General features: G+C 33.3%; 41 protein-coding genes (1 of these 41 running past the window's edge). 17 read left to right on the forward strand and 24 right to left on the reverse strand.

Annotated features, from left to right (window positions below; all coding sequences use genetic code 11):
• Positions 1-236 precede the first annotated feature (236 nt).
• The 6 genes from ACN0WI_RS02825 to ACN0WI_RS02850 form a co-directional block, all read right to left on the reverse strand.
• The gene (locus tag ACN0WI_RS02825; protein WP_417885106.1) at positions 237-2,156 is read right to left on the reverse strand and encodes a putative porin; all 1,920 of its coding nucleotides are present in this window, start codon (positions 2,154-2,156) and stop codon (positions 237-239) included.
• 106 nt (positions 2,157-2,262) lie between these two features.
• The gene (locus ACN0WI_RS02830) at positions 2,263-3,108 is read right to left on the reverse strand and encodes a hypothetical protein (protein WP_417885107.1); all 846 of its coding nucleotides are present in this window, start codon (positions 3,106-3,108) and stop codon (positions 2,263-2,265) included.
• Positions 3,109-3,124: 16 nt separating this feature from the next.
• Positions 3,125-4,567: a RagB/SusD family nutrient uptake outer membrane protein gene (locus tag ACN0WI_RS02835; protein ID WP_417885108.1), complete on the reverse strand. Its 1,443-nt coding sequence runs from the start codon at positions 4,565-4,567 to the stop codon at positions 3,125-3,127.
• A 12-nt stretch (positions 4,568-4,579) separates the two neighbouring features.
• Positions 4,580-7,615 (reverse strand): SusC/RagA family TonB-linked outer membrane protein, encoded by a 3,036-nt coding sequence (locus ACN0WI_RS02840; RefSeq protein WP_417885109.1) that lies wholly within the window; start codon positions 7,613-7,615, stop codon positions 4,580-4,582.
• A gap of 243 nt (positions 7,616-7,858) precedes the next feature.
• Positions 7,859-9,289, reverse strand: coding sequence for a RagB/SusD family nutrient uptake outer membrane protein (locus ACN0WI_RS02845; RefSeq protein WP_417885110.1), 1,431 nt, complete (start codon positions 9,287-9,289; stop codon positions 7,859-7,861).
• Positions 9,290-9,300: 11 nt separating this feature from the next.
• A complete protein-coding gene (locus ACN0WI_RS02850; RefSeq protein ID WP_417885111.1) occupies positions 9,301-12,318 on the reverse strand; it encodes a SusC/RagA family TonB-linked outer membrane protein in 3,018 nt (1,005 codons plus the stop codon).
• A gap of 133 nt (positions 12,319-12,451) precedes the next feature.
• On the opposite strand from ACN0WI_RS02850, the gene ACN0WI_RS02855 reads away from it, so the two are divergent.
• Positions 12,452-13,048 carry a ribonuclease HII gene (locus tag ACN0WI_RS02855; RefSeq protein ID WP_417885112.1) on the forward strand — a complete coding sequence of 199 codons (597 nt, stop codon included), beginning with the start codon at positions 12,452-12,454 and terminating at the stop codon, positions 13,046-13,048.
• On the opposite strand, the gene lipB is transcribed toward ACN0WI_RS02855, so the two are convergent.
• On the reverse strand, positions 13,045-13,758 hold the full coding sequence (gene lipB, locus ACN0WI_RS02860) for a lipoyl(octanoyl) transferase LipB (RefSeq protein WP_417885499.1): 714 nt from the start codon (positions 13,756-13,758) through the stop codon (positions 13,045-13,047). The genes ACN0WI_RS02855 and lipB overlap by 4 nt on opposite strands.
• The gene (locus ACN0WI_RS02865) at positions 13,758-13,916 is read right to left on the reverse strand and encodes a YqaE/Pmp3 family membrane protein (protein ID WP_417885113.1); all 159 of its coding nucleotides are present in this window, start codon (positions 13,914-13,916) and stop codon (positions 13,758-13,760) included. Before ACN0WI_RS02865 ends, lipB begins: the two co-directional genes overlap by 1 nt.
• Before the next feature lie 147 nt (positions 13,917-14,063).
• Between ACN0WI_RS02865 and lysS the strand changes: the two genes are divergently transcribed.
• Both lysS and ACN0WI_RS02875 read left to right on the forward strand, forming a co-directional pair.
• Entirely contained in the window at positions 14,064-15,755 is a 1,692-nt protein-coding gene (gene lysS / locus ACN0WI_RS02870; RefSeq protein ID WP_417885114.1) for a lysine--tRNA ligase, read from the forward strand.
• A 198-nt stretch (positions 15,756-15,953) separates the two neighbouring features.
• Positions 15,954-18,443 (forward strand): zinc-dependent metalloprotease, encoded by a 2,490-nt coding sequence (locus tag ACN0WI_RS02875; RefSeq protein WP_417885115.1) that lies wholly within the window; start codon positions 15,954-15,956, stop codon positions 18,441-18,443.
• Between the two features lie 151 nt (positions 18,444-18,594).
• On the opposite strand, the gene ACN0WI_RS02880 is transcribed toward ACN0WI_RS02875, so the two are convergent.
• From ACN0WI_RS02880 to xrtF, 9 genes are all read right to left on the reverse strand, one after another.
• Positions 18,595-21,582 (reverse strand): heavy metal translocating P-type ATPase, encoded by a 2,988-nt coding sequence (locus ACN0WI_RS02880; RefSeq protein ID WP_417885500.1) that lies wholly within the window; start codon positions 21,580-21,582, stop codon positions 18,595-18,597.
• A gap of 136 nt (positions 21,583-21,718) precedes the next feature.
• Positions 21,719-22,282: a helix-turn-helix domain-containing protein gene (locus tag ACN0WI_RS02885; RefSeq protein ID WP_417885116.1), complete on the reverse strand. Its 564-nt coding sequence runs from the start codon at positions 22,280-22,282 to the stop codon at positions 21,719-21,721.
• A 162-nt stretch (positions 22,283-22,444) separates the two neighbouring features.
• Positions 22,445-22,987 carry a DUF3347 domain-containing protein gene (locus ACN0WI_RS02890; RefSeq protein WP_417885117.1) on the reverse strand — a complete coding sequence of 181 codons (543 nt, stop codon included), beginning with the start codon at positions 22,985-22,987 and terminating at the stop codon, positions 22,445-22,447.
• Positions 22,988-23,015: 28 nt separating this feature from the next.
• Complete coding sequence (locus ACN0WI_RS02895) at positions 23,016-24,722, reverse strand: efflux RND transporter periplasmic adaptor subunit (RefSeq protein ID WP_417885118.1); 1,707 nt, start codon at positions 24,720-24,722, stop codon at positions 23,016-23,018.
• A gap of 387 nt (positions 24,723-25,109) precedes the next feature.
• Positions 25,110-26,357, reverse strand: coding sequence for a TolC family protein (locus ACN0WI_RS02900; protein ID WP_417885119.1), 1,248 nt, complete (start codon positions 26,355-26,357; stop codon positions 25,110-25,112).
• 114 nt (positions 26,358-26,471) lie between these two features.
• Positions 26,472-30,209, reverse strand: coding sequence for an efflux RND transporter permease subunit (locus tag ACN0WI_RS02905; RefSeq protein WP_417885120.1), 3,738 nt, complete (start codon positions 30,207-30,209; stop codon positions 26,472-26,474).
• Positions 30,210-30,329: 120 nt separating this feature from the next.
• The gene (locus ACN0WI_RS02910; RefSeq protein ID WP_417885121.1) at positions 30,330-30,743 is read right to left on the reverse strand and encodes an HYC_CC_PP family protein; all 414 of its coding nucleotides are present in this window, start codon (positions 30,741-30,743) and stop codon (positions 30,330-30,332) included.
• A 113-nt stretch (positions 30,744-30,856) separates the two neighbouring features.
• Entirely contained in the window at positions 30,857-31,306 is a 450-nt protein-coding gene (locus tag ACN0WI_RS02915; RefSeq protein WP_417885122.1) for an exosortase F system-associated membrane protein, read from the reverse strand.
• A complete protein-coding gene (gene xrtF, locus ACN0WI_RS02920; RefSeq protein ID WP_417885123.1) occupies positions 31,290-31,850 on the reverse strand; it encodes an exosortase family protein XrtF in 561 nt (186 codons plus the stop codon). The genes ACN0WI_RS02915 and xrtF overlap by 17 nt, the downstream gene beginning before the upstream one ends.
• 81 nt (positions 31,851-31,931) lie before the next feature.
• Here xrtF and ACN0WI_RS02925 point away from each other — a divergent pair, with 81 nt between their 5' ends.
• Complete coding sequence (locus ACN0WI_RS02925) at positions 31,932-32,390, forward strand: GAF domain-containing protein (protein WP_417885124.1); 459 nt, start codon at positions 31,932-31,934, stop codon at positions 32,388-32,390.
• Positions 32,391-32,545: 155 nt separating this feature from the next.
• Here the strand turns inward: ACN0WI_RS02925 and ACN0WI_RS02930 are convergent, their stop codons facing one another.
• The gene (locus ACN0WI_RS02930) at positions 32,546-33,799 is read right to left on the reverse strand and encodes an ABC transporter permease (RefSeq protein ID WP_417885125.1); all 1,254 of its coding nucleotides are present in this window, start codon (positions 33,797-33,799) and stop codon (positions 32,546-32,548) included.
• 146 nt (positions 33,800-33,945) lie between these two features.
• Between ACN0WI_RS02930 and purH the strand changes: the two genes are divergently transcribed.
• From purH to rodA, 6 genes are read left to right on the forward strand one after another with little or no spacing between them, the layout of a single operon-like run.
• Positions 33,946-35,478 carry a bifunctional phosphoribosylaminoimidazolecarboxamide formyltransferase/IMP cyclohydrolase gene (gene purH, locus ACN0WI_RS02935; RefSeq protein ID WP_417885126.1) on the forward strand — a complete coding sequence of 511 codons (1,533 nt, stop codon included), beginning with the start codon at positions 33,946-33,948 and terminating at the stop codon, positions 35,476-35,478.
• A gap of 30 nt (positions 35,479-35,508) precedes the next feature.
• Positions 35,509-36,537, forward strand: a complete 1,029-nt coding sequence (locus ACN0WI_RS02940) for a rod shape-determining protein (protein WP_417885127.1) — start codon at positions 35,509-35,511, stop codon at positions 36,535-36,537.
• 18 nt (positions 36,538-36,555) lie between these two features.
• The gene (gene mreC, locus ACN0WI_RS02945) at positions 36,556-37,380 is read left to right on the forward strand and encodes a rod shape-determining protein MreC (protein ID WP_417885128.1); all 825 of its coding nucleotides are present in this window, start codon (positions 36,556-36,558) and stop codon (positions 37,378-37,380) included.
• Complete coding sequence (locus tag ACN0WI_RS02950) at positions 37,373-37,879, forward strand: rod shape-determining protein MreD (protein ID WP_417885129.1); 507 nt, start codon at positions 37,373-37,375, stop codon at positions 37,877-37,879. Before mreC ends, ACN0WI_RS02950 begins: the two co-directional genes overlap by 8 nt.
• Positions 37,876-39,744 (forward strand): penicillin-binding protein 2, encoded by a 1,869-nt coding sequence (mrdA, locus tag ACN0WI_RS02955; RefSeq protein ID WP_417885130.1) that lies wholly within the window; start codon positions 37,876-37,878, stop codon positions 39,742-39,744. The genes ACN0WI_RS02950 and mrdA overlap by 4 nt, the downstream gene beginning before the upstream one ends.
• A complete protein-coding gene (rodA, locus tag ACN0WI_RS02960; RefSeq protein ID WP_417885131.1) occupies positions 39,744-40,997 on the forward strand; it encodes a rod shape-determining protein RodA in 1,254 nt (417 codons plus the stop codon). Before mrdA ends, rodA begins: the two co-directional genes overlap by 1 nt.
• A 181-nt stretch (positions 40,998-41,178) precedes the next feature.
• Here rodA and ACN0WI_RS02965 read toward each other — a convergent pair whose 3' ends face one another.
• Positions 41,179-43,308, reverse strand: coding sequence for a carboxy terminal-processing peptidase (locus ACN0WI_RS02965; RefSeq protein WP_417885132.1), 2,130 nt, complete (start codon positions 43,306-43,308; stop codon positions 41,179-41,181).
• A gap of 147 nt (positions 43,309-43,455) precedes the next feature.
• On the opposite strand from ACN0WI_RS02965, the gene surE reads away from it, so the two are divergent.
• The 5 genes from surE to ACN0WI_RS02990 are packed head-to-tail and all read left to right on the forward strand — an operon-like array spanning position 43,456 to position 48,348.
• Entirely contained in the window at positions 43,456-44,238 is a 783-nt protein-coding gene (surE, locus tag ACN0WI_RS02970; protein ID WP_417885133.1) for a 5'/3'-nucleotidase SurE, read from the forward strand.
• Entirely contained in the window at positions 44,231-44,518 is a 288-nt protein-coding gene (locus ACN0WI_RS02975) for a hypothetical protein (RefSeq protein ID WP_417885134.1), read from the forward strand. The genes surE and ACN0WI_RS02975 overlap by 8 nt, the downstream gene beginning before the upstream one ends.
• 12 nt (positions 44,519-44,530) lie before the next feature.
• A complete protein-coding gene (lpxB, locus tag ACN0WI_RS02980) occupies positions 44,531-45,652 on the forward strand; it encodes a lipid-A-disaccharide synthase (protein ID WP_417885135.1) in 1,122 nt (373 codons plus the stop codon).
• 5 nt (positions 45,653-45,657) lie between these two features.
• The gene (locus ACN0WI_RS02985; RefSeq protein WP_417885136.1) at positions 45,658-46,233 is read left to right on the forward strand and encodes a C40 family peptidase; all 576 of its coding nucleotides are present in this window, start codon (positions 45,658-45,660) and stop codon (positions 46,231-46,233) included.
• A gap of 45 nt (positions 46,234-46,278) precedes the next feature.
• Positions 46,279-48,348, forward strand: a complete 2,070-nt coding sequence (locus ACN0WI_RS02990; protein ID WP_417885137.1) for a ComEC/Rec2 family competence protein — start codon at positions 46,279-46,281, stop codon at positions 48,346-48,348.
• Here ACN0WI_RS02990 and ACN0WI_RS02995 read toward each other — a convergent pair.
• The 3 genes from ACN0WI_RS02995 to ACN0WI_RS03005 form a co-directional block, all read right to left on the reverse strand.
• Positions 48,338-48,877 (reverse strand): thioredoxin family protein, encoded by a 540-nt coding sequence (locus ACN0WI_RS02995; RefSeq protein ID WP_417885138.1) that lies wholly within the window; start codon positions 48,875-48,877, stop codon positions 48,338-48,340. The two genes, ACN0WI_RS02990 and ACN0WI_RS02995, sit on opposite strands and share 11 nt — an antisense overlap.
• Positions 48,878-48,957: 80 nt before the next feature.
• Entirely contained in the window at positions 48,958-50,508 is a 1,551-nt protein-coding gene (locus ACN0WI_RS03000; RefSeq protein WP_417885139.1) for a peptide MFS transporter, read from the reverse strand.
• A 17-nt stretch (positions 50,509-50,525) separates the two neighbouring features.
• A complete protein-coding gene (locus ACN0WI_RS03005) occupies positions 50,526-52,694 on the reverse strand; it encodes a S9 family peptidase (RefSeq protein WP_417885140.1) in 2,169 nt (722 codons plus the stop codon).
• 185 nt (positions 52,695-52,879) lie between these two features.
• Between ACN0WI_RS03005 and ACN0WI_RS03010 the strand changes: the two genes are divergently transcribed.
• Positions 52,880-54,196, forward strand: coding sequence for a hydroxymethylglutaryl-CoA reductase, degradative (locus ACN0WI_RS03010; RefSeq protein WP_417885141.1), 1,317 nt, complete (start codon positions 52,880-52,882; stop codon positions 54,194-54,196).
• Positions 54,193-55,089, forward strand: a complete 897-nt coding sequence (locus tag ACN0WI_RS03015) for a GYDIA family GHMP kinase (RefSeq protein ID WP_417885142.1) — start codon at positions 54,193-54,195, stop codon at positions 55,087-55,089. Before ACN0WI_RS03010 ends, ACN0WI_RS03015 begins: the two co-directional genes overlap by 4 nt.
• A 104-nt stretch (positions 55,090-55,193) precedes the next feature.
• Here ACN0WI_RS03015 and ACN0WI_RS03020 read toward each other — a convergent pair whose 3' ends face one another.
• Together ACN0WI_RS03020 and ACN0WI_RS03025 are read right to left on the reverse strand one after the other, a co-directional pair.
• The gene (locus ACN0WI_RS03020; RefSeq protein ID WP_417885143.1) at positions 55,194-57,302 is read right to left on the reverse strand and encodes a peptidylprolyl isomerase; all 2,109 of its coding nucleotides are present in this window, start codon (positions 57,300-57,302) and stop codon (positions 55,194-55,196) included.
• 96 nt (positions 57,303-57,398) lie between these two features.
• Positions 57,399-57,671: the final stretch of a hemolysin family protein gene (locus ACN0WI_RS03025; protein ID WP_417885144.1), read on the reverse strand. The gene runs 1,017 nt beyond the window's last position; the window shows 273 of its 1,290 coding nt (coding positions 1,018-1,290); the start codon falls outside the window, past its right edge — the gene reads right to left on this strand; it ends in the stop codon at positions 57,399-57,401.

Genomic DNA, 57,671 nt, shown 5'->3' on the forward strand with positions numbered 1-57,671 from the left:
TAACAACACTACTCTCTCAATGAACTTAAACAACCTCGCTAAAAACCTTAGCGGGTGCAAATATAAACCCTTTTTCTCCCTAAACAATACTTTTTTGTAAGTACTTGTAATTTTACTGAAAATCGATAATTCACCCCCTTTTTGTAGAGTTTTCATGAAAAAAGATCCCAAATCCAGTAAATACAGAAGCCTTAATCTTAATATTATAATAACTATTTATTAAATAAATGTAAAATTTATAGAAAAAAGTTCCATACTAACCCAAATCGTATTAAAAAATCACCATGTGGATAGCCCCGTGATACAAAATCTGTGTTCTGTGTTAAAAGATAATTGATGTTCTCTAATTTTAAAAATAATCGAGCTTGATCTACTTTACCATTAAAAAAGAAGTCTAAAGTAGGGTAACCACCATACTCATTATCATTTTGCACATAGAATTCCGCTAAAACAGGATCATATGCATTCATATTATAAGAAGAAAAATAGTTTAGTGTAAAACCAGTTTGTAAATATAGTGCTTTATCAAACCAATAATCTTTATAATAAAAACTGTTTCGAGTTATGAATTCAGGTAAATTAAGATATTGATCGCCATCGGTTACTTTTTGATATAGTAACGTATTGTCTAACGCAAACAAACCAAAATTAAATTCTCGATGTGCTTTGATTTTAAACATACGAACATCTCCGCTAGCCTGAAATGGCTTCACTGAAACACTATCTAATTTCTGAAAGTATGCATAATTCTGGACTTGCGTAAGTTCTCCTTGTATATCAGCGATTTTAGAAGCTTTTAAATTAGCATATAAAGTTTGAGAGTTTTCATTTTTGAAATCATTATTCCAATTGTAATTAATATAATCACTTTGATAAAGTAAAAGATTTAAATTTGGTTTCCTACTATTTTGTTTTATCCCGAATTGGATGCTATTATTCGGATTTAGTTTATAACCGGCTTCTGCTAAAATATGATTTCCGTGTAAACGATCTGCAAAACTAAAAGTTACATCTCCATGTATATTAAACCCACCAATAGTATTATCGTATGTTCCACCGCTCCTTATAATATCATCTGAAAGTTTTGAAGGCACCATTCCTTCTTCACCAATAAAAACAGAATTATACTCATATTGGAAATTACTATACCCTAAATGCCCACTAACTTTACCTAAAGTTTTATTATCGAAATGTACAGAAACCTTATTATCTAAATTTTTATACCTAACTATATCTTTAAGGTTATTAGTTTCGAATGAATTACCAAACAATCTATTTTCAGCATTATCTTGCTGATACTGAAATTTCTTATAACTATAATTAAAAACGTGTTTGAAATAAACCTTATTTAAAGAATCAGATGGTTTAGAAAAAAGATAGTCGTGATTTAAATAAAATCGCTTACCATATAATGTACTTTCAGCATTTTCAAAATTAATATCAAGAACAGTCCGATCATCAAATTCATCGCTTCCGCTTTTAAATTGATTGATCGCATTATCTGTTAATCCTCCATTTTCTTCATTCATTAAATCTTGACTAACAAAATGAGATTTTGCATGATACCGCTTATTTTTACTTGTATAATTAAAACCAAATCTAAAATTCCCTGAACTTGTTAATATATGCGGATATTTACCTAAAGCCCGAACTCCTTTATAAGCTATACTAATATTAAGTTGTGGTGATAAATTGGTAGTAAAAAAAGCATCTAATTGTTGACCTTGCTCTGGAACGGTTTTAAAATATAATTCAGTTGTTGGAGTAGGAACATTATAATAATAAATATCGGAAGCCTCCATGAAATTGAAATGCCTAGCTTGAGCGCCAAATTCAGGAAGTATTAATTCAAAATCTCTATCTGTAGTTAAACTATTATAGGTTTGCCCAGTATTTGAAAATGGCAACAACCCAAAAAGATCTTTTCTAAGGTAATTGAATTTGTAATCTTTTTGTATTGTTAAAGAAGTATCTATATATGTTGTATCATTTTTATAAGAAATAATCTTATATAAATCTATAGTAGGTTGCTTTGTGGTATCTTTTTCTTTTCGTAAGCTTTCACGTTGTAACGATTCAGGATTTTCTTCATTTTGTTGCGCCCAACTAGAAAAATGAGTTACTAAAATTATAAATACTACTAGGTATATTTTCATCTTCAACATTTATGTCACAAAAGTATAAAAATAACGCTATTAGTAAGCTAATGGTATAAAACAAAAAAACCACCCATTTTGGGTGGTTTTTAATTCAGAGTTAAATTTATTCATTAATCATTTTGAGCCTAACGTAAAATTCATCTCCATATTTACTACCTGTTATAGTTAGTTCAGGTTGAATTAATATTGGAGATATATCCATTATTCTTTCACAAGAATTAATTATCTCTCCAGATCCTGCTAGTTTATAATCAGGTTGAGGCTTTCCGTTATAAGTTGTAGACACATAATATTGTTCAGATATACTTACTTTAAAAGTTTCCAAATTAATGTCTAACTTAACTGGAGCTTCCGCAATAATTGGTTCTCCCCAATAATCATCTAACCATCCATACAAAATCCCTCCTTTCATCATTAAATCTCCATCTTTCATATAAGTTTCAAATTCAGTAGCATACCCCCAGGCATCTACTCCTTGCCATTTTCCAACTAGATCAGTTAATTCAATTGAACATCTTCTAAAAAGTTCAACTTTAAGTTTTCCATTCTCAATTACTTCGCTTTCTTCATTTTCTATATCTACGATCTGCAAAACTAAATTAGTACTTCCACTTTCTGGGAGGGCATCAAAATTCCCACTAATTTCTAGATTACCAGAATAAGAATTGGCTGGAATAATCAAATTACCTAAATTGAATTGTGAATTAATAGCTGTAGATACAGTATCTATAGCTACATTTACAACTCTATCAACACTAGACTTATTACTTACCGTTACTTCTACATTTACTGCACCCCCTCCTTCAGGAGTAGCCAAAGTAAGATTATTATTAGAGAATTGAACCAATGTAGGATAGTCATCACCAATAGTTGGAATATCGTTATCTTCACAAGAAGTAACTATCAAAACCCCAATTATAAAAATGTATATTCTTTTTAATTTATTCATAATTCCTTTTTAAAAATTAATAATCTGGATTTTGCTCCATATTAGGATTTGCATTTATTTCATCTTGTGGAATAGGAAATTGAAACCTAAAATTATTAGCAGGTAATGATAACTTTTCTGGAGGTGTCCCTGTTCCATCAATAATATCACCATTATTAGATCTTTCTACAGGCAGGCCTAATCTTTTTAAATCAAAAAATCTATGTCCTTCAAAAGCTAATTCTATTCTACGCTGTCTTAATATTTCTTCAAGAAGAGCACTTCCTATTTCTCCTCCTGTATAGCTAGATAATCTAGCATCTCTTAAAGCATTTAAAGTAACCAAAGCATCAGCTTCTTGACCTAAACGGTATTGTGCCTCTGCTTTATTCAGGATAACCTCTGCTACTCTAAGAACTTTAGTATCAACTCTACCATTTACCTGACCAGGCTCTCCTAAAAATTTACCAATTGCATTGTAATTATTACCAGATATAGTTCCTACATAAGTTAAAATGTTTTTACGAACATCATTCTCACTTATACTATTTACAAACTCAAAATCTCCAACATATTCCGATCTAGTGTTAGGAGGTGTTGTTTGGCTATAAATAACGCCTACATTATTAAAATTAGACTCTGAACTAGTATTAACTGACCATTCTATCAATATTCCTGCATTTGTAACATCCTGATAGACATCTGATAATTCATCTGCAGAAGCTATTGATTTGTTAACCTTATCTGCTACCTCTACCACTTTTCCATACTCTCCATTATAAAGATACACCCTAGACAAAATTCCGTTTATAGCATCTTTATCCAATCTACCTTCACCATTATCATCACCTATTAACTCAACCGCCCTTTCTAAATCTCCTATTATTTCTTGATAATTACTTTCTACAGTTTCTCTACTTGGATTAGCAAACGGATCATCAACATCTCCATCCTCAACTTTCATGTACACTATTCCTAAAGACTTTGATGCATTGGAATCTTGAGTAGGTATCTGTGCATATAACCTAACAAGATCAAAATGAGCTATTGCTCTACCAGCTAAAGCTTGTCCTAAAATATTATCTCTTTCTTCTCCTTCTGGTAAATTATCAATTTGACTTATGACTAAATTAGATGCTGAAACTGCTTCGTATGCACTACTCCAAAAAAGAGCTACTGCACCTTGAGTCGTAGGTACATATTTCCAATCATAAATGGTTTCATTGGAACGTCTACCTGTAGTAGCTAAAATAACATTATCAGATAAGATATCTGGTATACCCTGATAACCAGACTCATCAGAATAATATTCGAAAAATTGGCTGTACATTCCGTCTAATCCGTTTTGAAAAGATTGTAGACTATTAAAAAAAGTATCTGGATTTCCTTCTGTAAAAGGTTCAAGATCATTGATCTCATCATCACAACCTAATATTGAAATAGTTGCAATTAATAATATAATATATTTATATGCTTTCATAAGTTTCTTCAATTAAAATGAAATTTCTATACCGGCAGTGTAAGTTTTCAATTGGGGATAGCTATACAAAGAATAGTTACCTGAAACAAAGCCATCATCATCAGGACCTGCTGTTTCTTCGGAACCAATACCTATCTCTGGATCACCTGTATAGTTAGTAAATGTAAGTAAGTTTTGACCTGTAGCGAATATTCTTAAAGAATTTAATCCTATAGAACTTGAAATTTTACTCGGTAAAGTATAATCAATAGTCAAATTTCTTAGACGTAAATAATCTCCACTCTCCAGAAATCTAGTTGTAGTTTGATCAGCATTTGCCTGATAAATTGGATTAGGATATACGTTTCGGTCTCCAGGCTCTTTCCAATAATTAAAAGCATCTACATATTTATTAGATGTAATACCACTTATAGAAAGCCCATCTTGCTTTTGATAATTTAAAATATAATTTCCTTTCTTAAATACAAAATCACTTCTTAAGCCAAATCCATGAAATTTAAAGCTGGTATAAAAACCACCTTCAAAATCTGCTTGTGGAGACTTTCCTTTTAAAAGGACTGAATTAGAATCACTAAACTCACTAGTTATATTTCCTTCTTTATCTAAAAATAAAGGTTGCCCATTTGAAGGGTTAACTCCTGCATATCTTGGCAAATAAAAAGAATTGATTTTTTCTCCTTCCCTCAAAATTACGCTTCCATTAATAATATCATTTCCATTTGTTAGCGCTTTAACTTCATTATCTAAAAAAGCAGCATTACCTCCAATACTCCATCTAATTTTTTCATTTCTAATCAAATTTACATTTAAAGAAATTTCAAAACCACTATTTTCTATTTCACCTATATTACTCAAAATTGAATTATCCTCATCTCCTATAGTTTGAGAAATAGGCCTTTCTAACAATAAATCTTTTGAATTTTTCTTATAATAATCAAAAACTCCAGAAATCATATTATCGAATAATGAATACTCTATCCCAACATCTAATAATGCTTGAGACTCCCATTGAATATCAGGATTTCCTATACCTTGAGGTCTCGCAGCTGTATTACCATTATATGTATCAAATTCTAACAGACTTAAATAGTTAAATTCACCTATATTCTGATTTCCTGAAGTACCATAAGAAGCTCTTAATTTCAAATCATCAACAAATGAATTCTTTAAGAAATTCTCTTCAGCTATATTCCATGCTGCACTTCCACTATAGAAGTAACCGTACTTATTGTCCGGTCCAAATCTTGAAGAACCATCTCTTCTTATTGATCCTGATAAAATATATTTCCGATCATAATTATAATCTAAAAACAAACCTTGTGAAAAAAGTCTATTCCTTTCTTCTCCTGAACCTACCCTCGTTGGCTTTGCAGCTACATCTTGATAAGGTATATCTGGAGAAGGATAACCACTACTTGTCGCAAATAAATCTGTATATATTCTTTCGTTATACTCTAATAAGAAGCTAGCAGAAAAATTATGATATTCACCAAATGTATCTGTATAGTTAAAAATGTTATTTACATTATACTGAAAATCTAATTCATAATTATCTGTTTGATCTCCAGGAAAGTTAGCATCTCCCACAATAGAATTAAGCACTCCACCTGATATTGATCGAGTAGTCCTATTATATCTATTTGAGTTACCTCCAACAGTAAATTTATTTGAAAACTTCTCACCAAATTTAAAATCTGCATACAAACTACCTAATAACAAAAAATTTCTTATACTTTCCGGCTCAGTTTGTAGAGCTAACGCGATTGGAAATCCCTGACTAGTAGGATTATAAATTGGAGACCCATCACTTTCTCTCTTAATATCTCCATTATCATCTCTTGAGTATAATGGCTCATAAGGATTGTAACTATACATAGCCACAAAAGGGTTTTGCACATTATTTCTATCCCTAGGCAAATCAGTTGTGTTTCTAGAAACAGAAACATTAGCGCCTACTTCTAACCATTTTTTTGCTTGATAAGTAGTGTTTAATCTAGCAGAAACCCTTTCATATCCATCTATTCTATCGATAATCCCTGTGTTCTTATCATAACCTAAAGACAAATAATATGTTAATCTATCATCAGCTCCCGAGATTGATAATGAATTTGATTGAACATAGGAATCACGAAGTAATTCTTTTTGCCAGTTTGTATTATATGACTTTAAAAGCTCTAGCTGCTCTGGGCTCGCTACTGCTCCTGGTAATGCAGAGGCATCACTAACCCCCAATTCCGCATACTGCCGCTCTAATTCTAATTTTTGAGACGCATTCATCATATCAAAATTGATATCATCAATTTTAGAAGCAGAACCTATTGAAGAACGTATTACTATTCTAGCATCGCCAGATTTTCCTTTCTTTGTAGTTATTACAACGACACCATTAGCACCTCTTGAACCATACAAGGAAGCTGTTGCAGCATCTTTTAATATTGAAAAGCTTTCAATATCATTTGGATTTATATTATTTACAAAATCAGAATCTACAGGTGTACCATCTACTACATACAAAGGAGTTGTACCAGCATTTACTGAACCTATACCACGAATCTGAACAAAAGCAGTTTGCCCTGGACGACCATTTGCTGAAGTTACTTGCACACCTGCCGCCTTACCTTGCAAAACATTATCTAAACTTGTAGAAGGTACAAAATTTTCAATCTCTTCAGAACTAATGTTTGAAACAGCCGAAGTAGAAAGTTCTTTAGATCTAGAACCGTAACCTGTAACAACCACCTCATCCAAAGCTGCTGCATCTACAGAAAGTGTTACATTTATAGATGTTGAATTAACTGTCTTTTGCTGAGTTGCAAAACCAACATAACTAAAAGTTAATACCGATCCCTGTTCTACAGCGATACTATATTTACCATCAAAATCTGTTTGCACACCATTATTAGTGCCTTTTTCTATAACATTAACTCCAGGGAGTGGTAATCCCTCTTCATCAGTAACAATACCTGTAACTGTTCTTTGTTGCGCAAAACTCATCTGCACAACAAACAGCAACATAAATGTTAAAAAACTAAGTAATTTTTTTGTCATTTGTTTATTAATTTGAATTAGCTAAATTCAAAAATCTTAATAATTACTTAATAAAAAAAATTTAAATTTAAAAATAGTTATAAAGATTAACAATATTATTGAATTAACAACTTACATAGTGATACAAAGAGAAATATTAAATTATCGTTAAATAAAACTCTAATTTAGTATTAATTCATAAAAAAAGCCCAAATCAATAATTGATATGGGCTTTTATAAAATTCACTATCAAGCACTTACCTACTAACTAGAATAGCCTGGATTTTGTTCCATATTAGGATTAATATCCATTTCACGTTGTGGAATAGGAAAAGCCAATTCATAAGCTTCTCCATATTTTAGAATTTTGTCTTCACTATTATCAGCTTCCGGATTTACTTTTGTTGCTGATCCATCGGGGCTCCAGACAGGAATATCTTGCTTTGTACGTAACATATCAAAAAAGCGTTGTCCTTCAAAAAACAATTCTTTTTTTCTTTGTTCTAAAACATCATCAATAGTAACTGATGTATAAGCATCTAATCCTCTATTGGTTACAATTTTATTCACATCTCCTAAAGCTTCTGCTGAATTTTTACCTAATCTTAAATTTGCTTCAGCTCTGGTTAATAAAACTTCTTCATAGCGTAATATTTTAATACTATTATCACCATTTATAGAAGGATATTTATTTTCTACATTAAATGTTGTATCTTTTTTTGTTGCATGTTTAACAATGATTTCAGATCGAATATCATTTTTATCAAAAGCATCTCTTAACTGCGATAAAGGATGAATATCTCCATAACCATTATTAGAGTACATATAAGCAATAGATGTAGTTCCTAAACGAGCTTGATTTCCTATCGCCAATTCAAATAAAGAATTTGGATTAGAAAGATCCTGACTAAAAGAATTAATATATTGTTCTTTACTAGCTACAGAATATGAACCTGAATTTATAATATCTGAAGTATACTCGTAAGCTTTTTCTAGACTTTGATTAGAACCTTCGTATAAATAATATCGAGAAGCTAAACCTTTAGCTGAATAACTATTAATTAAATCTTTAGTTCCTGGGTTATTAATACCGCTTTCTTCAAGCAAACGTATTCCTTCTTCAAAATCTGCAGCTATTTGTGCATGTGTTTCTTGTACTGTAGCTCTTGCCGGTTTAACTGAAGGATCATAATCTAACACTAAAGAAACACCAAGATCACCACCAATATTTTCTTGACCATATAATTTTAAAAGATCGAAAAACACCATACCTCTTAACACATAAGCTTGAGCTTTAGTATTTTTTATTTCATCTTCTCTTTCAGAGTTTGTATAATCAGAATTAATTATAGTATTTAGTTCTCCTATTATCTTATACATTTGAGTAAAAGTATCGGTAGCATAAGCATTTGTAGTTACCATATTATAATATGCCTGACCACGGAATCTTCCAGAACTTCCGTCGTTATAAGCAATATCACCTCTTACTGTTCCATAAATAATCATATCTCTACCATAATAAGTAGCATCTGTAGCATCTATCAAAGCTCCATACAATAACGCATTTAAATCATTAGCAGAAGAAATTTCTTGAGGTGCTGTAGAAAACTGTTCGTTCTCTAAAAAGTCATCCCCACAAGACGAAGCAAGAACAATTATTAATAGTACTGATATATTTTTTAGTAATCTTTTCATTATAGTTTTTTTTAAAATGATACCTTAACTCCCATTGTGTAACTTTTAAGAGCCGGCAAATCTAGGTTGATTATTCCACTAGCTCTTGTTTCAGGATCCCATTTTAAATCGTCATCAAATTTATGGGTGTAAATATTGGTTCCTCTAACATAAACCATAAAGGAATTAAATAAATCGCCGTTCAACACATTTGCTAAATCATAACCAATTTGTAAGTTACTTAATCTTATAAAATCACCATCATAAAGGTACCGTGTAGATGTTGCATTATTTTTGTTAGTTGTATTATATATAGTACGAGGATTTTTAGCCATATCTCCAGGTTTTTGCCATCTATCTAAATTACTAGCATAACCTGGATAATTAAAATCATTAACTCCTCCACTTTGTAAATAACTTGCCCAACTATCATATACTTTATAATCTAGTGCGAAAGTGAATAAACTTTGCAATGTAATTCCTTTATAACTGAATGAGTTATTAAAGCCTCCTGTATAATTTGGTAACGAATTTCCTTGAATAGCTCGTTTAGCATCGCTATAATTACTAGTAGTTTCTCCACCTTTACCATTTACATACCAAAGTGGATTTCCGTTTGCTGGGTCTACTCCTGCCCATTTTCTCATGTAATAAGTATTAATACTTTCACCTTCTCGAAGTATTTTAGTACCACTTATCACATCATTTTCCACTAAACTTAGTAATTCATTTTGCACATAAGATAGATTGATTCTGGTATTCCATTTAAAATCATTATCAAAAACCTGAGCACCCAAACTTGCTTCAAAACCGCGATTTTCTAGAGAACCAGCATTTATAAATTTACTTACTTCTACAGAACCATCATCTAATTTAATATTTGCTCCACTAGTTAATGACAATGGAATAGCATATAATAAATCTTCCGTTTTCTTAACAAAGTAGTCAAAACTACCTGTTATCTTATTGTTAAAAAACCCAAAATCTAGACCTACATTAAAAGGCTTATTTTTCTCCCAACTCAAATTCGGATTAGCAACTCCTCCCAAGTACAATGGGATTCGGCCATTATATTGACCTCCAAATTTAAAATATGACAAACTAGAAGTAGATCCAATAGAGGCATTCCCAACTTCACCATAACTAGAACGAAGTTTGAATTTACTAATCTCAGTATCTCTTAAAAAGTTTTCTTTAGCAATATCCCATGCCACACTTACTGAGTAAAAATCTCCCCATTTATTATTTTTAGCAAAATTTGAATTTCCTTCTCGTCGATATGATGCATCGAAGAAATATTTATTATCATAATCATAAGTAAGATTAATCAAATATGCTGCATTAGTATACTGGCTTCTTGAGCCCCCTGCTTCTAAATTATTCGACCCTACAGATACAGATGTAAGTCCTTCTTTCCCAAAACCTTCTGCTGCAGAAGAAACATCTCTATACTGATTCTTTTGGGCTTCTTGTACTAAAAGAACATTAAAGTTATTATTGTCTGCAATTGTAAAATCGTACGATAATGTATTTTGAAATACATAGTTAAAAACACGAGTATCGTAAGCATATGATCTACCTTGAACAGAAAATGCATCACCATGATTTGGGTTTTGGTATTCATCTTCTTCAATAACTGTATTATCTAATGATAAACGAGAAGTATACGTTAAATGATCAGTAATATCGTAAGAAAAATTTGTGATACTTTGAAGTTTTAATGTTTTTGCCTTTGAAAAATCATTCTCCAACAACATTGGAACATTATAAAGCCCGTTTGACAATCTAGGATTACTTAAATCGGCGCCTATATAGAATGAACCATCATTGTTACGAATCGGATCAGATGGACGAGCAAAATACTTTGCTAACATAGGGTTTGAAAAGCCACCTCCATTTGCTAAAGATTTCATGTTTGAAAAACTAGCACTAAGGTTTTGACCGATACTAATTTTATCACTCAACTTATAATCGACCTTAACACGACCTGAAGTTCTGTTAAAAAATGAATTTTTAATAATACTTTCTTGGTCGAAATATCCTATAGACGAGTAATATTTTAAACGATCGCTACCTCCGTTTACGGAAAAGTTAGCCTGCTGTTGCATAGCAGAACCTCTTTCAACTGCATCTGCCCAATCGCTATTAACGCCATTTGGATTTATTTTTTCTTGTACATAATTAGAATACTTATCTCCCATAGCATTAACTAGACCTTCATTTACTATTTCAGCCCATTGTGATGAATTTAATGTACTAGGCCCATTTACTGCTTTTTCATTAAATCCAGTCTCTAAACTTAAATTAAATTTAGGAGCTCCGGATTTTCCTTGTTTAGTTGTAATCAGAATTGCTCCATTTGCAGCTCTTGCCCCATAAAGTGCAGTAGCCGATGCGTCTTTTAAAATAGAAATAGATTCAATATCATTATTATTAATACTAGAAAGAACATCTCCACTAGTACTATTTCGGGTATAATCTCCAGAAATTACAGGAACACCATCTATTACATATAGCGGACTTGTTCCAGCATTTAATGAACTAATACCTCTAATTTGTACAGAAGATTTTCCACCTGGCTGTCCACTGCCTCCAGTTACAACCACCCCGGTAGAATTACCTTTTAACATATCATTTACTGAAGCTATTGGCCGATCCTCTATAGCTTTAGCTGTAACTACCGATGCTGCACTGGTTTCTTTTACAGTTTTCTTTTTACCGTATCCGGTTACCACTACTTCATCTAAAGCAGCTGCATCTACTTCCATCGTAATATCGATAGTTGATTGATTTGCTACTTTAACATCTTTGGTTGCAAAACCAATATAACTAAACGAAATAGTAGCGCCTTCGGCTATGCTAATCGAATAATTACCATCAAAATCGGTTTGAACACCGTTACTCGTTCCTTTCTCTATTACGTTTACCCCAGGCAAAGGCATTCCTTGCTCATCGGTAATCGTTCCACTTACAGTATTGTCTTGCGCAAGTAATGAATGCACTACAAATAGTAAGAAAAGTGTTAGAATTTTACCCAAATTGTTCTTCATTATTCATTAATTTGTATTAAGATGTCAAATTTGATTATAATTCAAAAGCAAACATTGAATTTTAAGTAATAGTTTTCAACAAAAAACAGTAAAAAACGTTATAGTTTAACGTTTTAGCATAAAATAAAATTATATGTTATTAACTCATTTTAAGGATTGTATTGAGTGTGGAACCGATGAAGCCGGAAGAGGTTGTATTGCCGGTCCTGTTACAGCTGCTGCAGTAATTTTACCTAAAAAATTTAAAAATGAGATTTTAAGAGATTCAAAAAAACTAACTCATAGCAAGCGTACAGTTTTACGTAAAATTTTAGAAGTTGAATCGTTATCTTATGGAGTTACGCATATTTTTATGGAGACTATCGATGAAATTAACATCCTAAATTCATCGATTTTGGCTATGCATAAATCTATAGAGAAACTTTCTGCTAAACCTGAACATATTATTGTAGATGGCAATCGTTTTAAACCCTATAAAAAAATTCCGTATGAGTGCATTATTAAAGGAGATGATAAATATTTAAGCATAGCTGCGGCATCTATTTTAGCAAAAACGTATCGAGATGAATATATGGAAAAAATTCATGAAGAATTCCCGATGTATAATTGGAAAAAAAATAAAGGTTATCCTACCAAAGAACATCGAGAAGCTATTCGCGAATTTGGAATCACTAAATACCACCGAAAAAGTTTTAAATTATTACCGGAACAGCTTAGCATTGAATTTTAGCTATAAAAAGCTTCAAAATTTTCTTTAAAATAGACTAAAAATTTTCTTTTAACCTCATCCATATCAACAATAGCTTTACCTAATTCAACATTTAAAGAAGTTACTGCCTTTTCTTTTATTCCGCAGGGAACTATATTATCGAAATACCCCAAATCAGCATTTACATTTAATGCTAAACCATGCATTGTTACCCAACGGCTGGCACGAACACCCATTGCACAAATTTTTCTAGCAAATGGAGTTCCTACATCCAACCAAACACCAGTTTCGCCGTTACTTCGCTCTGCTTTAATTTCGTAATCTTGTAAAACACGAATTACCGTTTCTTCTAATAAACGAAGGTATTTATGGATATCGGTAAAAAAGTTATCTAAGTCTAAAATGGGATATACTACAAGTTGTCCGGGACCATGGTAGGTTATATCTCCGCCTCTATTTATTTTATAAAAAGTAGCGCCTTTTTCTTGAAGTTGCTTTTCATTAATTAAAAGATTAGAAATATCTCCACTCTTTCCTAACGTATAAACATGCGGATGCTCTACAGTAAGTAAATAATTTTTGGTCGCAGTAAATTCAGCTTCTCTTCTATTTTTCACTTTTGTATCAAGAATTTCCTTAAAAAGTTGTTCCTGATATTGCCAAGTATCTTTATAATCTTTCAGTCCTAATTCTTGAACCTCTATAGTTTTGTTTTTCACAACTTCTCCCATCATCTATTCGGATTATTTATAATTATAAGTGCAGCGATTACTCCAGGAACCCATCCTAAAAGAGTTAATAGAAATACGATAATGACAGAACCACATCCTTTATCAATTACTGCTAATGGCGGAAAAAAAATTGACAATAATACTCGCCAAATACTCATAGTTTCAATTTAATTTTCGAAAAACAAAGATAGAATTTAAACTTCAAAATAGCAGCTAATATTAACTATAACATTGGTTGGTAGTTTGATTGTCATTATATTTGCAGTTCTTCTAAAAAAGAAGAGGCTAAAAATTAAAATTACATCATGCAGCTATCTGAACAGGAAGTTATACGGAGAGAAAAACTGGCTACATTACGAGAAAAAGGTATTAATCCTTATCCAGCCAATTTATTTCCATTAGATCACACTTCTACCGATATTAAGAATAATTTCGAAGAAGGTAAAAAAGTAGTTATCGCAGGACGCCTTATGTCCCGAAGAATCCAGGGAAAAGCATCTTTTGCCGAATTACAGGATTCTAAAGGTAAAATTCAAGTTTACTTTAATCGTGACGAAATTTGCACCGGCGAAGATAAGAGCAAATATAATGATGTATATAAAAAGCTCTTGGATATTGGAGATTTTATAGGTATTCAGGGAGAATTATTTAAAACACAGGTTGGCGAAATGACCGTGATGGTCAAAGATTTTGAACTTTTAAGTAAGTCAATTCGCCCATTACCATTACCAAAAACCGATAAAGAAGGAAATACTTATGACGGCTTTACCGATCCCGAGCATCGTTACCGCCAACGTTATGCCGATCTTGCCGTTAATCCAAAAGTGAAAGAAATTTTTGTTAAGCGTACTAAGCTATTTAGTGCGATGCGTAATTTCTTTAACGAATCTGGCTATTTTGAAGTTGAAACTCCAATTCTTCAGTCCATACCGGGTGGTGCTGCAGCTCGTCCTTTCATAACACATCACAATGCGCTAGACATTCCATTATACTTAAGAATTGCTAACGAGCTTTACCTAAAGCGATTGATTGTTGGTGGTTTCGACGGAGTTTACGAGTTTTCTAAAAACTTCAGAAATGAAGGAATGGACAGAACCCACAATCCGGAATTTACCGCTATGGAAATTTATGTAGCCTACAAAGACTACAACTGGATGATGGATTTTACTGAAAAACTGTTGGAACATTGCGCCATGGCGGTTAATGGAACTACAGAAGCTACCTTCGGAAAGCATAAGGTAGATTTTAAAGCACCATACAAGCGTGTTACCATGACAGATGCTATTATCGAATTTACAGGATTTGATATTACCGGTAAATCTGAAGCAGAATTATTCGAAGCTGCGAAAGAAATGGGTATTGAGGTTGATGAAACCATGGGGAAAGGAAAACTTATCGATGAGATCTTTGGTGAAAAATGTGAAGGAAATTATATCCAACCAACCTTTATTACCGATTATCCAAAAGAAATGAGTCCGCTTTGTAAAACACATCGTGAAAACCCGGAATTAACCGAGCGTTTCGAGCTTATGGTTTGTGGTAAAGAAATTGCCAACGCATACTCAGAGCTTAACGATCCTATCGATCAGCGTGAGCGTTTTGAAGAACAATTACGATTGGCGGAAAAAGGAGATGATGAAGCTACCGAGTTTATAGATCAGGATTTCCTTAGAGCTTTAGAATATGGTATGCCTCCAACATCTGGATTAGGAATTGGGATGGATCGTTTAATTATGTTCTTAACCAATAATCAATCTATTCAGGAAGTATTATTTTTCCCGCAAATGAAGCCAGAGAAAAAACAGGTAGAACTTTCCGAAGAAGAAAAAGCCGTTTATCAATTACTTAAAGATGATGAAAACCATGATATGAACCTCATCAAAGAAAAATCTGGATTAAGTAATAAAAAATGGGATAAAGCTTTAAAATCATTGAGGAAGCATAAAATGATTGAAGTTTTTAAAGAAGGTGACGAAATGAAAATTAAAGTTTCTTAATTAAATTCTCTCGATTAAAATTACAAGAAGGTCACATTTAAATGTGGCCTTTTTTTGTATCACAAATCTGAAAGTCTTCAATTTATCTTAACTTATTTTTAAACCTTTTTAAATAATTAAAGTCAAACAATCAAAATTGGATATTTCAGAGTTTCTTTTCCTGAAAACAATCCAATTTCAGTAAACCAAAAATTATTTATGACAAACAAACTACCAATCAGGATTTGTGCGGTGGGGCTTTCTTTCTTAATGGCTTCTTGTGCCGTTTTTCAGAATAAAAAGAAAGATCAGGCCGCCAGTGCAAAAAAAGAAGAATCAAAAGACGGATTAAAACCTTACGCAAAAGTTATCACAAAAGATGCAAAATCAGACGAAGGTCTTTTTACCGTTCATAAAGTAAAAAACAAATATTTCTACGAAATTCCGGATAGTCTTTTTAATCGTGAAATGCTTACAGTTACCCGAATTGCCAAAACAGCTTCCGGTATCGGTTTTGGTGGTGGTAAACAAAACACTCAGGTGCACCGCTGGCAAAAGAAAGGTGATCAGGTTTTATTACGAGTAGTTTCTCACGACATCTACGCAGCAGATTCGCTTCCTGTTCATGAAGCGGTGGTAAACTCTAATTTCGAGCCGATTTTAAGCTCTTTTGATATTGAAACTGTTGGTAAAGATTCTATAAACAAATCTACCGTTATCGAAGTTACCGATCTTTACAAAAAAGATGTTCAGGCTTTAGGTTTAGGCGATCGTTACCGTAAACAATACAAAGTTTCCAGATTAGATGATAGTCGTTCTTTTATTGATACTATTAGAAGTTACCCTGAAAATATCGAAGTTCGACACATTAAAACATATAATGCCGGTAATCCTCCATCCAATTCAACTACCGGATCTATCTCTTTAGAGTTTAGTAACTCTATGATTCTTTTACCAAAAGAACCAATGGAGCGTCGCTATTTTGATGAGCGTGTAGGATGGTTTACAACTAGCCAAACCGATTATGGCCTCGATGCTCAGAAAAGTAAAACTGTCGAATATCTTGACCGTTGGCGATTAGAGGTGAAGGATGAAGACATGGAGAAATTTAAAAACGGTGAGTTGGTTGAACCTAAAAAGCAAATCGTTTATTACATAGACCGTGCAACGCCAAAAAAATGGGTTCCTTATATTAAACAAGGTATCGAGGATTGGCAGGTCGCTTTTGAAGAAGCTGGTTTCAAAAATGCAATCATCGCAAAAGAAGCACCAACTCTAGAAGAAGATCCTGATTGGAGCCCAGAAGATGTTCGTTATTCAACCGTTCGTTATCTGGCTTCACCGATTCCTAACGCAAATGGACCTCACGTAAGTGACCCACGTTCGGGAGAGATCTTAGAATCAGACATTAACTGGTACCACAATGTAATGACTTTATTACGTAACTGGTATTTTGTTCAAACAGCTGCAATTAATGAAGAAGCACGTGGTGTAGCATTTAAAGATGAGATCATGGGACGTTTAATTCGTTTTGTTTCTTCTCACGAAGTTGGTCACACTTTAGGTCTTCCACACAATATGGGTAGTAGCCCGGCTTATGCAGTAGAAGATTTACGCGATCCTGAATTTACTGCAAAATACGGAACTGCACCATCGATTATGGATTATGCACGTTTCAACTATGTAGCGCAACCGGGCGATGGTGATGTTGCTTTAATGCCAAATATAGGACCTTACGATAAATACTCAATTATGTGGGGTTATAAGCCAATCCCAGGTAAAAAAGGAAAAGAAGAAAAACCTGTTTTAGATGAATGGATTATAGAGCACGCAGGTGATCCTTTATATCGCTTCGGAAGTCAACAAAGTGGCGGAGTAATCGATCCTTCTTCACAAACTGAAGATCTTGGTGACGATGCCATGCTTGCCAGTGAATATGGAATCAAAAACCTGAAACGAATAGTACCAAAATTAATCGAGTGGACAGCTGAAGATGGAAAAGACTACGAGGATTTAGACGATCTTTACGGGCAAGTGCTAGCACAACTTAATCGCTACATGGGCCACGTGGCTGCAAATATTGGCGGAATCTATGAAAATTCTAAAACCTACGACCAAGAAGGTGCCGTTTATACCCACGTAGATAAAGAAAAACAGGAAAGAGCAATGGATTTCTTACAGGAACAATTATTTGAAACTCCAAATTGGTTAATCGATCAGGACATTTTTAATAAAATTGAATTCGACGGAAATATCGAAAGAATTAGAAGTATGCAAAGCAATACGCTTTCTAATGTATTAGATTTCGGAAGAATGCAACGTCTATTAGAAAACGAAGAAATTAATGGTAAAGAAGCTTACACGCTTCTAGAAATGATGGACGATTTACGTAAAGGGATTTGGAGTGAACTTAATTCTGGTCAAAAAATTGACAGATACCGCAGAAATCTTCAAAGAGCATATATCGAACGTTTAGGGCATTTAATGACAGAGGATCAGGAAGCAATACCTAGCGCTTACCGCCGTTGGATTAGCAGAACCAATGTAAATGTAGCGCAAAGTGATATTCGCCCAATCGTAAGAGGTGAATTACAAACTTTACAGCGACAAATAAGAAACTCAATGTACCGCTCAGGAGATACTTTAACAAGATATCACCTTCAGGATGCATCTGAAAGAATAGATCAAATCCTTAATCCTAACGACTAAGTCTATCCCAATAGACCTAATTTGATTTATTAGTTTGAGAACCTGTCTCCCCCACGAGGCAGGTTTTTTATTTTTCATTGATTAAGTTATTATGAAATTAACTTTAAACCTTTCTTGTTTTTAACAGTCATATTATAGAATTCACTTTCAATTAAACCGAACTAAGCTTAGCCGCTCGTAATCGTAACGCATTCCCTATTACAGAAACCGAACTAAAACTCATCGCTAAAGCAGCAATCATAGGTGATAATAAAATTCCGAAAAAAGGATATAAAATTCCGGCAGCAATCGGTACACCTATACTGTTATAAATCAAAGCGAAAAATAGATTTTGCTTAATATTCGCCATCACTTTATCACTCAATTTACGTGCTTTCAATACTGCTTTTAAATCGCCTTCTACTAAGGTAATCTCAGCACTTTCAATCGCCACATCGGTTCCGGTTCCCATTGCAATACCAATATCGGCTTTAGCTAAAGCTGGTGCATCATTAATACCGTCTCCTGCTGCCGCTACTTTTCTACCTTGTTGCTGAAGCTTTTCTACCTCGCGCATTTTATCCTGCGGTAACATTCCCGCTTTAAAAGCAATCCCCATTTCATCGGCAACTGCTTTGGCGGTACGCTCATTATCACCCGTAAGCATAATTACCTCAACTCCGTCTTCTTTTAATTTGAAAAGTGCTTCTTTACTGGTTCTCTTTATAGGGTCTGAAATCACTACAAAACCTTCAACATTCCCATCGACACTTAAATAAGAAACTGTTTTTCCTTGTTGCTGAAATTCCTCAATTTGTTGATCTATTTTTTCTGAAGAATAAATCGCTTTTTCATCCAAAAGCGCCATATTACCCAGCGCCAATTTTTTCTGTTGAAATTCACCAACAACACCTTTACCGGTAAGCGAATCAAAGCCTGAAGCTTCTTCTACTTCAATGTTTTGTTCTTTAGCATATTTGATGGTTGCTGTAGCTAGTGGATGTTCACTATGCGAATTTAAAGCCGCAATAAATCGTGCAATATCGTCTTTAGTATAATCTCCAACACTTACTATTTTTTCTACAGAAGGTTTTCCTTCAGTAATAGTTCCGGTTTTATCTATGATTAGCGTATCAATCTGATTCATCTGCTCCAAAGCCTTCGCATTTTTAATCAAAACTCCATTTTGAGCGCCTTTCCCTACTCCAACCATTACAGACATCGGAGTGGCTAAACCTAAGGCGCAAGGACAAGCAATGATCAGGACGGCAATCGCATTTACAAAGGCATACACATACGATGGTGACGGACCAAAAATAGCCCAAACCACAAAAGTGATGACAGAAATAAGAACCACAATCGGCACAAAATATCCAGAAATTTTATCGGCTAAACGCTGAATAGGCGCTTGCGACCTGCTGGCATCATTTACCATTTGGATAATTTGCGAAAGCAATGTTTCATCGCCTACTTGCTCTGCAATCATGGTAAAAGAAGAATTTCCGTTTATGGTTCCGGAAGTTACTTTATCTTCAGCCGATTTCTCTACCGGAACAGGCTCCCCGGAGATCATACTTTCATCAACAGACGATTTTCCGGTTTTAATAATCCCATCAACCGGAATTTTCTCTCCGGGTTTTACTTTTAAAATATCACCTTCTTCAATATCATCTATAGCAACCACCTCTTCTTTTCCGTTTACTACCCGAGTTGCTTTATTGGGAGCTAATTTTAGCAATTCTTTGATGGCAGAATTGGTACGGTCGTGTGCTCTCGCCTCTAACATTTGGCCCAATAATACCAAGGTTAAGATCACAGTAGCTGCTTCAAAATAAATATGTACTGTTCCTGATTCAGTTTTAAATTGATCGGGAAACAAATCGGGAAACAATAAACCCAATACACTAAAAATCCATGCTACTCCAGAACCAATACCAACTAGCGTAAACATATTCAAATTCCAGTTTACGATAGATTTCCAGGCGCGCTCAAAGAACATCCAAGTAAAATAAAAAACCACCGGAATCGATAATCCAAACTGCACCCAATTCCAATATTGTAAATCCATTAAGTTGTAAAGCGGATTATTACTTAGCATATCCGACATAGCAATTAGGAAAATAGGCAAGGTAAAAGCTACAGAAAACCAGAATTTTTTACGCAATTTTAGATAGGTTGAGTTTTGTGTTTCTGGCTTAGGATCTTTAGGAACTAAATCCATTCCACAAATTGGGCAATCTCCAGGCTTGTCTTCTTCAACTTCGGGATGCATTGGGCAGGTATAGATAGTTTTAGATGGACTTAAACTTTGCTCTTGCACCAAATCCATTCCACATACCGGACAATCTCCCGCTTCATCATACATTTTATCGCCTTCACAGTGCATTGGGCAATACCACTTGCCATCCCCAATAGCTTTTGGCTTTTTCTTTTTATTCTTCTTTACAGCTTCTTTTTTATATAATGGATGAATTTCATAACCACCATCATCATTTTTTAAAGCTTGTTGAAATTCTTCAATTTCAATATGATGATGCATACTAATTGTGGCTTCTTCTTTTTCAAGACTCACTGCGGCTTTAGCAACACCTTCAACTTCATTCAAAGTTTTTTCTACATGAGATCGGCAACCATTACAGCTCATTCCGCTTACATGATAGGAATGTGTCATTAATTTTTCTTCGGAATCTGAATCGCTTTCAGAAGGCATCGTTATTTGATAATTCCCACCTACATTTTTTAATGCTTGTTGAAATTTTTCAATTTCAATATGATAATGCATACTGATTTCGGCTTCTTCCTTTTCAAGATTCACTGCCGCTTTAGCAACACCTTCAACTTCATTTAAAGCTTTTTCTACATGAGATCGGCAACCATTACAACTCATTCCGCTTACATGATAGGAATGTGTCATTAATTTTTCTTCGGAATTGGAACTGCTTTCAGAAGGCATCGTTATTTGATAATTCCCACCTGCATTTTTTAAAGCCTGTTGAAATTCTTCAATTTCAATATGTTTTTTCATAGAAATTGTAGCAGTTCCTTTATCAAGATCTACCTCAACTTCTTCTATATCGGGGATGTTTTCGAGCGCTTTGGTCACATGAGATTTACATCCCTGGCAACTCATTCCGCTTATAATATACGTGTGCTTCATCATATCGTGTTGAAAATCTATATTATAAATCTTCAGTTTTTTGTTCAACTAAATTATTCTAATCTAGTGTACAAAAATAGCACAGACTAAGCAGAGTCACTTTTAATATTATGGTAAGTTGTTTCAGTTTTAGGAATGCTTAAACAGCATCCAATCCTTTTCTCCCTTTTATTTGCATTTTTTTATAAGCAGAAGGTGTGATTCCGGTTTGCTTTTTAAAAGAAGTAGATAAATATGCCGCTGTAGAAAAGCCTAATTGATAAGCAATTTCTGAAATACTCAGCTCATCATATTCTAAAAGCTCTTTGGCTTTTTCGATTTTCAGTTTATTAAAATACGACTGAATGCTTTGTCCCTCTGCCGCAGTAAACAAATTGGTGATGTGGCTATACTCATAATGAAGCTCTTCGCTTAAAATTTCAGACAATTTCTTTTGATCGGTACTATTAGAAACCTCTCCAATTAAAACCGATTTTATATGATTAATAATGCGCTGGTTTTTAGATTGCAACAATTCAAATCCAGATTTCTTTAATTCGGTGGCTAATTGTATTTTTTCTTCTGAAGAAAGCGCTCGCAACAGTAGAGCTTCTCCCAAACTCACCTTATCGTAAGGAATATCGAGATTATCCAGAATCCCCTGAATTGTAGTAATACAACGGCCACAAACTACATTCTTAATATAAATTGTATTGTTCTTCAAAATCGAATTTTGCTTTGTCTAAAAATCATTCTGTCCCAAACTATTTTTGGACAGAATGCCTAATTTCAATTTACTCGATAATCGAGTTTAAATACTCCGAGGCTTGCTCGAAATAAAAAATAATTTCCTAATAAACACCTCTTGGGCTTGCCATAAGGTAGTTTACTTTATTGTCTTTTCTACTCGTCCGCAATGCAACATTTTATCTCCAAAATACGGATTATTTATATCTTCAGAATTAGATAACCAAAAGCCACCTTTTCCATCGAAAGCCATTGGACAAAATTGCTTGTAGATCGTTCCAGAGGCAATGGCATTTTCCAGAACAGGCTCCATCTGCGCTGTTAATTCTGAAAAAGCTTTACGCTGTGCCTCTACATCTGCTTCTTCTGAAATTTCAGTAGCTAAATCAACAATTTCAGGGTTTTCTGTGTTTGTCAATTTTTGAGCAGCCTTTTTTGCAGCATCTGCATCTGTAGCAACCAAGGCATCTTTTAATTCCAAATAATCAGCATAAATTGTTGCTACTTTTTCATCTTTAAATTCAACCTTACTGGTTATTTTCTCGTTAGATGCACCCTGAGACATTTCCATTTCGTCATGCGAAGTTTCAGTTGCATTTTTATCCTTTTCCTTACAGCTGGTAAAATTGATGATCCCGGCTGAAAGCGCGATAAAAAATAGATTTCTGTGTATACGTTTCATATTGATTGTTTTAACTGTTGTTTTATTTTTAGTTAGGTAATGATCTAATCGTTTCTCCACATCCTAACATTTGCTGCCCAAAATATGGATTTTTAATTTCTTTATTTTTACTTATCCAGGTAGCACCTTTGTTATCGTTCGCCATGGGACAACGTTGAATATAAACCTGCTCAATTTCATCAAAATTCAGTATCAAAGCAATCATATTTTGTGAAAGTGCTATAAAATCTTCTCGCTGCGCAGTAATATCTTCGGAAGCACTTATACTTTCAAACTTATCCTGAATAGCTTTAAAATAAGAAGACAATATTTTATTCAATGCTGCCCTATCGATATTATTGATTTCTGCTAAAGCTTTTTGCGCTGCCAGTTTTGCTGAAGCTGCATCACTTGTCACCAATGCATCTTTTAGATTTAAGTAATCCTGAAGCACTGGTTTGAATGCTAACTGCATTTTTTTTGGCAAGTTAATCTCCATCACTTTCGCATTATCATTATTATCGGCTGCATTGCGACTCATCATTGATTTTTTGCCCTGCAGTTGTGCAGCAGCATCTACTGTAAAAGTTCCGTTAGTAACTACTTCATCACCTTTATCCAAACCTTCCAAAATTTGGTAAGAATCGGCAATTTCGCTACCCAATTTTACTTCTTGCATTTCGAATTGTGGAGAATTAGGAATAGTTTTTAAATACACTACAGATCGTTCTCCTGTCCACATCACAGCAGATTTTGGGACACGTATCACTGAATTTTCAATACTTGTGGTTATACCAACCTTAGCTTCTACAAACATTCCCGGTTTTAAATTACCGTCTTGATTATCCAAAATCACACGTACTTTCGTAGTTCTAGCCGAAGAATTTAAAACAGGCGCAATAAAATCTATTTTTCCGCTAAATGTTTTATCAGCAAAAGCATTCACAGAAATTTGAAGTTTTTGTCCTTCCTTTAAATTTGCTAATTGCCCCTCGTACGCATCAAAAATCGCCCAGACTTTACTAAGATTAGCAATTTTATAAAGTGCTTGCCCACGATTTACATAATCGCCTTCGTTTACCATTTTTTCAGTTACGGTACCCGAATTTGATGCAAAAACAGGAAAATTCTCTTTTACTTTTCCGCTTTTTTCAATTGAATTTATTTGCGAATCGCTCAGTTTCCAATTCTTCAATTTATTACGCACTGCCTGATATAATTTGGGTTGCGATGTTTTTAATCGCATAGCCGTTATTAATTCTTGCTGAGCTGCAACCAGCTCCGGCGAATAAATTGTGGCTAAAATTTGTCCTTTTTTAATTTTTTCTCCGGTAGTATTAATAAAAAGGCGTTCTATACGCCCATCAAAATAAGAAGATTGAACTGCATCTAATTCTTCATTAGCTTCAATTACTCCAGAAAGTTTAATGGAATTACGCTCCTTTGTAGAACCTATAACCGTAGTTTGGATATTTGCCAATTTCATGGCATTTTCAGTCATTGTAAAATCAGCGATATTAGCATCGCTTTGGCTAGCCAGAATCAATTCCATTCCACAAATCGGGCAATCGCCAGGTTCTTGCTGCATGATCTGCGGATGCATAGCGCAGGTCCACATTTTTTCTTCCATTTCACCTTTATCGCTATGATCCGTATGAGTTTCCTTCTGGGAATCTACATTTCCGCTAAAGACCAGATACCCAATAAAGAGTCCGATTATTAAAGCTAAACCTGTATATATAATTGTTTTTTTCATCTTGTTTTGTAGCTTTTAGCTATCCTCTTTCTATTAAATATTGAGGTCTAATTTATTCAAAATCACAAGCCTATTTTCTATACTTTTATTAAGTAGCTGTATAAATTATAGCACTAACTTCAATTCATATTCTTTCTTTTTTCCATCGCCGAAAAAAGAAACAAAAAAGTCTAGGCTTACGAACTTTGCTCTAAATTGTATGTTCGGAAGCTAAATTTTAGAAACTCGCTACGCTCAAACAGCCTAAAATTTTACGCTTCTCTCACTTCCAATTTTACGAGCAATTTTCGATAGGCCAGATTTAATTCAAAATTCAACATTAACCATTTAAAACAATAAGTCTCTTAACAATCATCACATTTTCAAATAAATACATCATCAAATTAACTAATCTACCAAATACTGAATCACCGCCGCTTGCTTAAAATACTCACTTACCGACTCTGTTAATTTCATTTGATATTCTAATTGCATTTCCTGAATATCCAAAACATCCCTAAAATCTAAAGTTTCACTCTCGTAACTACGCATTAAAATGTCTTCTGCATTTTTAGTTAACTCGATATTTTTAAGCTGAATTTCTACAGAATTTCGAGCAGAATTCCGCATTGCTATGGCATTAGACAATCTACTTTCTAATTCATTAATTCTTTGATTTTTAGTTGCTACAATTTGCTTTTTTCGCAGTTTATTTTGCGTAGTAACCGAAGTATATTTAGCATTAAAAATGGGAATTGAAATTGAAACCATTGGCATTAAAATATCCTTACCGTTATCTGGAATCACCATATCGGTACGCGTGCCTACATTAATATAATCTACTCCAACTCCAAATTTTGGTGCTGATTCCTTTTGATTAACTGCTTCTGCATACTCCAAACTTCCCAGGCTTTCATCGAATTTGGATAATTCTGGATAAACTTTTATTGCGGAAATCTGAAGCTCTTCTGAAGGCAATTGTAACGTATCTACAAGTGCTATAGAAGCACTGTTTTCTCTATTCAGTAAACGATTAAAAGCTACTTTTTCAGCCTCTAAATTGTTTTGAAGACTTACTAACTGGTCGCTTAATTTATTCTTTTGCATTTGAAGTTTTAAAACATCTACGGCTCCGGCTTTTCCTACTTCCACGCCATTTAGCGCCAGTTCTTCATAAACGCTCAGCAACTCTATATTTTCCTTAACCACTTCAGTTTTTTCCTGAATTTCATACAAATTAAAATATGCTTTAGAAACTGATAATCTCAATTTTTTCAATGCGATTTCAACTTCAATTTGATCTTCTTCTGCAAGAGAACTGGCATAATTTTGCTTTGCTGTGATTGTTCCAAACCATGGAAACATTTGCTTTACCGAAAATTTTGCCTGCTGCGGTCCGGTTCGGGTTTCAGGCTCACTCACAAAGTATCCTGCAGAAAATTCGGTATTTGGCAAGCTATTTACCGCATTGATCTGCTCTATAGAGATATCGTATTTTGTACGTATCGCATCAATCGTAGGGTTATTTTTCTGCGCTTCTTGGATATAAGCTTCTAGTTGTTGGGCTTCCATACAATGAACACTAAGCAACAACACCAAAATTGGTAAAAAACGAAGGCTATTTTTATATTTTTTAGTTAACAGTTTGCAGTTCACGGTTTACAGTTTTTTATATTTCTAGCTGACAGCGATCAGTTTTTCCAATTCAAAATTTAGCATTCAAAACAATTTAATCTTGGCTCCTGTTTCTTCAATCCCTTTCTATTCTTTCTAATTTATACCATCTTCTTTCTTCAACATCAATTCTTTCTTCCAGCAAAACAATACCGGTACCACAAAAAGTGTGATTAAAGCAATTAACATTCCGCCAAAACTTGGGATTGCCATTGGGATCATAATATCACTACCCCGACCTGTACTGGTTAAAACCGGTAATAATGCCAAAATTGTCGTGGCGGTAGTCATTAGACAAGGACGAATTCTTTTTTCTCCGGCTTCCACAACCGAGGAGCGAATAGCTTTAATAGTATTCGGTTCATTTTTACCAAAAGTTTGCGTGAGATAAGTCGCCATAACCACTCCGTCGTCGGTTGCAATTCCGAAGAGCGCAATAAAACCAACCCAAACAGCAACACTTAAATTAATGGTATGCATCTGGAATAAATCCCTAAGATTCTCGCCAAACAAACTGAAATTTAAAAACCAATCTTGCCCATATAACCAGATCATGATAAATCCGCCGCCAAAAGCAACCGCGATTCCGGTGAACACGATAAATGAGGTAGTAACCGACTTAAATTGAAAATACAGAATCATAAAAATGATCAATAAAGCTAACGGTACTACGATCGACAATGTTTTGGCCGCACGAAGTTGATTCTCATAATTTCCGGTAAACTCATAATTAATTCCTTGCGGAACTTTTAACTCGCCTGAATCTATTTTTTGTTGAATAGTTTGCTGTGCATTTTCCACGACATCAACCTCAGCAAAGCCATCCATTTTATCAAAAAGCACATAGCCAATTAAAAATGTATCTTCACTTTTAATGACCTGCGGACCTTTTTCATACCGAATTTCTACAAGCTCACTTAATGGGACAGGCTTTCCTCCTTCTACAGGAACATAGATATTTTTTAAATCTTCCGGAGAATCTCGAAGCTCCCTGGGGTAACGTACTCTAACAGAATAACGCTCTCTTCCTTCGACAGTTTGGCTTAGCATTTTACCGCCAACAGCCACTTCTAAAACATCCTGAACATCACTTACTGATATTCCATATCTCGCTAATCGATCTCTTTTAATATCAATTAGCAAATAAGGTTTTCCTACGATTCGATCGGCAAAAACAGCTTCATCTTTTACACCTTCAGCTTCTTTTAAAATATCTTCCAACTTCATCCCAAAAGATTCTATTTCCGCCAAATCCTGTCCTTGAACCTTAATTCCCATTGGTGCACGCATTCCGGTTTGTAACATTACCAATCTGGTTTCAATTGGCTGTAATTTTGGTGCCGAAGTGATTCCCGGTAATTTTGTAGCAGCTGAAATTTCAGTCCAAATATCATCGGGCGATTTAATACTCGGGCGCCAATTCCTAAAATACTCGCCATCATCATCGGCAATTAGTTGTTCTCGATTAATTTTAAAGCTTGTATTTACCGAATCTGGGATTTCTTTTTCTGTAAAACGAATGCTTCCGTCGATTGCACGCTTTTTATCTTTCAAAATAAAAAAGCCTTCATCATCAATTTTATAGCGTTGGCGCTCACCGTTTTTATTCAGCATGTATTCTGGTTTATACTGAATTATATTTTCGTACATGTTTAATGGTGCAGGATCTAAGGCTGATACGGTTCTTCCAGCTTTTCCAACCACGGTTTTAATTTCCGGAATATTGGCAACAGTCATATCTAATTGCTGTAAAATCCGTTTATTTTCGGCAACTCCGGCATGTGGCATCGAAGTTGGCATTAGTAAAAATGAACCTTCATTAAGCGACGGCATAAATTCTTGCCCAGTATTTCGCATAATTACAAAACCCGCTATAACAATCGAAAATGGCAGAATTAGGAATAAAATCTTATGTGCTAATGCCCAATGTAAAATTCGGGTGTAATTTCTTCGGAAAAAATAAAAGCCAAGCAATAATCCAAAACATAATATTCCTACCATCATTACATTCCAAAAAATAGAAGTATCTAAACCTAATGGACGCCAAAAAGAAGCTAACATCAACACAATTGAAGTTGAAATAATACCCACAACAATCCAATTATGTTGCTTTTCAGAAGTAAAACGTTTTGCTTTTAATATTCCTGCAATACCTAAACCGATTAAAATTAATCCAAGCCAAAACCCATAAAAAACCAAGACAATTCCAGCTAAAATTAATACAGCCTGAATACCTAAACTGAAGTTTTTTCGAATTTTTCTTTTTCTAAAAATACTAGCAGCAAAAGGCGGAATTAAAAATAATGCAATAATAATAGAAGCGGTAAGTGCCATAGTTTTGGTGAAAGCCAGCGGACGAAATAATTTTCCTTCAGCACCAATCATAGTAAATACAGGCACAAAACTTATAATTGTGGTAAGTACCGCGGTAATAATTGCACCAGAAACTTCAGTAGTCGCATTATAAACTACAGCATTTATCGGTGTATTTTGTTCATCTTCATCTAAATGCCGAATAATATTTTCTGAAAGAATCACACCTACATCTACCATGGTTCCAATTGCGATAGCAATCCCAGAAAGTGCTACAATATTGGCATCTACATTAAAAAATTTCATCCCGATAAACACCATTAAAACAGCTACCGGAAGTAAGCCCGAAATTAGGATGGATGCACGCAGGTTAAACACCATAATTACGATTACAAAAATGGTAATTAAGATTTCTAAACTCAGTGCCTCGTTTAAGGTACCTAAGGTTTCGTTTATAAGTTCTGACCGGTCATAAAATGGAACAATGGTAAGTTGTGAAGTCGTCCCATCCACTAATTTTTTAGAAGGTAAACCACCGCTTATCGCTTCAATTTTATCTTTTACATTTTGAATAACCTCCATTGGGTTAGCGCCATTTCTGGCAATTACGACTCCGCCAACTACCTCGGCTCCTTCTTTATCTAAAATCCCACGTCGCGCTACCGGTCCTAGTGAAACATGAGCCACATCGCTAACTTTTAATGCAGCAAAATCTTTAGAAGAAACCACCGCATTTTCGATATCCTTAATAGACTTTACATATCCCAAGCCACGCACCAGATATTCAGCCTGATTAATTTCTAAAGTTTGAGCGCCAATTTCACGATTACTTTCTTTAACTGCTTTTACAACATCTTGTAAACCGATGTTATACTGGCGCATTTTTTCAGGCTGCACATCGATTTGATATTCCTGAACATAACCACCAATAGAAGCTACTTCTGAAACTCCGCTTGCACTAGACAAGGCATATTTCACATAAAAATCCTGAATACTTCGTAATTCCTGAAGATCCCAGCCACCGGTAACATTACCATCTTTATCGCGACCTTCTAAAGTATACCAATAAATTTGCCCTAAAGCTGTAGCATCTGGTCCTAAAGCAGGACTTACTCCTTCTGGTAATAATTCGTTTGGTAATGAATTTAGTTTTTCCAGAATTCGGCTTCTGCTCCAATAGAATTCTACATCTTCCTCAAAAATGATATAAATACTAGAAAAGCCAAACATGGAGGAACTCCGTATGGTTTTAACCCCAGGAATTCCCAGAAGCGAAGTCGTAAGCGGATAGGTGATTTGATCTTCTATATCTTGCGGAGAACGCCCCTCCCACTTTGTAAAAACGATTTGCTGATTTTCACCTATATCGGGAATGGCATCTACCGCCACCGGATCGCGTGGTAACTGTCCTAAATACCAATTGAATGGTGCATTTACCACGCCCCATCCTACTAAAACTACAAGTAGAATGACGGCAACCAGTTTGTTTTCTATTAAAAATTTAATGCTTTTGTTCAGCATAAAAAGATTTATTTGATCTTAAAAACACATAATTTCAGCTTTAAGCTCAGTCTACAAAAGACAAAGACATCGAAAAATCATCGAAACATGAGAATGTTTCAATATAAAAATGTGTTTCAATCAAATAAGGAATACCTGATCCTGTAATTGAATATCACAGACCAGCTTTGGCGGAGAGTAATCTTTAAATGGGATAAAATCTGATTCTGAAACTTCAAAAAGTTGAAAGTAAGAATAGACAAAACCAGTAATAAATAATTGCTGCTGAAAATCGAGACTATGGAAGTTTTGCTTTAATTCTTTTTGTCCTTTTACTTCTAGCGTTTTATCGGTACAACAAGATTTCTTTTTTAAGGAAGTCTCTGCTGAAGTAGCCGAACTCATTTCCATCCCGCAATTTTTTGCTTTCGAAAAAACAGCACTATCCACTAACTGTTTTCCGCAGAAATGTTGATTCACCGTAAAAGAAAAGGTAGAAAACAACACTAAAACGGCTACAATGGAAGCTATTATTTTAGCAAAAAACTGTTTCATGAATTATGAAAGTACTTTATAGTCGACAATTAGTAGCAATATACTACTTAAAAGTATTTTTCAAAAGTAATAGAAAACAGGATCATAGAATTTCAAAATTCAGGAAAATTCTTTCAATTTAGGTTTTTCCTGCGATTAATCATTCGGTAATAATAAAATGCCGGCAAAAGTACCAAAATGAATATAGGATGAATTAAAAATCGTCTCACATAAAATAGTGCTAAGAAATGTTCATTTTCAATAGTTAGAATAAGATATATGAAAACGCTTCCAGCTAATAGTAAAAGAAACGCATATAATAGCGCAGAAAATTTTACAATATTTCGATCAAAAAAAGTAATACCTAAAATTGCTATAGAAATAGAACTGTTTAAGATATATCTAAAAAAAGTATTCAGAATTAATAATCCTGCCTTAAAACTTGGAATTTTATCTCTTAGATAATCTGAAGATTTAAAAAAATTGATAAGCGGATCGTAAAAAAGTCTGGTTTCATAAAACCGAATGGCCGCCAGAAGGATGATCAGGATTGAAATCAATACAATTCTATACCTCTTTTTCATTCCTTTCTAAATTTGCATAAACTCTAACCCAAAAGATCCATAAGATAATTACCGTGCCGTAAATAATAAGCGGAAAAACTATTTCATGTAAAAATGAGGAATATTGCGGATATTCATAAATTCCAATAGTGAGTAGTGCAATCCGAATTAAATTCATAGCATAAATAAGTACACTACCACCCAAAATATAAAAAAAAGTAGTTTTTAGTTTAGTGAAAAATGATAAAACAAACGATAAAAAAAGAATAATAACACTTACACTATTGCAACCTTCAACTACACGAACTAAATATTTGCCTTCAATAGAAACTTTGACTGATTTTTCGTAGGGATGTGGCTCTAATTTGCTCGTGTATCCTAAAAACTCGATAATAGCTACACTTTGCTTACTCACCAAATTCGTAACAACATCAGGGTAATAATCTGTTTTACCTTCAGAATAAATTAAGTATGAGTTATATAGAAATGAAAGCATGAAATAACTCCCCAAAAAAATGGCGATAAAACGAATAACAACGCTGTATTTTTTGAAAAGTTTAAGCAATTGTAAGGAATTTAGACAAATTTAGACAAAAGCCGCTAACAGAAATGAGTTTTTAAATACTTTTGCGAAAAAATAAATATTATGGCATTTGACAAATTAAGGCCACAAGTTGAAGAAATTCTAAATACGAAAGAATTATCAGTTGACAATCGATTAACTCAAGTTTGTGAATTATTGATGGAAACAATTTCCTATTATGATTGGGTTGGGTTTTATTTTAAAAATGATGATAAAGAAGAATTAAAACTTCGTTCGTTTGCTGGTGAGCCTACTGACCACGAAATTATTCCGTTCGGAAAAGGAATTTGCGGACAGGTAGCCGTTTCTAATAAAAACTTTGTGGTGCCTGATGTAAAAGCACAAAATAATTATATAGCTTGTAGCATCTACGTAAAAGCAGAAATTGTGATTCCACTTTTTGTTAACGGTGAAAATATAGGACAAATCGATATCGATTCGCATACTGCTGATCCATTCTCTAAAGAAGACGAAAACTTCTTAGCATTTGTAAACGAAAAAGTTGCAACAATACTAGAGTAAATTGTAATAAATTGACTCTGCTGGTAATTTACCGTTAACTATATAATATAACCCTCACATTTTAAAAAACTGTGAGGGTTCTTTAGTTTAACTAGGATATTAATTGGTGAAATTTTTCACTTTTCCTTATATTCTATTTTTTATTCTTAAGCAGTTTACATTCCGCTTCTAATAGCTTCCACAGGATCAAGACGAGAAGCTGAAATTGCCGGAATAATTCCTGATATAAGTCCGATTATAGCAGAAACACTTGTTCCCAAAATTATATTGCCGAAGGATAAAATAAATTCAAAGTCACCGGTGAAATTAGAAATAATAATAGTAGCTAACCAGACAAGGAATAGACCTGCTAGCCCACCAATAATTGCTAAAATAATGGCTTCAAACAAAAATTGATATAAGATAAATTTATTTTTTGCACCTAAAGATTTCTGAATTCCAATAAGGTTGGTTCGCTCTTTTACACTTACAAACATAATATTGGCAATTCCAAATCCTCCTACCAGTAATGAGAATCCACTAATTACTAAACCAATTGTGTTTAGCGTTCCGGTTATATTATCTATAAAATCAGTAAACCCTTTTAACTGATTTACAAAAAAAGTATTGACCTCTCCGGGTTTAATTCCTCGATAGCTTCGAAGTCGTTGTTTTATGACTGCTATAAATTCGGCATTATCGATTCCATCTTCTGGTTTTAAAATAATTTGTGGAAATATACTTCGGTTATTCTCACCATACATACGCCGTGTAACATTTACTGGAATAAAAACCTGACTATCTTTACTACCACCAAACATTGAAGATCCCTCTTTTTCTAATAGCCCAATTACAGAAAATTTTCTACCATATAATCGTACTTGTTTTCCAATAGGATCTAAATTTCCGAAGAGATTTTCCGCAATTTCACTACCAATTACAATTACCGGAGATCCACTGGCGGCTTCCGACTCGTTAAAAAATCGACCTTCCTCTAAATTAATAGCTTCAATATTGTAATATTCACTCCCCACAGCCTGAATTGACACCCCTAGACTACTTGCATCACCATACTTAACAGTTTCTTGGGGCACATTCTGCGTAAAAGTTACCGCCTTTGCATCGGGTAAATTCTTTTTTAGGAACTGGTATTCATCGTAAGTTACATCTGGAAATTGTTGTCTTTTCCATTTGGGAATATCTGTTTGTCCAAAATTGAAACGCATAATTATTATAGTGCTATTATCTATACTACTTAAAGAGCCATCTATTTCTCTTTTTAAAGAATCTACAGCAGCTAATACCCCTATAATTGAGAATATACCTATTGTTACACCTAACAACGACAAAAAAGTACGCAACAAATTGTTCTTAAGCGCATTAAATGCAAAATTAAAACTTTCTACTAGTAATCTTAAATATATTAGCATATTAAAATAGTAACAATCGTATACCGAATTAACGATATGACGTAAGCTTAAAAAAAATGTTACAAAAAATATAAAGAAATAAAGTAAAACACCTTTAAATTTTTACACTAAATACTTACTTTTGCCTCCTTAACAAAAACAACACAATGAGCAATTTAAAGCAGGCCAAATCTGCATTAATATCCGTATTTAATAAAGAAGGCTTGGCGCCTATCGTAGAAAAACTTGATAAACTGGGAATTACTATTTATTCTACCGGTGGTACCGAAAAATTTATAAAAGAATTAGGGATAGCTGTTGTTCCTGTAGAAGATGTTACTTCTTACCCATCAATTTTAGGGGGGCGTGTTAAAACATTACATCCAAAAGTTTTTGGTGGAATTTTAAATCGACAAGATAACGAAGGTGATGTTAAGGAAATTGCTCAATACGAAATTCCACAAATCGATATTGTAATTGTGGACCTTTATCCGTTTGAAAAAACAGTAGCTTCAGGCGCTTCTGAAGAAGATATTATCGAAAAAATTGATATTGGAGGAATTTCATTAATTCGTGCTGCTGCAAAAAATTTTAAAGATGTTCTTTGTGTTTCTTCAGTAAACGATTATGAGGAATTCTTGAACATATTAAATGAAGGGAATGGAGAAACAAGTTTAGCGCAACGTAAAAATTTTGCTGCTAAATCTTTCAATATTTCTTCTCATTACGATACCGCTATTTTTAACTATTTCAACAATTCAGAAGAAATTCCTGCTTTCAAACAAAGCATCCAACAAGGAAAATCTTTACGATATGGAGAAAATCCTCATCAAAAAGGTACATTTTTTGGAGATTTTGATGCAATATTTGATAAACTCCATGGAAAAGAGTTATCTTACAACAACCTATTAGATGTAGATGCTGCTGTGAATTTAATGAATGAGTTTAAAGGAGAAATACCAACTTTTGCTATTTTAAAGCATAACAATGCATGTGGATTAGCTCAACGTGATACAATTCATCAAGCCTATGTAGATGCTTTAGCTGGAGATCCGGTTTCTGCTTTTGGTGGAATTTTAATTTCAAATACAGAAATTGATAAAGCTACTGCTGAAGAAATTCATAACTTATTCTGTGAAGTAGTAATAGCTCCTTCTTATTCAGAAGAGGCATTAACTATTTTAAAAGCAAAGAAAAATCGTATTATTTTAATTCAAAAAGAAACTGAACTTTCAGAAAAACAAGTGCGTACTTGTTTAAACGGAGTTTTAGTGCAGGATAAAGACAATAAAACAGATGTTTTAGGCGATTTGTCATATGCAACCAATAATAAACCAACAGAACAAGAAATTGAAGATTTATTGTTTGCTTCTAAAATTTGTAAACACACTAAATCGAATACAATAGTTTTTGCGAAAAACAAACAACTTTATGCTAGCGGAACCGGACAAACATCTCGTGTAGACGCTTTAAAACATAGTATTGAAAAGGCTAGTTCTTTTAAATTTGACCTTAAAGGAGCTGTTATGGCAAGTGATGCTTTTTTCCCATTTCCAGATTGTGTTGAAATTGCAGGAAATGTTGGAATAACAGCTGTTATACAACCAGGCGGTTCTATAAAAGATCAATTGAGTATTGACTATTGCAACGAAAATAATATTGCAATGGTAATGACAGGAACTCGCCACTTTAAACATTAATAAAGTACTTTTACCAATATAAAATAACGTATGGGATTTTTTGATTTTCTCATTGAAGAAATAGCGATAGATTTAGGGACTGCCAACACCCTTATTATTCATAATGATAAAGTAGTGGTAGACAGCCCTTCGATAGTAGCCCGAGACCGAACTTCCGGAAAAATTACCGCAGTCGGAAAACAGGCTGCCATGATGCAGGGGAAAACACATGAGAATATCAAAACAATTCGACCATTGAAAGATGGTGTGATTGCTGATTTTGATGCTAGTGAGCAAATGCTTACCCGCTTTATTAAAGAAATACCAGCATTGAAGCGAAAAATGTTCCAGCCACATTTGCGGATGGTTATTTGTATTCCTTCTGGTATTACCGAAGTAGAAATGCGAGCAGTAAAAGAAAGTGCTGAGCGTGTGAATGGTAAAGAAGTATATCTAATCCATGAACCAATGGCAGCTGCCATTGGTATTGGAGTAGATATTATGCAACCAAAAGGAAACATGATTGTTGATATAGGTGGTGGTACTACAGAAATTGCAGTAATCGCTCTTGGTGGAATTGTTTGTGATAAATCCATTAAAATTGCCGGAGATGTATTCACTAATGATATTGTGTATTACATGCGTACACAGCATAACTTATATGTAGGTGAACGCACCGCTGAAAAAATAAAAATTCAAATTGGTGCTGCTACTGAAGATTTAGAAGTTCCACCAGAAGAAATGAGTGTACAAGGACGTGATTTATTAACAGGAAAGCCAAAACAGGTTAATATTTCTTATCGTGAAATTGCCAAAGCTTTAGATAAGTCTATACTTCGTATTGAAGATGCGGTTATGGAAACTTTATCGCAAACACCTCCGGAATTAGCAGCAGATATTTACAACACTGGAATTTATTTAGCAGGTGGAGGATCTATGCTAAGAGGCCTCGATAAAAGACTTTCACAAAAAACTGATTTACCAGTTTACATTGCAGAAGATCCTTTAAGAGCAGTTGTAAGAGGTACTGGGATTACTTTAAAAACTTTAAACCGTTATAAAGGTATTTTGATTAAGTAAGCAGGAGAACCAGAATTTATGCAGCAAATTTTTAATTTTTTAATTCGGAACAAAAACAACATTCTGTTCTTAGTATTGCTGGCACTTTCTATTTTCTTTACTATTCAAACACATTCTTTTCATAAAAGTAAGTTTATAAGTTCTGCAAATTCATTGACAGGGGGAATCTATAGTTGGAATAATACAATTCAAAATTATTTTTATCTAGAAGACTATAATCAGAGGCTTATTCAAGAAAATAAGAATTTACGGAATATAGTTCAAAAACTACGAAAAGAAGATAGTATACCTACTATAAAAGACACTACATATAAAACGGCTTATACTTTTAGAGCAGCCAACGTTATTAATAATAACTTCGCTAAACGTGATAATTACCTCACTATTGACCAAGGTGAGAACGATAGTATTTTTCCTGAAAATGGGGTTATTTCAAGTAGAGGTATTATAGGTATTGTAGACAGAGTAAATGGAAATTATTCTAGAATTATTTCCATTTTAAATTCTCAATCTAAAATTAATGCCCAACTAAAAAAAACAAATCATTTTGGAAGTTTAATTTGGGATGGGAAAGACCCAAATATTGTTCAGTTGATAGATGTTCCCCGGCAAGCGCCTGTTAAAAAAGGAGACACTATTATTACAGGTGGTAAAAGTTTAATTTTCCCTAAAGGAATACCTATAGGAAAAATTAAAGATTTTGCATTAGATAATACCGAAAGTTATTATACTATTAATATCGATTTATTTAATGATATGACCAACATTGGTTATGTATATGTAATCGAAAATAAAGATAAAGTAGATATTTTGTCTTTAGAAGATAAGAATAAAAATGAATAGCAATATTACATCTAATATTCTACGTTTTATAATCCTAATTTTGATTCAGGTTTTGATTCTAAACAACATCAATTTTTTAGGATACATAAACCCATATCTATATATTTTATTTTTATTATTATACCCATTTAATGCTAATCGAAGTCTATTTCTATTTTTAGCATTTGCTTTAGGCTTATCAATAGATATTTTTGAAGATAGTGGAGGTATACATGCTGCCGCTTGCTTGGTTGCTGCTTTTGTACGACCAAATTTATTACGCTTTTCATTCGGTATTAGTTATGACCATCAAACCTTACGGCTATCCTCTACTCCTATTGGCACAAGAATAAGTTATGTGGTTTTAATGGTACTCATCCATCATACTGTATTATTCTCTTTAGAAATGTTCAGTTTTAGCCATTTATTAATTATTGGAAAAAAAATATTATTTTCTAGTATTTTCACTGTTATTGTTGTATTTCTAACAATGGCCCTTTTCAGTAAAAAATATAGATGAGAAAGTTTTTATTATATATTATTATTTTAACTACCGGGATTGTCTTTGTTGCCAGGTTATTATATTTGCAAGTTATTGACGATAGTTTCACAATACGTTCTCAAGATAATGCCATTAAAGTAACATACGATTATCCCCAACGTGGATATATCTACGATAGAGATGGAAAGCTTTTAGTCTCCAATCAGCCCTCTTACGATGTAATGGTTATTCCTAGAAACTTAAAACCTTTTGATACTACAGAGCTCTGTAATATTATTAGTTTAGAACGTAAAGAACTGGAAAAGCGATTAGATAGAGCTAAAATTTATTCCCCTTTCTTACCATCGGTTATAGTACCTCAGCTTACTAAAAGTGAATATGCATACCTTCAAGAAAAAATGCGAAACTATGATGGTTTTTATATTCAGAAAAGATCTTTGCGAGATTATCATACAAAGCATGGAGCGAATGTATTAGGCTTTATTGCTGAAGTTAGCCCCTCTATTGTAAAAGATAATCCTTATTATTCTTCCGGTGACCTTATTGGAAGAAAAGGAGTTGAAAGTGTTTACGAAGACACCTTAAGAGGAACTAAGGGGGTGAAATATATTCAAAAAGATAAATTGAATAGAGATATTGGTCCCTACAAAGATGGAATTTACGATACGTTACCGGAAAAAGGTAAAGATGTAAAAATTTCAATTAGTGATGAACTGCAAAGTTATGGAGAAAAACTAATGAAAAATAAGCGAGGAGGTATCGTTGCCATAGAACCTGCTACTGGGGAAATTCTTAGTTTAGTGACTGCTCCAAGTTATGATCCTTCAGATTTAGTGGGGCGTAAAAGATCCAGAAATTTTAGCAAAATGTGGTTAGACACAATTGCTAGACCCTTATACGATAGAGGATTACTCGCACAATATCCTCCTGGTTCTCCTTTTAAAACACTAAATGCTTTAATTGCATTACAAGAAGGAGTTGTCGATACTTCTGATAAATTTTCCTGTCACAATGGATATGTTTATGGTAGAGGTAGAAAAATGGGCTGCCATTCACATTCTAGTCCTGTTTCAATGATACCTGGAATCGCTACTTCGTGTAATTCTTATTTTGCACAAGTATATCGTAAAATAATTGAAAAATACCCTACTCCACAAGAAGGCATAGATACCTGGCGTAAACATGTAACAAGTTTTGGTCTTGGCAATTATTTGGGAAATGACCTAAGTACAGGGAGACCTGGAAAAATACCTACTTCAGAATATTATAACAAAATTTACGATTATCCAACCTATAAATGGTTTGCTACCGCTACCCTATCAAATGCTATTGGGCAAGGAGAAGTATTATTAACTCCCATTCAATTAGCTAACATGACGGCAGCAATAGCTAATAAAGGTTGGTATTACACCCCACATATGATTAAGGAAATAGATGGAAAACCTGTTCAAGATAAGCGTTTTACTGAAAAGAAACATACCACTATAGATCCTAAAAATTTTGGTCCAGTTATAGAAGGGATGCACCAAGTATATAAAAATGGTACCGCTAGATTTTTACAAGTAGATAGTATTGAAATTGCTGGAAAAACGGGTACCGCAGAAAATTTCACTAAAATAAATGGCAAAAGGACTCAATTAACCGATCATTCAATTTTTATTGCTTTTGCTCCTGTAGATAATCCTAAAATAGCCATTGCAGTATTTGTTGAAAATGGATATTGGGGAGGAAGATATGCCGGTAAAATTGCGAGTTTAATGATTGAAAAATATATTAAAGGACATATTACTAGAAACGATTTAGAAGATTGGATTTTATCGCATAGTTTAGAGGAGGAATACGCTAAACCTATCAGTGGAGAACCATTTTTAATTAATCAATAATGGGTAAAAATTCAGCAAGTTTCGATTGGGTAACTATTCTTATTTATTTATCATTAGTCTGTTTTGGCTGGGTAAATATATATTCGGCATCATTAGGTACTAGCACACCTGGTTCTTACCTTGATATGAGTGAACCTTATGGTAGACAAGCGTTGTTTATTGGATTAAGTGTTATTTTAATAATAGTAATTTTAGCTATAGAAGCTAAATTCTATCAACGTTTTTCCAGTATCATTTATATAATAGCACTCATTATGCTAGCTGGTCTGTTTGTTTTTGGAAAAACTATATCTGGCGCAACTTCTTGGTACGCTATTGGAACATTTAGATTTCAACCGTCGGAATTTGCAAAAATAGCTACAGCTTTAGCGCTAGCCAAATATGTAAGTGATATTGAAACAAATATTAAGTTGATTTCTCATCAATTTAAAGCCTTTGTAATTATTGCTCTCCCTGCTTTGCTTATCATTCCGCAACCAGATCCTGGTAGTGCCTTAGTTTATGCGGCCTTTTTCTTTCCTTTATATAGAGAAGGAATTTCAGGTTTATATTTTGTACTAGCTATTTCTGGTGCTCTAATATTTGTTGGAACACTGCTTTTTGGGCCTATTTGGGTGGCTGTTGCCGTTGTTTTAATGGGCTGCTTAAGCTTTTTTTTATTGAAAAAGAAAAAAAGACCAGGAATTCCGCTATTACTATTCATCATAGTAACATCAATAGGGCTATCATTCTCAGTTAACTATATTTTTAATAATATCTTTGAACAACGGCACCGAGACCGATTAAATCTTGTTTTAGGAAAAGAAGTTGATAGCCGAGGAATTGGTTATAACACTAACCAAAGTGAAATTGCTATAGGAAGCGGTGGATGGACCGGAAAAGGTTGGACAGAAGGCACCCAAACAAAAGGCCATTTTGTTCCTGAACAACATACCGACTATATTTTTAGTACTGTAGGGGAAGAATGGGGTTTTGCAGGTAGCTCTGCAGTAATAATATTATTCACTTGTTTACTTTTTAGATTAATTTTTCTTGCTGAAAGACAAAAATCTCAATTCAGTAGAATTTACGGGTATAGTGTAGCAGGTATTATATTTATTCATTTTATGGTAAATATTGGGATGGTTTTGGGTATTTTCCCTACTGTAGGTATCCCTTTACCACTATTTAGTTATGGTGGCTCCGGATTATGGGGATTCACCATATTACTATTCATTTTTATTAAACTCGATTCTGAACGCTTATCATTTTAATCGATTATAAGTTATAATGATGCCTCAACTAATGGGCACATTTATCGAAAATAAGTAATAAAGCGGCTACTAATAAAATAAGAAAAGGGTATATGATTTTTCGTTTCATTGTATTTAGAATAATAAACAAACGCCTTTGGTCTTCAACCAGAGGCGTTTGTAGTATATTAAAATTGATTTCTTAATTCTTTATTTTTGAATTTACTGTTGCTCTCTCATTAGTAATATCATTTAAAACATTAACAGCTTCTTCTACATAAACGTCTCTAGTTAAATCTTTATGCCATCTTTCTCTCTTTTGTTGTAATGTAGAGTCTGATTTGAATAGTTCCTTTTCGTAAGGTAAAGATGTGAAAGTTAAGTTTGTTTTGTAATTTTTAAGCGTATCGTATTGCTTAAGTACTTCTTTGTTTTTAGTAGCATCTGCAGCATAATCATCATAATTCAAAGAATATAGATCATCTTCTGTCTGATCTTTAATCCATTTTGCATTCTTCTGAATTAATTTAATTTGCTCACTATTATTCATTCGTTTACGGCTATTAACAATTGCCTTTTTATAATCAAAATCACCCTTCCAAACTTTATAATCTGCAGGATCTATTTTATCCCATGGTAATGGATTTTCTTGATCTTTTTCTCCTACATCTACAAAGCTATAACGATCCGGAACAACCACATCACTTTTAACACCTTCTAATTGTGTAGATCCTCCGTTAATTCTATAAAATTTTTGGGTTGTAATTTTTAAAGCGCCCATATCTCCATAGTCACTATTACGCAACCAACGGTTTAAATCTATTACATTTTGGACAGTCCCTTTACCATAAGTTTGTTCACTACCAATAATAACAGCTCTATGATAATCTTGCATTGCAGCTGCTAAAATTTCTGAAGCAGATGCAGAAAGCTCGTTTACTAAAATTACAAGAGGTCCATCCCAAACAACTTCGGAATCGGTATCTTTTAAAACTTCTTTCTTTTCGTTATTAGATTTTACTTGAACAACTGGTCCTTTTTTGATAAATAATCCAGCAATATCTACAACAGTTTTTAAAGATCCTCCTCCATTGTTTCTTAAGTCTATAACAAGACCTTCCATTCCTTGTTTTTTTAGAGCTTCTATATCTTTACGCATATCGGTTGCCGCATTTCTACTATCGTAATCTTCCATATCGAAATAGAATTTAGGCAAATTAATAATACCGTATTTATTACCTTCTTTATTAATCATTGAAGCTTTAGCATATGTTTCTTCTATTTCAACAATATCTCTAGTTAACGTAACCTTCTCGATATTACCTAATAATTTTTTACGAAGTGTTAATGTTACCTTCGATCCTTTAGGGCCTTTTATTAAATCTACAGCATCATCTAAACGCATTCCAACTATATTCACCGGCTCATCTTCATCTTCTTGCTTTACTTTAAGAATAACATCTCCTTCATCAATCTGATCGCTTCTCCAAGCTGGTCCTCCGGAGATAACATTCACTATTGTTACATTATCCTGCTTTTTTTGTAAACGCGCGCCAATTCCTTCGATTTTACCAGACATTGCTATATCAAATCGATCTTTATCACGTGGTGCAAAGTAATAGGTATGCGGATCGAATTCCTCTACAATTGAATTAATATATATCGAAAAATAATCTTTACGCTCTAAGTCGTTTGTTAAGTCAAAATACTCATCTAGACTATTTCTCGTAGCTTCTTTTGCTTCTTTTTCCAACTCTTCATCAGACTTCATAGTATAGCTATCATCCTCTTCCTTCTTACTTTTTTCGCCTTGTTTCTTATCGTAAAAATTAATAAGTACTGAAAATTTAAGCTGTTTTCTCCATCTTTCTTTTAATTCCTTCTTAGAAGAAACATACTTCTCCTCATCGGTATTAGTATTAATCTCTTCCTTTTTAGAAAAATCAAATGGTTTGCTTAATATTTCAGGGTATACAGTCTTCGCTTCCTCCATTCTTTCCGTTAGTCTATTATAAACTAAATCGAAAAAATCTAAATCCTTATTATTAATTTGATCATCCACTTGTTTTTTATACTTCGAAAATTCTTCTATATCTTTTTTGTAAAAGAATCGTTTAGATGGATCTAAACCATCTATAAAATGATTATAAACCTTTACTGAAAATTCATCGTCTATAGTTTTAGCATCATAATGGCCTTGTTTTAAAACATAGGTAATTAGATCTATAAGGAGTTTGTCTTTGTCAGGATCATCAAAGTTTTTAGTAGTAAAACTGCATGAGGTTGCTGCCATTAACACGGCAAGCACTAGGATTTTAAAATTCCTTTTCATGTATTGCATAAATTTTCTTCGTTAATTACTAATGAAAGTACATTAAAAACTGTGCCATATAAAGAAATGGCAACTAATAATTTGTTAAACTACTAAATTACAGTTTCCGTTTGAAATTACTAATTTAGCAACAATTAAATTTTAGCTATGAATAAGAATAAACCCCTAATATTAGTTACTAACGATGATGGTATTACTGCACCAGGAATACGAGCATTAATTGAGGTTATGAAAGAAATAGGCGATGTTGTTGTAGTTGCACCAGACAGCCCGCAAAGTGGAATGGGACATGCAATTACAATTAGCGACACGCTATTTTGCGATAAAATAACACTAAAAGAAGATGATAATCATAAAGAGTACAGTTGCTCAGGTACTCCGGCAGACTGTGTTAAAATTGGAACTCAAGAAATTTTAAACCGAAAACCCGATTTATGCGTTAGCGGAATTAACCACGGCTCTAATTCTTCTATAAACGTTATATACTCTGGTACTATGAGTGCTGCGGTTGAAGCTGGTGTAGAAGGCATTCCAGCAATTGGCTTTTCTTTATTGGATTATTCGTTAAACGCCGATTTCTCTCCGTGTAAAAAATATGTAAAATCGATTACTCAGGAAGTTTTAAAAAATGGACTTCCAAAAGGAGTGGTATTAAATGTTAACTTTCCTAAATTAGAAGCATCTAAAATAAAAGGAACAAAAATTTGTAAACAAGCTGATGCACATTGGGAAGAAGAGTTCGATAAAAGAACAAATCCACAAGGGCGCGACTATTATTGGCTTACCGGTAATTTCATAAATAATGATACTAGTGAAAAAACTGATGAATGGGCATTAGCCAATGGTTTTGTTTCGATAGTTCCAGTACAGTTTGACCTAACGGCACATCACTTTTTAAAAGATCTTAATTCTTGGGATTTAAATGAATAAATCGAATCTATTTATTGGTTTTTTAGTAGGCATTGCCTTCACAATAGGCGGTGTTCTACTATTCACCAGTATTTTTTCCGATTACAGTTTTGAAAAAAGTATTCAGAATTCCCTTGTTAATGATTATTTTGGTAAATTAATTGCTATTGGAGCTATTCTTAATTTTTTTCCTTTCTTTTTATACCTTCGAAAAAAACAGATTTATCACGCTCGAGGCATTTTACTTGCCTGTTTAGTAATAGCCATTTTTATCGCTATAATTAAGGTGATATATAATTAAAATTTAATAAAATTGAAATATTATTTAATTGCAGGAGAGGCTTCTGGAGATTTACATGGTGCTAATTTAATGCATGCTCTAAAAAAAGTAGATACTGATGCTGAATTTCGATTTTGGGGTGGTGATGCCATGCAAGCAGAAGGAGGCTCTTTAGTTAAACACTATAAAGAACGTTCCTTTATGGGTTTTGCTGAAGTTGTTTTAAACATCAGCAAAATTTTTAAAGATATATCTCTTTGCAAAAAAGATATTGAAGCATACCAACCCGATGCGCTTATTTTTATAGATAATTCAGGTTTTAATTTACGAATTGCTAAATGGGCAAAAGAAAAAGGTTTTTATACGAATTATTATATCTCTCCACAAGTATGGGCATCTAGAGCTAAGAGAGTACAAGCCATTAAGCGAGATATCGATGCCATGTATGTTATTCTTCCTTTTGTAGAAGATTTTTATAAAGATTTTGATTATGAAGTGAATTTTGTAGGTCACCCCCTACTCGATGCAATTCATAAATATGAGCATTTAGATTTAAAAACACTTCAGGAAGAATATAATTTGGACGATCGTCCTATTATTGCTTTATTACCTGGAAGCAGAAAACAAGAAATCTCAAAAATGCTTAGCGTAATGCTTAGTGTTACAAATACTTTTAAAGATTATCAGTTTATAATCGCTGGAGCTCCTAGCCAAGATAAAGAATTTTACGAGCCTTATTTAAAAAAATCGAACATTCATTTAATTATGAATCGTACTTACGATATTTTAACCCATGCTCATGCTGCACTAGTAACTTCGGGAACAGCAACTTTAGAAACAGCACTTTTTAACGTACCTGAAATTGTTTGTTATAAAGGGAATTTTATTTCGTACCATATCGCTAAACGGATTATTAAATTAAACTATATCTCATTAGTCAATTTAATTATGAATCGTGAAGTTGTAAAAGAACTAATTCAAAATGAATTAGATACTGAAAATCTTACAACTGAACTTCATAAAATATTAGAAACCGAGCAGCGAGATAAAATGCTAAACGATTATGAAGTTTTAGAACGAAAGTTAGGAGGAGTTGGTGCGAGCTTAAAAGCAGCAAAACTAATTGTAGCAAATACAAAGAAGAAAAAGCAATAATAAATATGAAGTATTCTTTGAAAAATAATTTCTCTTTTTCAGTAGTACTCCTATTTATTTGTGTGTTATTATTAAGTTCTTGTGGAACTTCAAAACCAAAAGTAATTACCTCAAAAGACGATGCTTTAAAACAACAGCCCCATTTTGATAAGGAAATATCCTCTTCTACTACAAAACCTATAGGCGTTCCAAATAAGAACAGAAAAATCGCAAAAATTATAAAGAAAGCGCAAAAATTTGAAGGTACTAAATATAAATATGGCGGTACCAGCAAGCGAGGTATGGATTGTTCTGGATTAGTGTTTGTTGCATTTACTGAAAATAATATTCCATTTCCCAGAACCTCAAGAGCCATGTCGCTGCAAGGAAAACGAATTTATTTAAAAGAAGTAACTAAAGGCGACTTATTATTTTTTGGAACCAGCAAAAATAGGAAGGTAATTAACCATGTTGGTTTGGTAATTGAACATTCCGACGAAATTTATTTTATACATGCTACTACTTCTAGAGGAGTGATTGTAAGTACCTTATCTGAACGATATTGGGAAAATAATTTTGTAATGGCACGCAGATTTTTATAATCTTTATTTATTTTTATAACGCCCTACTCGCTAATTTTCAATTAGATGGGTTTTATAAACAGTAAAATTCTTATAATTTCTACACTTATAGTAAGTGGTATTCTACTTGCTAAATATGTTTCTATTCCTATACAATATTCACTTTTAATCCTTATTTTTTCAATTATATGCTTTCTGTATGGATGGTATAATTCAAATAGAAAACTCTATCCAACCTATTTATTTGGTTTTGCTACTTATTTTATATTCCTAATTTTCGGGTTCATTTTATACTCCATTCATAGCCCTAAAAATCAACCTTTTTACTATGCTAACAATAAGAGTAAGGCTAAACTTATTAAAATAGTTATTCAGGAGAGACTTAGAAGTACAGCTTATCAACAACGTTTTTTAGTACACGTTAACGAAACCATTAGCAAGGAAAAAGAGCAACTAAAGCATACAACTACTACAGGTAAATTATTAGTGTATATGCCTTTAAATAGGCTCTATGAAGTAGGAAACCAATATTATATTCCTGCTAAATATAAAAGCATCTCTGCTCCTATAAACCCATATCAATTTAATTACCGAAATTATTTAGAAAATCAAGGTGTTTTATACCAGACGCAACTATCAGAAAAGGAGATCCTACCTACTACTTGGCAGAGTAAAAAAAGGCTAATCCCTTTACTAAAAAGAAAAGTAGGCCAAATTTTAAACAAACTGAATCTTAAAAAGCCGGAATCAGGCATATTACAAGCCTTGATAATTGGCGATAGAACTGAGATAAACCAGAAATTATATCAAAACTATGCTAGTGCAGGCGCTATCCATATTCTTGCTGTTTCTGGTTTACATGTAGGTATTTTGCTTCTTTTTATCCGTTTTATTTTAAAACCTTTACGCTATCTAAAGTTTGGTAAAGTAATTATTTTGCTGGCGAGTTTAATTGGAATTTGGTGTTTTGCATTAGTTACTGGTTTATCAGCATCTGTAGTAAGAGCTGCAACAATGTTTAGTTTTGTGGCCTTAGGTTTACATCTTAACCGAAAAACGTCTTTATTGAACAGTATTTTTTGTTCATTTTTAATCCTTATAATTTTTAATCCTTATTATATTTTCCAAGTTGGTTTTCAATTAAGCTATGCAGCAATTTTAAGTATTGCACTGTGGATGCCAAAATTTAAAAAAATCTGGTATCCTAAAAATAAGATTGTAAACTACTATTACCAATTAATAGCGGTTAGCATATGTGCACAATTGGGTGTATTTCCTTTAAGTATATATTACTTTCATCAATTCCCAGGATTGTTTTTACTAACTAATTTTATAGTACTTCAACTATTACCCATTGTCCTTATTGTAGGTTTTATGGTATTGTGTTTAGGATATTTTAATTGGTTCCCGAAACCTATAATTTATGCTTATCGAAATTTATTAGAATTCTTAAATGAAGTTATTCAATGGATAGCTAATCAAGAAGCTTATATCATTCGTAACATACACCTCTCTAGCATTTCTTGTATATTACTAAGCTTAGTTATTTTGTGTTTATTTTTTCTATTAAAAAGCAAGAAAGCTAAATCTCTTATAGTTTTTTTGGCTATTATTTTACTCTTCCAAATTAATCTCTTGTATGAAAAAGCAGGCTATTATAATAAGAAACTATTTATTCTGAATAAAGCACGTCAAACTGTAATTCTTCAAAAACAGGATCGAAATTTATCTATTTATACTTCGGCTGAAAAAAGGGATGTTGAAGATTGGAATTACTTGAATTCTTTTCAACTTGAGGAAGGTATTTTAAATACCGAAATTTTAAAAATAAACAACTTCTATAAATTTGAAGACTTGAAGATACAAGTTATAGATAGTACAGCAATTTTTAAATTTCCCAATTTTAAGCCTGACCTTATACTACTAAGCAATTCTCCTAAAGTAAATCTAGACCGTGTACTCTCAATTTTACAACCAAAATTAATTATAGCCGATGCCAGTAATTATAGTAGTTTAATTGACATGTGGGAACAAACTTGTAACCAGAAAAAAATCCCTTTTCACAATACACGCAAAAAGGGAGCTTTATTATTATCTAATATGGAGATTACAAAAAATAAAGTCTCTAAAAAGTAGATTCGAAATTTAGTTTATAATCCTCCCATGCTTTTTCTGAAGTTAACTTCTTATAATCATCTTTAGCGAAAACAGCTAAATATATTTCTATTTGTTCCGGAGTTTTATATCCTTTCAAAGGAGCTATTACCTCTCCATCTTCATTAAAGAAAACAATACTAGGGTATGCATTAATCTGCAAAGCACGAGCAAATTGGTGCGGACTATTACGCCCTTTTAGCTTTTCGTTATAACCCGGATTTGCATAGGTTTCATCTTTATAATTAATCTCTTCTTGACCTTCAGCATTAAACTTAACGGCATAAAAATGCTCATTAATATATTTTGCAACCCGAGGATCGCTAAACGTATTTTTATCTAACATTTTACAAGGTCCGCACCAAGTGGTATATGCATCCATTAAAATATTTTTGGGTTGTTTCTTTTGGGCTGCTAATGCTTCATTCATCGACATCCAATCAACCTTTTCTTGCTGAGCTTGAACAGAAACTCCACAAACTATTAAAATAAGTAATACTAACTTTTTCATAAATGTTATGTCCTTTTTCAATTTCTAAAAACAAAAAGCGTTCCTAAGTAGAAACGCTTTTTAATTTCATTATTTATAATTTAAATATTCTCTTCGATCTCGTAAGGAGCATTATCTTGCTCATCAGCAATTTCTCTTTCGTTATCTTCTGCTCCATGAGTCAGTCTCTTAAGCGGTTTTAAAAGCGCTATTACTAGTAACCCAAAAATTACTGTAAAAATAGTAATTCCTAAAAATATTGTTTTCTCACCAAGTTCTTCAGAGCCTTCTCCTAACAAACCGGCTACTTTATTTCCTAAGCCTGTAGCTGCAAAATAAACCCCCATCATTAAAGAAGCATAACGTAATGGTGCTAATTTGGTTATGAAAGAAAGTGCTACCGGAGAAGCACAAAGTTCGCCAATGGTATGGAATAAATAAGCAAATACTAACCAATACATAGCAGAACTTCCAACTGCTTCATATTGTAAAGATGCAAAAACCATAAATACAAAGCCAAGTCCCATAATTATAACTCCTACCCCCATTTTAAATAATGAAGAAGCTTCTTTTCCTTTTAATTTTCGTTTGGCCCAAAAACCAGCTACAATGGTGGCAAATATAATTATAAAGCCTGCGTTTAGCCCTTGGAACATTGCAGCAGGAATCTCATAACCGAATAAAAATCGATTTGTTTTTTCTTGGGTATAAATACTCATTAAACCTCCCGCTTGTTCAAACGCCCCCCAGAAAACAATAACGATTAAAAAGGAAAGCAATAATACCAAATATCGGTCTTTATTTACTTTCAATTCTAAATCTTTATAAATCATCATCATTAAAGCGGTAATAGCAGATAAAAAGATGAAAAGCAACCCGTAAGCCCAACCTAAAACAAACCAGCCATATACTGAAGCTATTAATAAAACCCCTGTTACTGCTAGTTGTAAAGGCGATTTAAATAAATCTTTATATAAATCCGGAATGGAGACTTCGTTTGAGGTATCTTCTTTTACATGATTCCCTACGTGAGTTAAGAATTTTTGTCCCCATACATATACTACCAATCCAATTAACATAGCAATACCTGCTAAGCCAAAACCATAATGCCATCCATATTCTTTAGCTACTAAACCTACTGATGTTGTTGCTAATAAAGAACCCAAGTTTATCCCTATATAAAAAATACTAAATCCTTTATCTCTTCTAATATCTCCTTGTTTATATAATCCACCTACCAATGTAGATACGTTTGGTTTTAAAAGACCAACTCCTAAAACGATAAGTCCTAAACCAGTATAAAAAGCCCAATCATATTCAAAAGCTAAAACACCGTGACCAAAACAAAGTAAAATTGCTCCGTATAAAACCGATTTTTTCTGCCCGATTAATTTATCGGCAATCATCCCTCCAGGAATCGACATTACATACACTAACATCGTGTACCAACCGTAAAGTGCTAGAGCTTCACCTGTACTCCATCCTAAACCGGGGTTAGCTTTTGTTGTTTCAGCAACCATATATAGAGTTAATATGGCTCTCATCCCGTAATAACTAAAACGTTCCCACATTTCAGTTAAAAACAAAATATAAAGACCTACCGGATGACCGAATAATTCTTTTTTATGAGCTTCTACAGCTTTCGAATTCATAGGATTAAATTTAGTTTTTATAGATTTTCAGTAATAAAATTAGTCATTTTTGTATATAAGTGTAAGCGTGTATTTCCACCATAAATACCATGATTTTTATCGGGATAAATGGCCCAATCGAATTGTTTATTGGCTTGGACTAGCGCTTCTACCATTCTCATGGTATTCTGCACATGCACGTTATCATCTCCACTACCATGAATCAGCAAATACTTTCCTTTTAATTTTTCTACATGATTAATTGGCGAATTATCATCGTATCCAGAAGCATTATCTTGAGGTTTCCCCATAAAACGTTCTGTATAAATGGTATCGTAAAAACGCCAGCTAGTTACCGGAGCAACTGCAATTGCCATTTTAAAAACATCGTTTCCTTTAAGGATTGCATTCGAAGCCATAAAACCTCCAAAACTCCATCCCCAAATGCCTATTCGGTTAGAATCGATGTATTTTCTGTCTCCCAATTTTTTAGCTGCTGAAATTTGATCTTCTAACTCATATTTCCCTAACTCATTTTGGGTTACCTTTTTAAAATCGGCTCCTTTAAATCCAGTTCCCCTACCATCTACACAAGCTATAATGTAACCTTTATCTGCCAATAGTTGGTACCAATAATCATTAGTATTATAATAAGAATTTGAAACGGATTGAGAACCTGGTCCGGAATATTGGAACATCAATAATGGATACTCTTTATTTTCATCAAAATTGGAAGGTTTAACCATCCACATATTTAAACTGTTTCCATTTATCTCGATTGTAGATAGTTCTTTTGTAGAAAAATTATATGCCTTCTCTACTTGTAAAAGTTGAGTATTATCTTCAATTTCTCGAATTAATTTGCCATTTTTAGCTAAATGAAGCGTGTATTGGTAAGGCGTTTGTGTATTCGTAAAAGTATTGATAAAATAGGTGAAATCGGCACTAAAATCGGCACTATTCATTCCGGTTTGTTGGGTTAACCTTTTCTTCGATTTTCCGTTTGGCTTAACCGCATACACATCTCTATTCACACTACCCTCTTCTGTACTCTGGTAATAAATACGGTTATTATTAGGATTATAACCATAATACTGCGTTACTTCCCAATCTCCTTCAGTTACTTGGTTTTGTAATTTACCTTCTTCATTATACAGATAAATGTGGTTATAACCACTACGCTCACTTGTCCAGATAAAATCATTATTCTGTAAAAAAGTTAAATTATCTGTTACATCTATATAAGCTTTATCCGTTTCTGTAAGTACTACTTTTGCTTTGTTACTTTTGGCATTTACAAAAAGTAAGTCGAGTTTATTCTGTTTTCTATTTAAGACTTGAACACTCAACACATATGGTTTTTGTGTCCATTGCAAACGGGGAATATAAAAATCTTTATAGTCTCCTAGACTAATTTCTTCTGTAGTTTTAGATGAAACATCGTAGATATGTAATGATACCTTAGAATTTGCTTCTCCAGCTTTAGGGTATTTAAAAGTTTCTTCATGTGGATATAATGCCGTTCCAAAAATATCCATTGAAAATTCTGGCACTTCCGATTCATCAAATCGTAAATAGGCGATTTTATCTCCCTTTATATTCCACTTAAAAGCACGAACAAAAGACAGTTCTTCTTCATACACCCAATCAGTAACCCCATTTATAATTTGGTTCTTTTTACCATCCGTTGTTATTTGGTTTACTTTACCATTAGAAACATCGTAAGTATAGATATTATTTTCAAAAACATAAGCTACTTTACTGTTATCAGGAGAAAAAGTAGGTTCTTGAATTTGCTCATCGCTAATTTTTGTTACCGAACCACTAGCCACATCATAAATATAATAAACAGCTTTAGAGGATCTACGGTAAATTGAGGTTTTATTAGTTGCTAATAAAATTTTACGTTCATCGCTACTAAACGAAAAGTCATCGAATTGTTTAATTTCAGATAACTTATCAGAATCAACTAACGTACTTGTTTTCTTTCCCGTTTTATAGCTGTATACATCTATCCTAGTTCGACCGTTTGTTCGATCTTTATGCAGCACAACGTACTCTTTACCATTATTTAAAGATTGAAGATTTTGTAATTGTTGTTGCCTAAATTTACCACTCCAGATTTCTTCGAGTGTAACTTGTTTTTCTTGAGCCATAGCTGCAGATGCCATAAGAATAAATAGCATGAAAATTTTAGAGAACTTCATTAAATTAAGATGAAATTTTATTGGATGCCAAGTTTACTAATTTTTAGCGAAAAATACGTCGTAAGTGGTGTTAAATACTAAAAAGTTGTTAATAAAAAAGTGAAAATTATGAATATTGAAAACAACTCAATTTAAAATAGGAAACTTCAGAACAATTGTATCTTTGTATTGCAAAAATTGAAGTTATGTATCAGCCCATTTCCGGTTTTTCAAAACAATCTAAAGAACAAAAGATAGATTGGTTAGCAAAAACCTACTTAAAAAACTCCCCAGAAGCAAAAAATATAATTAAACAATATTGGAATACCGATCAGAAACTCCAACAATTACACGATGAATTTTCTGAAAACACCATCAGTAATTATTATTTACCCTTCGGAATTGCCCCTAATTTCTTAATAAATAATAAGCTATTTAGCATTCCTATGGCAATAGAAGAAAGCTCGGTAGTTGCTGCTGCCAGTAAAGCTGCTAAATTTTGGGGAACACGAGGAGGCTTTAAAACTAAAATAATCGATACGCTAAAAGTAGGACAAGTTCACTTTTCTTTCGTTGGAGATTTCGATAAATTATCTAGTTTCTTTAAGAAAATACAACCTAAATTTCAAGAAGCCGCTAAACCCATAACTCAAAATATGGAAAAACGTGGCGGCGGGATTAAAAGTGTACAACTGAAAGATAAAACAAATTTACTACCTGACTACTATCAACTTCATTGCGAATTTGAAACAGTAGATAGCATGGGAGCCAATTTTATAAATAGTTGCTTAGAGACCTTTGCCGATGTACTAGAAAAAGAAGCTCAGTTGTATACCGATTTCTCTTCGGAAGAAAAAGAGATTGAAATTATTATGAGCATTCTTTCTAATTATGTTCCTGAATGTTTAGTTCGCGCTGAAGTGTCTTGCCCTTTAAATGAATTTTCAGATACTACAACTATTCCTGGAAAGCAACTTGCAGAAAAATTTGTCAGGGCTGTTAAAATAGCCGAAAAAGAGCCTTATAGAGCTGTTACTCATAATAAAGGAATTATGAATGGTATTGATGCCGTGGTATTAGCTACCGGAAACGATTTTAGAGCTATTGAAGCTGGAGCTCATGCATATGCTTCAAAAAACGGAAAATACAGTAGTTTAACCCATGCTGAAATTGATGGCGAAAACTTCAAATTTTCAATTGAAATCCCATTAGCTTTAGGAACTGTAGGTGGTCTAACCGGATTACACCCATTAGTGAAATTAGCCTTACAAATTTTAGGAAATCCTTCTGCAAAACAATTAATGGAAGTAGTAGCTGTTGCAGGTCTTGCCCAAAACTTTGCTGCGATACAATCTTTAATAACCACCGGAATTCAAGAAGGGCATATGAAAATGCACCTAATGAATATCCTAAATCAATACAAGGCTACTGAAACCGAAAAAAAAGTATTGGTAAACTATTATAAAAATCATGTAGTTTCATACAGCGATGTAGCTATACAACTTGAAAAACTAAGACAATGAAGTTTTACGGAAACGGAAAATTATTACTAACCGCAGAATATGCCGTATTGGATGGTGCACAAGCCTTATGCTTACCTACTAAGTTAGGCCAATCGCTAGAAGTTACAGAAACCAAACAACCCGGAATTTTCTGGCAAAGTTTCGATTGTTATCAAAAAATATGGTTTGAGGATTCTTTTTATTGGGAAAATGAAAAATTGATTGCTAAAAGCGATTCTAAATTTTCTAAAAGACTTATTCAAATTTTACAAAAAGCACAGCAATTATCTAAAATCGATATTTCTAATAAAGGTTTTAAAATTACTACTCTTTTAGATTTTGAGCGCAAATGGGGGCTTGGTACTTCATCAACGTTAATTAGTACCATTTCACAATGGCTACAAATTAGTCCGTATACACTCTTAACAGAAACGTTTGGTGGCAGCGGATACGATTTAGCCTGCGCAACAGCTAATGGACCTATTCTGTATGAAAACACCCCTGAAAAAACTGTTTTAAGCGCTTCTTTTAATCCTGATTTTAAAAAAGATCTATTTTTTGTTTATTTAAATAAAAAGCAAAATAGTAGAGAAGCTATTACCCATTATAGAGATCAAACTTCAGTTGATATTCAAAAATTGACTTTGAAAATATCGAATATCACGCAGCAATTATTAAAAAGTGAAGATTTAGCTGCTTTTGAATTATTATTAGATATTCACGAAACAATAGTATCTAAAGCTATTGGTTTACCTAAAGTTAAAGCTAAACACTTTTCTGATTATACTGGAAGCGTAAAAAGTTTAGGCGCCTGGGGAGGAGATTTTGTATTAGCAACTCGACAAGATGCATTAACGTATTTTAAAAATAAAGGCTTTGAAACTATTATTCCATATGATGAAATAATTTTGTAATAGTTCTATTAAACAATTTGGAGCTTAAGATTTTTAATTATCGCTATACATAAAAAAATCCCTAAGAAACTTAGGGATTTTTTATATTTATAAAGGGCAATTTTTTAATAAAAATCAGCTCTATTATCTTCAATTTCAGCTTTATCTTTTAAAGCATCAAGCGCTCTACTTGTAGCCATCTGGCGACGTACACTAGTTTGTTGTTGCGCAAAAGGAAGGTAAGAATCTAAAGCTGGTGCTTCACTTTTCTTCTCTAACTCTACTACATACACACCTTTATTACCAACAATTGGTTTACTAGTTTCTCCTTCTTTTAAAGCATATACAGCACCAACTACTTCTGGCTCGTTACCTGCTCCTGCTAAAGTTGGAGAACTTAAGTTAACTGATTTTGCAGTTTGTATTACTTTATTTTGATTTTTAGAAACATCAGCTAAAGTTTTTCCACTTATTTTTTCTTTAATAAGTGCCGCTTTTTTCTCTTTAGTTAGAATAGGAATAATTTTAGAAGAAGCATCTTCAGGTGTCATTAAGCCTTTACCATGTTTCTCAGTAATTTCTGCTACTAAGTAACCTGTAGAGGTATCGAATCTTTTTACATCTCCTTTATCAGTATCGTCGTTAAACGCCCACTGAACTACGCGTCTTTGCTCTCCTACACCTGGTATATTTTCATCTAAAGCTTTTACATTACGTACAGTTCTTACTTTATAATTAGACGATTTTGCTTGCTCAGCAATATCATCTTCTCTTGCAGCCATTTCAAACTTCGTAACTTCATTGAAAAGTTGATTTCTAGTAGTTTCAGAAGGTTCAATTTCTCTAGAAACTGTTGCAATTTTAACAGCACGCTCTTTATCAGTTTGCTCTTTCACATAAATTACGTGATATCCAAAATCTGTTTTTACTACACCAACACTTCCTACAGGATTGTTCAATGCATAATCTTCAAATTCCGGAACCATTTGTCCAGGTCCAAAATAACCTAAATCTCCAGAGTTTTGCTTAGCTGAAGGATCGTCTGAAAATTCTGTTGCTAATTTTTCAAATTTAGATTTGTTTTGTTTCACAACATTTGCCAAACTATCAGCCAATGCTTTTGCTTCTGGTTGTGTACGGTCACCACCAGCACGAGTTCCTTTGTAACTCAATAAAATATGACTTGCTTTTACTGAATCTGATAGTTTTTTAGTTTCTACCATTTTGCTCAACTTCCAGTAATTACCTTCTTGGTAAGGACCGAAAACTTCACCTTTTTCAAGGTTGAATAGTTTATCTGCAAATTCCTTTGGAAGCTGATTTTTGAAACGGAAACGTAAAGGTTCCTGTATATCAGAGTTTACGTTTACAAATTCTTCAGCATTATCGGTTGTTTTAAAACCTGCAATAGTATCGTTAGAATTAGTTACTGAATTAAATTCAATTCGGTTTTTCAATAGTTCATTTAAAGAATTTTTAGCTTCCTCTTTATCTTCATCAGATGCTTTTTCTTCAAAAAGAACGTATTCTATGTTACGAGATGCTTCTGTTTTAAACTCTTCTTTATGATCGTTGATATAAGATTGAATATCTTTTTTAGATACTTCAACTTCATCATCAGGTATAGAAGAATAAGGAACTTGTACATAACGAAGATCCATGGTATTATTTTCCATTTTGTAGGCTTGCTCTCCTTCTGTTAAGGTTGCACCTACTCCTGCACGTATCATATTTGCATAAATATTTTGCGATGCAGTTTCTGCTAAACCACCTTCGTAATTTAACCATTGCTGGTACATTTGAGGAGAGGTTTGTTTAATGCTCGCAATATATTCTTTCAGCTTATTTTCATCGAAAACACCAGCTTTATTTAAAAATTGCGGATTGTTGGACATTTGCATCTTAATTACTTGACGAATTTGTGACTTTTCAGCACGAATTCCCAAATCTTCAATTTGCTCTTCCATTATTTTTTGGCTCAACAACTGCTCCCAAACTCTATTCACAGCTTGAGTGGTAGAAATATTACCTCGCATATTTTGCTGATAGGCTTCTACCTGTCGAGCAAATTCTATGCGATCAATATCTTCTCCATTTACGGTGGCTATCGAGTTGTTTTTCGATGCAAATCCTCCATTTTTAATTATACTAGGAACAAGGAATGCAAATAATGCAAATCCAATAACCACAATAATCAAAGCAGATTTCTGCCTAATATTATGTAATACTGCCATTTTTAAATAAAATTTATCAAAATATAGTGGGCGAAAATAAGGTTTTTAGCTTAATTATGAAACTTATAATTAGCAAAATCTTAACTTTTTAACGCTTTAATCTTGAGGTTTAATTTTAAGTTCTACTAACTCTATCTTTGTGTTAGAAACTTCTTTAATAATTATTTCAAAATCATCAATTCGAACTTGCTCATTTTTTTGCGGAATTTCTTCCGTATGGTTAACTATAAAACCACCTAAGGTCTCATAATTTTCTTCAGTAGGTATATTCAACTTAAAGCTCTCGTTTAAATAATCTACTTCTGCACGGGCTGAAAACAGGTAATGATCTTCTCCTAATTTTTCTTCAATTATAATAGTTGAATCATG

Origin of the sequence: Zunongwangia sp., assembly GCF_048269745.1 — a bacterium.
Taxonomy (GTDB): Bacteria; Bacteroidota; Bacteroidia; order Flavobacteriales; family Flavobacteriaceae; genus Zunongwangia.

Bases quoted from the DNA above. Each gene is read 5' to 3' on its own strand.
- ACN0WI_RS02825 (WP_417885106.1), bottom strand. From the start codon at position 2,156: ATGAAAATATACCTAGTAGTATTTATAATTTTAGTAACTCATTTTTCT.
- ACN0WI_RS02830 (WP_417885107.1), bottom strand. From the start codon at position 3,108: ATGAATAAATTAAAAAGAATATACATTTTTATAATTGGGGTTTTGATA.
- ACN0WI_RS02835 (WP_417885108.1), bottom strand. From the start codon at position 4,567: ATGAAAGCATATAAATATATTATATTATTAATTGCAACTATTTCAATA.
- ACN0WI_RS02840 (WP_417885109.1), bottom strand. From the start codon at position 7,615: ATGACAAAAAAATTACTTAGTTTTTTAACATTTATGTTGCTGTTTGTT.
- ACN0WI_RS02845 (WP_417885110.1), bottom strand. From the start codon at position 9,289: ATGAAAAGATTACTAAAAAATATATCAGTACTATTAATAATTGTTCTT.
- ACN0WI_RS02850 (WP_417885111.1), bottom strand. From the start codon at position 12,318: ATGAAGAACAATTTGGGTAAAATTCTAACACTTTTCTTACTATTTGTA.
- ACN0WI_RS02855 (WP_417885112.1), top strand. From the start codon at position 12,452: ATGTTATTAACTCATTTTAAGGATTGTATTGAGTGTGGAACCGATGAA.
- lipB (WP_417885499.1), bottom strand. From the start codon at position 13,758: ATGGGAGAAGTTGTGAAAAACAAAACTATAGAGGTTCAAGAATTAGGA.
- ACN0WI_RS02865 (WP_417885113.1), bottom strand. From the start codon at position 13,916: ATGAGTATTTGGCGAGTATTATTGTCAATTTTTTTTCCGCCATTAGCA.
- lysS (WP_417885114.1), top strand. From the start codon at position 14,064: ATGCAGCTATCTGAACAGGAAGTTATACGGAGAGAAAAACTGGCTACA.
- ACN0WI_RS02875 (WP_417885115.1), top strand. From the start codon at position 15,954: ATGACAAACAAACTACCAATCAGGATTTGTGCGGTGGGGCTTTCTTTC.
- ACN0WI_RS02880 (WP_417885500.1), bottom strand. From the start codon at position 21,582: ATGATGAAGCACACGTATATTATAAGCGGAATGAGTTGCCAGGGATGT.
- ACN0WI_RS02890 (WP_417885117.1), bottom strand. From the start codon at position 22,987: ATGAAACGTATACACAGAAATCTATTTTTTATCGCGCTTTCAGCCGGG.
- ACN0WI_RS02895 (WP_417885118.1), bottom strand. From the start codon at position 24,722: ATGAAAAAAACAATTATATATACAGGTTTAGCTTTAATAATCGGACTC.
- ACN0WI_RS02905 (WP_417885120.1), bottom strand. From the start codon at position 30,209: ATGCTGAACAAAAGCATTAAATTTTTAATAGAAAACAAACTGGTTGCC.
- ACN0WI_RS02910 (WP_417885121.1), bottom strand. From the start codon at position 30,743: ATGAAACAGTTTTTTGCTAAAATAATAGCTTCCATTGTAGCCGTTTTA.
- ACN0WI_RS02915 (WP_417885122.1), bottom strand. From the start codon at position 31,306: ATGAAAAAGAGGTATAGAATTGTATTGATTTCAATCCTGATCATCCTT.
- ACN0WI_RS02925 (WP_417885124.1), top strand. From the start codon at position 31,932: ATGGCATTTGACAAATTAAGGCCACAAGTTGAAGAAATTCTAAATACG.
- ACN0WI_RS02930 (WP_417885125.1), bottom strand. From the start codon at position 33,799: ATGCTAATATATTTAAGATTACTAGTAGAAAGTTTTAATTTTGCATTT.
- purH (WP_417885126.1), top strand. From the start codon at position 33,946: ATGAGCAATTTAAAGCAGGCCAAATCTGCATTAATATCCGTATTTAAT.
- ACN0WI_RS02940 (WP_417885127.1), top strand. From the start codon at position 35,509: ATGGGATTTTTTGATTTTCTCATTGAAGAAATAGCGATAGATTTAGGG.
- mreC (WP_417885128.1), top strand. From the start codon at position 36,556: ATGCAGCAAATTTTTAATTTTTTAATTCGGAACAAAAACAACATTCTG.
- ACN0WI_RS02950 (WP_417885129.1), top strand. From the start codon at position 37,373: ATGAATAGCAATATTACATCTAATATTCTACGTTTTATAATCCTAATT.
- mrdA (WP_417885130.1), top strand. From the start codon at position 37,876: ATGAGAAAGTTTTTATTATATATTATTATTTTAACTACCGGGATTGTC.
- rodA (WP_417885131.1), top strand. From the start codon at position 39,744: ATGGGTAAAAATTCAGCAAGTTTCGATTGGGTAACTATTCTTATTTAT.
- ACN0WI_RS02965 (WP_417885132.1), bottom strand. From the start codon at position 43,308: ATGAAAAGGAATTTTAAAATCCTAGTGCTTGCCGTGTTAATGGCAGCA.
- surE (WP_417885133.1), top strand. From the start codon at position 43,456: ATGAATAAGAATAAACCCCTAATATTAGTTACTAACGATGATGGTATT.
- ACN0WI_RS02975 (WP_417885134.1), top strand. From the start codon at position 44,231: ATGAATAAATCGAATCTATTTATTGGTTTTTTAGTAGGCATTGCCTTC.
- ACN0WI_RS02985 (WP_417885136.1), top strand. From the start codon at position 45,658: ATGAAGTATTCTTTGAAAAATAATTTCTCTTTTTCAGTAGTACTCCTA.
- ACN0WI_RS02990 (WP_417885137.1), top strand. From the start codon at position 46,279: ATGGGTTTTATAAACAGTAAAATTCTTATAATTTCTACACTTATAGTA.
- ACN0WI_RS02995 (WP_417885138.1), bottom strand. From the start codon at position 48,877: ATGAAAAAGTTAGTATTACTTATTTTAATAGTTTGTGGAGTTTCTGTT.
- ACN0WI_RS03000 (WP_417885139.1), bottom strand. From the start codon at position 50,508: ATGAATTCGAAAGCTGTAGAAGCTCATAAAAAAGAATTATTCGGTCAT.
- ACN0WI_RS03005 (WP_417885140.1), bottom strand. From the start codon at position 52,694: ATGAAGTTCTCTAAAATTTTCATGCTATTTATTCTTATGGCATCTGCA.
- ACN0WI_RS03010 (WP_417885141.1), top strand. From the start codon at position 52,880: ATGTATCAGCCCATTTCCGGTTTTTCAAAACAATCTAAAGAACAAAAG.
- ACN0WI_RS03015 (WP_417885142.1), top strand. From the start codon at position 54,193: ATGAAGTTTTACGGAAACGGAAAATTATTACTAACCGCAGAATATGCC.
- ACN0WI_RS03020 (WP_417885143.1), bottom strand. From the start codon at position 57,302: ATGGCAGTATTACATAATATTAGGCAGAAATCTGCTTTGATTATTGTG.